56 protein-coding genes (1 of these 56 cut by a window edge) are annotated in these 55,543 nt (G+C 71.9%); 32 read left to right on the forward strand and 24 right to left on the reverse strand.

Annotated elements, in window-relative coordinates; translation table 11 throughout:
- Positions 1–74: 74 nt before the first annotated feature.
- Positions 75–908, forward strand: coding sequence for a L,D-transpeptidase family protein (locus ADK55_RS14850; protein WP_063839539.1), 834 nt, complete (start codon positions 75–77; stop codon positions 906–908).
- Here ADK55_RS14850 and ADK55_RS14855 read toward each other — a convergent pair.
- Positions 886–1,533 carry a hypothetical protein gene (locus ADK55_RS14855; protein ID WP_053678879.1) on the reverse strand — a complete coding sequence of 216 codons (648 nt, stop codon included), beginning with the start codon at positions 1,531–1,533 and terminating at the stop codon, positions 886–888. The two genes, ADK55_RS14850 and ADK55_RS14855, sit on opposite strands and share 23 nt — an antisense overlap.
- Before the next feature lie 258 nt (positions 1,534–1,791).
- Here ADK55_RS14855 and ADK55_RS14860 point away from each other — a divergent pair, with 258 nt between their 5' ends.
- From ADK55_RS14860 to ADK55_RS14880, 5 genes are all read left to right on the forward strand, one after another.
- Positions 1,792–2,739 carry a TIGR03619 family F420-dependent LLM class oxidoreductase gene (locus tag ADK55_RS14860; protein WP_234350044.1) on the forward strand — a complete coding sequence of 316 codons (948 nt, stop codon included), beginning with the start codon at positions 1,792–1,794 and terminating at the stop codon, positions 2,737–2,739.
- Positions 2,740–2,755: 16 nt separating this feature from the next.
- A complete protein-coding gene (locus tag ADK55_RS14865; RefSeq protein ID WP_053678880.1) occupies positions 2,756–3,541 on the forward strand; it encodes an SDR family NAD(P)-dependent oxidoreductase in 786 nt (261 codons plus the stop codon).
- A gap of 106 nt (positions 3,542–3,647) precedes the next feature.
- A complete protein-coding gene (locus ADK55_RS14870; protein ID WP_053678882.1) occupies positions 3,648–4,775 on the forward strand; it encodes an LLM class flavin-dependent oxidoreductase in 1,128 nt (375 codons plus the stop codon).
- Between the two features lie 352 nt (positions 4,776–5,127).
- Positions 5,128–6,867: an N-acyl-D-amino-acid deacylase family protein gene (locus tag ADK55_RS14875; RefSeq protein WP_053678884.1), complete on the forward strand. Its 1,740-nt coding sequence runs from the start codon at positions 5,128–5,130 to the stop codon at positions 6,865–6,867.
- On the forward strand, positions 6,864–8,336 hold the full coding sequence (locus tag ADK55_RS14880) for an aldehyde dehydrogenase family protein (RefSeq protein ID WP_053678886.1): 1,473 nt from the start codon (positions 6,864–6,866) through the stop codon (positions 8,334–8,336). Before ADK55_RS14875 ends, ADK55_RS14880 begins: the two co-directional genes overlap by 4 nt.
- A 53-nt stretch (positions 8,337–8,389) precedes the next feature.
- On the opposite strand, the gene ADK55_RS14885 is transcribed toward ADK55_RS14880, so the two are convergent.
- On the reverse strand, positions 8,390–9,478 hold the full coding sequence (locus tag ADK55_RS14885; RefSeq protein ID WP_053678888.1) for a DNA alkylation repair protein: 1,089 nt from the start codon (positions 9,476–9,478) through the stop codon (positions 8,390–8,392).
- 271 nt (positions 9,479–9,749) lie between these two features.
- On the opposite strand from ADK55_RS14885, the gene ADK55_RS14890 reads away from it, so the two are divergent.
- Positions 9,750–11,309, forward strand: a complete 1,560-nt coding sequence (locus ADK55_RS14890) for an APC family permease (protein WP_053678890.1) — start codon at positions 9,750–9,752, stop codon at positions 11,307–11,309.
- 155 nt (positions 11,310–11,464) lie between these two features.
- Positions 11,465–11,761 (forward strand): hypothetical protein, encoded by a 297-nt coding sequence (locus ADK55_RS14895; RefSeq protein ID WP_234350045.1) that lies wholly within the window; start codon positions 11,465–11,467, stop codon positions 11,759–11,761.
- A 15-nt stretch (positions 11,762–11,776) separates the two neighbouring features.
- Here the strand turns inward: ADK55_RS14895 and ADK55_RS14900 are convergent, their stop codons facing one another.
- Together ADK55_RS14900 and ADK55_RS14905 are read right to left on the reverse strand one after the other, a co-directional pair.
- Positions 11,777–12,175 carry a VOC family protein gene (locus ADK55_RS14900; protein ID WP_053678891.1) on the reverse strand — a complete coding sequence of 133 codons (399 nt, stop codon included), beginning with the start codon at positions 12,173–12,175 and terminating at the stop codon, positions 11,777–11,779.
- A 111-nt stretch (positions 12,176–12,286) separates the two neighbouring features.
- Entirely contained in the window at positions 12,287–12,805 is a 519-nt protein-coding gene (locus tag ADK55_RS14905) for an FBP domain-containing protein (RefSeq protein ID WP_053678893.1), read from the reverse strand.
- Between the two features lie 148 nt (positions 12,806–12,953).
- Here ADK55_RS14905 and ADK55_RS14910 point away from each other — a divergent pair, with 148 nt between their 5' ends.
- Positions 12,954–13,289 (forward strand): hypothetical protein, encoded by a 336-nt coding sequence (locus ADK55_RS14910; RefSeq protein ID WP_053678895.1) that lies wholly within the window; start codon positions 12,954–12,956, stop codon positions 13,287–13,289.
- 9 nt (positions 13,290–13,298) lie between these two features.
- Here ADK55_RS14910 and ADK55_RS14915 read toward each other — a convergent pair whose 3' ends face one another.
- Both ADK55_RS14915 and ADK55_RS14920 read right to left on the reverse strand, forming a co-directional pair.
- Entirely contained in the window at positions 13,299–13,481 is a 183-nt protein-coding gene (locus ADK55_RS14915; RefSeq protein ID WP_053678897.1) for a DUF397 domain-containing protein, read from the reverse strand.
- Positions 13,478–14,314 (reverse strand): helix-turn-helix domain-containing protein, encoded by an 837-nt coding sequence (locus ADK55_RS14920; RefSeq protein WP_053678899.1) that lies wholly within the window; start codon positions 14,312–14,314, stop codon positions 13,478–13,480. The genes ADK55_RS14915 and ADK55_RS14920 overlap by 4 nt, the downstream gene beginning before the upstream one ends.
- A 127-nt stretch (positions 14,315–14,441) precedes the next feature.
- Between ADK55_RS14920 and ADK55_RS14925 the strand changes: the two genes are divergently transcribed.
- Positions 14,442–14,921 (forward strand): ATP-binding protein, encoded by a 480-nt coding sequence (locus ADK55_RS14925; protein WP_053678901.1) that lies wholly within the window; start codon positions 14,442–14,444, stop codon positions 14,919–14,921.
- On the opposite strand, the gene ADK55_RS38550 is transcribed toward ADK55_RS14925, so the two are convergent.
- Positions 14,857–15,171 (reverse strand): hypothetical protein, encoded by a 315-nt coding sequence (locus ADK55_RS38550; RefSeq protein WP_159041397.1) that lies wholly within the window; start codon positions 15,169–15,171, stop codon positions 14,857–14,859. The two genes, ADK55_RS14925 and ADK55_RS38550, sit on opposite strands and share 65 nt — an antisense overlap.
- Before the next feature lie 29 nt (positions 15,172–15,200).
- Between ADK55_RS38550 and ADK55_RS14930 the strand changes: the two genes are divergently transcribed.
- Positions 15,201–15,716, forward strand: a complete 516-nt coding sequence (locus ADK55_RS14930) for a DinB family protein (RefSeq protein ID WP_053678903.1) — start codon at positions 15,201–15,203, stop codon at positions 15,714–15,716.
- Between the two features lie 33 nt (positions 15,717–15,749).
- On the opposite strand, the gene ADK55_RS39210 is transcribed toward ADK55_RS14930, so the two are convergent.
- Both ADK55_RS39210 and ADK55_RS14940 read right to left on the reverse strand, forming a co-directional pair.
- Positions 15,750–16,313: a hypothetical protein gene (locus ADK55_RS39210; protein ID WP_053678905.1), complete on the reverse strand. Its 564-nt coding sequence runs from the start codon at positions 16,311–16,313 to the stop codon at positions 15,750–15,752.
- Between the two features lie 108 nt (positions 16,314–16,421).
- The gene (locus tag ADK55_RS14940) at positions 16,422–17,282 is read right to left on the reverse strand and encodes a TIGR03619 family F420-dependent LLM class oxidoreductase (RefSeq protein ID WP_053678907.1); all 861 of its coding nucleotides are present in this window, start codon (positions 17,280–17,282) and stop codon (positions 16,422–16,424) included.
- A 110-nt stretch (positions 17,283–17,392) separates the two neighbouring features.
- Between ADK55_RS14940 and ADK55_RS14945 the strand changes: the two genes are divergently transcribed.
- Positions 17,393–18,145, forward strand: a complete 753-nt coding sequence (locus ADK55_RS14945; RefSeq protein ID WP_234350046.1) for a PaaI family thioesterase — start codon at positions 17,393–17,395, stop codon at positions 18,143–18,145.
- Positions 18,146–18,240: 95 nt separating this feature from the next.
- Here ADK55_RS14945 and ADK55_RS14950 read toward each other — a convergent pair whose 3' ends face one another.
- On the reverse strand, positions 18,241–19,569 hold the full coding sequence (locus ADK55_RS14950) for an ADP-ribosylglycohydrolase family protein (protein WP_234350047.1): 1,329 nt from the start codon (positions 19,567–19,569) through the stop codon (positions 18,241–18,243).
- A gap of 233 nt (positions 19,570–19,802) precedes the next feature.
- Here ADK55_RS14950 and ADK55_RS14960 point away from each other — a divergent pair, with 233 nt between their 5' ends.
- Entirely contained in the window at positions 19,803–20,711 is a 909-nt protein-coding gene (locus ADK55_RS14960; RefSeq protein ID WP_053678911.1) for a tyrosine-protein phosphatase, read from the forward strand.
- Between the two features lie 95 nt (positions 20,712–20,806).
- Here the strand turns inward: ADK55_RS14960 and ADK55_RS14965 are convergent, their stop codons facing one another.
- Positions 20,807–23,398: a bifunctional FO biosynthesis protein CofGH gene (locus ADK55_RS14965; protein ID WP_053678913.1), complete on the reverse strand. Its 2,592-nt coding sequence runs from the start codon at positions 23,396–23,398 to the stop codon at positions 20,807–20,809.
- A gap of 40 nt (positions 23,399–23,438) precedes the next feature.
- The gene (locus ADK55_RS14970) at positions 23,439–24,221 is read right to left on the reverse strand and encodes an SDR family oxidoreductase (RefSeq protein ID WP_053678915.1); all 783 of its coding nucleotides are present in this window, start codon (positions 24,219–24,221) and stop codon (positions 23,439–23,441) included.
- Positions 24,222–24,625: 404 nt separating this feature from the next.
- Here ADK55_RS14970 and ADK55_RS14975 point away from each other — a divergent pair, with 404 nt between their 5' ends.
- Positions 24,626–26,425, forward strand: a complete 1,800-nt coding sequence (locus ADK55_RS14975; RefSeq protein WP_063839540.1) for a lytic murein transglycosylase — start codon at positions 24,626–24,628, stop codon at positions 26,423–26,425.
- A 196-nt stretch (positions 26,426–26,621) separates the two neighbouring features.
- Here the strand turns inward: ADK55_RS14975 and ADK55_RS14980 are convergent, their stop codons facing one another.
- A complete protein-coding gene (locus tag ADK55_RS14980) occupies positions 26,622–26,825 on the reverse strand; it encodes a cold-shock protein (RefSeq protein ID WP_015610594.1) in 204 nt (67 codons plus the stop codon).
- 237 nt (positions 26,826–27,062) lie between these two features.
- Between ADK55_RS14980 and ADK55_RS14985 the strand changes: the two genes are divergently transcribed.
- From ADK55_RS14985 to ADK55_RS15000, 4 genes are all read left to right on the forward strand, one after another.
- Positions 27,063–27,926 (forward strand): menaquinone biosynthetic enzyme MqnA/MqnD family protein, encoded by an 864-nt coding sequence (locus ADK55_RS14985; RefSeq protein ID WP_053678917.1) that lies wholly within the window; start codon positions 27,063–27,065, stop codon positions 27,924–27,926.
- A 304-nt stretch (positions 27,927–28,230) separates the two neighbouring features.
- Complete coding sequence (locus tag ADK55_RS14990) at positions 28,231–29,949, forward strand: serine/threonine-protein kinase (RefSeq protein WP_053678919.1); 1,719 nt, start codon at positions 28,231–28,233, stop codon at positions 29,947–29,949.
- Positions 29,950–30,037: 88 nt separating this feature from the next.
- Positions 30,038–31,237, forward strand: coding sequence for a cyclic dehypoxanthinyl futalosine synthase (gene mqnC / locus ADK55_RS14995; protein WP_053678921.1), 1,200 nt, complete (start codon positions 30,038–30,040; stop codon positions 31,235–31,237).
- 13 nt (positions 31,238–31,250) lie between these two features.
- Positions 31,251–31,913 carry an imidazolonepropionase-like domain-containing protein gene (locus ADK55_RS15000; RefSeq protein WP_053678923.1) on the forward strand — a complete coding sequence of 221 codons (663 nt, stop codon included), beginning with the start codon at positions 31,251–31,253 and terminating at the stop codon, positions 31,911–31,913.
- Here the strand turns inward: ADK55_RS15000 and ADK55_RS15005 are convergent.
- On the reverse strand, positions 31,879–32,214 hold the full coding sequence (locus tag ADK55_RS15005) for a helix-turn-helix domain-containing protein (RefSeq protein ID WP_053678925.1): 336 nt from the start codon (positions 32,212–32,214) through the stop codon (positions 31,879–31,881). The two genes, ADK55_RS15000 and ADK55_RS15005, sit on opposite strands and share 35 nt — an antisense overlap.
- 44 nt (positions 32,215–32,258) lie before the next feature.
- Positions 32,259–33,188 carry a DUF3152 domain-containing protein gene (locus ADK55_RS15010; RefSeq protein ID WP_199826523.1) on the reverse strand — a complete coding sequence of 310 codons (930 nt, stop codon included), beginning with the start codon at positions 33,186–33,188 and terminating at the stop codon, positions 32,259–32,261.
- Between the two features lie 244 nt (positions 33,189–33,432).
- Here ADK55_RS15010 and ADK55_RS15015 point away from each other — a divergent pair, with 244 nt between their 5' ends.
- Positions 33,433–34,125: a demethylmenaquinone methyltransferase gene (locus ADK55_RS15015; RefSeq protein ID WP_053678928.1), complete on the forward strand. Its 693-nt coding sequence runs from the start codon at positions 33,433–33,435 to the stop codon at positions 34,123–34,125.
- Positions 34,126–34,131: 6 nt separating this feature from the next.
- Positions 34,132–35,133, forward strand: a complete 1,002-nt coding sequence (locus ADK55_RS15020; protein WP_078998933.1) for a glutaminase — start codon at positions 34,132–34,134, stop codon at positions 35,131–35,133.
- Positions 35,134–35,154: 21 nt separating this feature from the next.
- On the opposite strand, the gene ADK55_RS15025 is transcribed toward ADK55_RS15020, so the two are convergent.
- Positions 35,155–35,673, reverse strand: a complete 519-nt coding sequence (locus tag ADK55_RS15025) for a GNAT family N-acetyltransferase (RefSeq protein ID WP_053678929.1) — start codon at positions 35,671–35,673, stop codon at positions 35,155–35,157.
- A 97-nt stretch (positions 35,674–35,770) separates the two neighbouring features.
- Here ADK55_RS15025 and ADK55_RS15030 point away from each other — a divergent pair, with 97 nt between their 5' ends.
- On the forward strand, positions 35,771–37,054 hold the full coding sequence (locus ADK55_RS15030) for a geranylgeranyl reductase family protein (RefSeq protein WP_053678931.1): 1,284 nt from the start codon (positions 35,771–35,773) through the stop codon (positions 37,052–37,054).
- Positions 37,055–37,124: 70 nt separating this feature from the next.
- On the opposite strand, the gene ADK55_RS38555 is transcribed toward ADK55_RS15030, so the two are convergent.
- Together ADK55_RS38555 and ADK55_RS15035 are read right to left on the reverse strand one after the other, a co-directional pair.
- Positions 37,125–37,370 (reverse strand): hypothetical protein, encoded by a 246-nt coding sequence (locus ADK55_RS38555; RefSeq protein ID WP_159041398.1) that lies wholly within the window; start codon positions 37,368–37,370, stop codon positions 37,125–37,127.
- Between the two features lie 151 nt (positions 37,371–37,521).
- Positions 37,522–37,929, reverse strand: coding sequence for a hypothetical protein (locus ADK55_RS15035; protein WP_199826524.1), 408 nt, complete (start codon positions 37,927–37,929; stop codon positions 37,522–37,524).
- A gap of 185 nt (positions 37,930–38,114) precedes the next feature.
- Between ADK55_RS15035 and ADK55_RS38560 the strand changes: the two genes are divergently transcribed.
- Positions 38,115–38,423: a hypothetical protein gene (locus tag ADK55_RS38560; protein ID WP_053678933.1), complete on the forward strand. Its 309-nt coding sequence runs from the start codon at positions 38,115–38,117 to the stop codon at positions 38,421–38,423.
- Positions 38,424–38,431: 8 nt separating this feature from the next.
- On the opposite strand, the gene ADK55_RS15045 is transcribed toward ADK55_RS38560, so the two are convergent.
- From ADK55_RS15045 to ADK55_RS15065, 5 genes are all read right to left on the reverse strand, one after another.
- Positions 38,432–38,797: a hypothetical protein gene (locus ADK55_RS15045; RefSeq protein ID WP_053678935.1), complete on the reverse strand. Its 366-nt coding sequence runs from the start codon at positions 38,795–38,797 to the stop codon at positions 38,432–38,434.
- A 46-nt stretch (positions 38,798–38,843) separates the two neighbouring features.
- Positions 38,844–40,088 (reverse strand): ABC transporter permease, encoded by a 1,245-nt coding sequence (locus ADK55_RS15050; protein ID WP_053679010.1) that lies wholly within the window; start codon positions 40,086–40,088, stop codon positions 38,844–38,846.
- A gap of 116 nt (positions 40,089–40,204) precedes the next feature.
- Positions 40,205–40,972 carry an ABC transporter ATP-binding protein gene (locus tag ADK55_RS15055; RefSeq protein WP_078998935.1) on the reverse strand — a complete coding sequence of 256 codons (768 nt, stop codon included), beginning with the start codon at positions 40,970–40,972 and terminating at the stop codon, positions 40,205–40,207.
- Entirely contained in the window at positions 40,969–42,771 is a 1,803-nt protein-coding gene (locus ADK55_RS15060) for a peptidoglycan-binding protein (protein ID WP_063839541.1), read from the reverse strand. The genes ADK55_RS15055 and ADK55_RS15060 overlap by 4 nt, the downstream gene beginning before the upstream one ends.
- A complete protein-coding gene (locus ADK55_RS15065; protein ID WP_053678937.1) occupies positions 42,768–43,253 on the reverse strand; it encodes a hypothetical protein in 486 nt (161 codons plus the stop codon). The genes ADK55_RS15060 and ADK55_RS15065 overlap by 4 nt, the downstream gene beginning before the upstream one ends.
- A gap of 246 nt (positions 43,254–43,499) precedes the next feature.
- Here ADK55_RS15065 and ADK55_RS15070 point away from each other — a divergent pair, with 246 nt between their 5' ends.
- On the forward strand, positions 43,500–43,907 hold the full coding sequence (locus ADK55_RS15070) for a hypothetical protein (protein ID WP_053678939.1): 408 nt from the start codon (positions 43,500–43,502) through the stop codon (positions 43,905–43,907).
- A 28-nt stretch (positions 43,908–43,935) separates the two neighbouring features.
- Entirely contained in the window at positions 43,936–44,910 is a 975-nt protein-coding gene (locus tag ADK55_RS15075) for a hypothetical protein (RefSeq protein WP_053678941.1), read from the forward strand.
- A 603-nt stretch (positions 44,911–45,513) separates the two neighbouring features.
- Here the strand turns inward: ADK55_RS15075 and ADK55_RS15080 are convergent.
- On the reverse strand, positions 45,514–46,383 hold the full coding sequence (locus tag ADK55_RS15080) for a C40 family peptidase (RefSeq protein ID WP_053678943.1): 870 nt from the start codon (positions 46,381–46,383) through the stop codon (positions 45,514–45,516).
- A gap of 802 nt (positions 46,384–47,185) precedes the next feature.
- Between ADK55_RS15080 and ADK55_RS15085 the strand changes: the two genes are divergently transcribed.
- The 8 genes in view from ADK55_RS15085 to nuoH are tightly spaced (at most 50 nt apart) and all read left to right on the forward strand, a layout consistent with a single transcriptional unit that may run on beyond the window.
- Entirely contained in the window at positions 47,186–47,545 is a 360-nt protein-coding gene (locus ADK55_RS15085) for an NADH-quinone oxidoreductase subunit A (RefSeq protein WP_053678945.1), read from the forward strand.
- Positions 47,546–47,560: 15 nt separating this feature from the next.
- The gene (locus tag ADK55_RS15090) at positions 47,561–48,115 is read left to right on the forward strand and encodes a NuoB/complex I 20 kDa subunit family protein (RefSeq protein ID WP_053678947.1); all 555 of its coding nucleotides are present in this window, start codon (positions 47,561–47,563) and stop codon (positions 48,113–48,115) included.
- Positions 48,112–48,852 (forward strand): NADH-quinone oxidoreductase subunit C, encoded by a 741-nt coding sequence (locus ADK55_RS15095; RefSeq protein WP_053678949.1) that lies wholly within the window; start codon positions 48,112–48,114, stop codon positions 48,850–48,852. The genes ADK55_RS15090 and ADK55_RS15095 overlap by 4 nt, the downstream gene beginning before the upstream one ends.
- The gene (locus ADK55_RS15100; protein ID WP_053678951.1) at positions 48,852–50,177 is read left to right on the forward strand and encodes an NADH-quinone oxidoreductase subunit D; all 1,326 of its coding nucleotides are present in this window, start codon (positions 48,852–48,854) and stop codon (positions 50,175–50,177) included. Before ADK55_RS15095 ends, ADK55_RS15100 begins: the two co-directional genes overlap by 1 nt.
- 50 nt (positions 50,178–50,227) lie before the next feature.
- Positions 50,228–51,046: an NADH-quinone oxidoreductase subunit NuoE gene (gene nuoE / locus ADK55_RS15105; RefSeq protein WP_107089197.1), complete on the forward strand. Its 819-nt coding sequence runs from the start codon at positions 50,228–50,230 to the stop codon at positions 51,044–51,046.
- Positions 51,046–52,413, forward strand: coding sequence for an NADH-quinone oxidoreductase subunit NuoF (nuoF, locus tag ADK55_RS15110; protein WP_053678955.1), 1,368 nt, complete (start codon positions 51,046–51,048; stop codon positions 52,411–52,413). Before nuoE ends, nuoF begins: the two co-directional genes overlap by 1 nt.
- On the forward strand, positions 52,410–54,917 hold the full coding sequence (locus ADK55_RS15115) for an NADH-quinone oxidoreductase subunit G (RefSeq protein ID WP_053678957.1): 2,508 nt from the start codon (positions 52,410–52,412) through the stop codon (positions 54,915–54,917). The genes nuoF and ADK55_RS15115 overlap by 4 nt, the downstream gene beginning before the upstream one ends.
- A protein-coding gene (gene nuoH / locus ADK55_RS15120; RefSeq protein ID WP_053678959.1) for an NADH-quinone oxidoreductase subunit NuoH crosses the window boundary here: on the forward strand, positions 54,914–55,543 show its beginning. 741 nt of this gene lie beyond the right edge of the window; 630 of the gene's 1,371 nt are visible here — the first part of the coding sequence; its start codon is at positions 54,914–54,916; its stop codon lies off the right edge, out of view. Before ADK55_RS15115 ends, nuoH begins: the two co-directional genes overlap by 4 nt.

The following is a 55,543-nucleotide window of genomic DNA, read 5'->3' on the forward strand; positions in this document are numbered from 1 at the left end:
CGCCCCCCACCCTGCCGCGCCGAAGAGGTCCCCCCTTCGGTGAATTGGAAGATCCGCTGTGTACGGTCGATTGAATGAGCAAGTTCGTCCGAGCCCGTCCCGGTCGCCCCGTCCGCACCCGAGCCCCCCGGCAGCGCAACCTCCGGGCCCTCGCCGTCGCGGCGGGTCTCGGCCTGCTCCTCTTCACCGCCGGTTGGGTCCACGTCGCCCGCGACACCCCGGGGGCCGACCCCGGCTCGGCCCACCCGGACTCCCGCCCGAGGACCGCGGCGGACCGCGCGGCACTCGCCGAGGACCGGGCCCGCCCGCGGGGCAACGACGCCCTCCCGGGGCTCGGCAAGGCGACCCGGGCCAGGATCCCGAAGGACTCCCGGCAGTTGATCGTGGTCACGGGCAAGTCCGCGGTCTCCTCCGAGTCCGTCGTGACCCTCTGGTCCCGCTCCGCGCCCGGCGGCGACTGGATCCGGGCGGACACCTGGCCGGCCCGCAACGGGGCGAAGGGCTGGTCCGCGCCCGAGGAGCGCACCTACGGGGACCTGACCTCCCCGCAGGGCGTCTACTCCCTGACCGACGCGGGCGGCCTGCTGCCGAAGCCGCCGGGCACGAAGTTCTCGTACGACGAGGACGACGGCTTCGTCGCCACGGGCACCGGCGTGAACGGCGAGCCGCTGACAGGCGCCTTCGACTACGTCGTCGCGATCGACTTCAACCGGGAACGGGGGGTGTCGCCGCTCGACCCGCGCAAGCCGCAGGGCGAGGAGCGGGGCGGCAACATCTGGCTGCACGTGGACCACGACGGGCCCTCGCAGGGCTGCGTCGGCATCCCCAAGGAGGCCATGAAGAAGCTCCTGCAGACCCTGGACCCGGCGGCGAAGCCCGTCGTCGTCATGGGGCCGCGGGGATTCTGACCGTCGCCCCCCGGAGATCGCCGCGGCCTCCCCGCGCGAGCAGCGCGATGTACGCGAGGTCGAACACCGAGCACAGCACCCCGAGCCCGAGGATGAACGGGGAGTCCTCGATCACCCCGAAGAGCAGGGTCGGCGCCAGCGTCCCGAGCCACTTCGCGACGGCGATGACGAGGGACTGCCCGCGCGGCCCGCGCCGGCCCGCGTACAGGGCGATGAAGAGGCCGGACATCAGCAGGTTCTGCAGGAACGCGGAGTAGCGCGACGCGTCGTGCGTCCCGAACTGCGCCAGGAACAGCCACTGCACGGCGAAGGCGCCGGCGAAGACGAGCGCGCTCCACCCGGCGAACAGGGGCCGGGTCACGAACTCCGGCAGCTCCGCCCGCCCGAACCGCAGGTAGGTGCCGATGATCACGACGTCGGCGGCGGCCCACACCACGTTGACCACGCCCTGCGCGGACACCCCGGCGAGGAAGTCGGTCGTGGCGTACGTCGCTTCCCAGGCGAAGTTCAACGCGAGGGCGGCGACCGGCATGGCGTAGGTGCGGTCCCGCAGCCCGACGCGGATCGCCTCCGCGTACACGAGCGTCCACGCCACCGCGCTGAACAGGGTCAGGAACAGTTCCACCCGCGTCTCCCGCGCTCGCGACTCCTCGGTCGCCGCACCCTAGGCGCCGGCCACCCGATCCCGCCAGGGCCACACCCGCCAGGCCCGATCCCGCCAGGCCGCCGTACCCGCCGGGCCGCCACACCCGCCGGGCCCGATCCAGCCCGGCCCCGCACCAGGTCCGGTCGCACCTCTTGCCTGACGGACCGTCAGCTATGACGATGGCCCCGGTGTCGGCCTCCCGAACAGGTCGAAGTCGAGGGCGAGGTGGGGACGGTCATGGCGCGCGTGTTTCCCGAAGGCCGACTGGTGTACGGGATGCAACTCCCGATCCAGTCGCAGAGCACCATCTACGCCGAGCCCTGGGAGGCGACGGCCGGCGCCGCCGAACTCGCCGCGGTGGCCCGGGCCGCCGACCGGGCCGGTTTCGGTTACGTGGCCACCTGCGACCACGTGGCCATCCCGCGCGCGATGGCCGGGCCCATGAGCACCGTCTGGTACGACCCGGTGGCCACCCTGTCCTTCCTCGCGGGGATCACCGAACACGTCCGGTTGCTGAGCCACGTCGCGATCGTCGGCCTGCGGCATCCGTTGATCACCGCAAAGCAGTACGCCACGCTCGACCACCTCTGCGGCGGCCGGCTGATCCTCGGGGTCGGCGCGGGGCACGTGCGGGAGGAGTTCGAGGCCCTCGGAGTCGACTTCGAGCGGCGCGGGGCCGTGCTCGACGAGACGCTGGACGCGTTGCGGGTGGCGCTCGGGCCGGAGGAGTACCCGGAGTTCGAGGGCGGGTCGTTCTCGTTCCGGGACCTGGGCCAGTTGCCCCGGCCCATGCAGACCCGCATCCCCTTCTGGGTCGGCGGCTCCTCGCCCGCCGCCGTGCGCCGCGCGGCGGTGCGCGGTGACGGCTGGCTCCCGCAGGGGGATCCGCGCGACCGGCTTCCGGAGCGGATCGCCCGGATCAGGGAGCTGCGCGAGGCGGCGGGGGTCACCCGCCCCATCGAGATCGGTGCCATCACCGAGCCCCTGTACGTGGGCGAGCCCGGCTGGGACACCGGCCGGCGGGCCCTCACCGGAAAGGCCGAGGCGCTCGCGGAGTCCCTGCGGGAGTACCGGGCGCTGGGCGTGGACCAGATCCAGGTCCGGTTCCGCAACCGGGACGTCGCCGAACTGACCGACCAGATAGCCGCCTTCGGGGCCGAGGTGGCCCCCCTCCTCAACGACTAGGGCAGGAGTACCCGCCATGGGCAAGTTGGACGGACGCGTCGTCGTCATCACCGGTGCGGCGCGCGGTCAGGGCGAGCAGGAGGCCCGGCTCTTCGCGGCGGAGGGCGCCAAGGTGCTCCTGGGCGACGTGTTGGACGAGCAGGGCGCCGCGGTCGCCAAGGAGATCGGCGAGGACCGGGCCCGGTACGTACGGATGGACGTGAGCCGCGAGGAGGACTGGGCCGCCGCCGTCGAGGCGGCGAAGGAGGCCTTCGGCCGGATCGACGGGCTGGTCAACAACGCGGGCATCCTGCGCTTCAACGAGCTGACCGCGACCCCGTTGGAGGAGTTCCAGCAGGTGATCCGGGTCAACCAGGTCGGCGCGTTCCTCGGCATCAAGGCCGTCGCGCCCGAGATCGCGGCGGCCGGCGGGGGCACGATCGTCAACACCTCCTCGTACACCGGTCTGACGGGCATGGCGTACGTCGGCGCGTACGCGGCGACCAAGGCCGCGATCCTGGGTCTGACCAGGGTGGCGGCGCTGGAACTGGCGGGAAGGAACATCCGGGTCAACGCCATGTGCCCGGGCGCCGTGGACACGCCGATGGCCAACCCGGCGCTGCTGGACCCGGCGGGGGTGAGCGACGAGGCCAGGGACGCGATGGCCGAGTTGTACAAGCGGGTCGTGCCGATGGGGCGGGTCGGCCGGCCGGACGAGATCGCGCGCCTGGCGCTCTTCCTGACCGGCGAGGACTCCTCGTACATCACCGGGCAGCCGTTCGTCATCGACGGGGGCTGGATGGCCGGCGTCAGCATCCTCTGACCGGCATCTGATGGGGCGTCAGGTATTGACGCTCCCGCCCCGGCGATGGAACAGTCGGGACATCGAATCTGACGCAACGTCAGAAATCAAAGGACGGTGAACCCCCTTGGAATTCGGGCTCTTCGTGCAGGGATACGTGCCTGAGGCGCGGTCCAAGGTCGACCCCGAGGCGGAGCACAAGGCGCTGATCGAGGAGACCGAGTACGTCATCCAGGCCGACAAGTCCGGCTTCAAGTACGCCTGGGCCTCCGAGCACCACTTCCTGGAGGAGTACTCGCACCTCTCCGCGAACGAGGTGTTCCTCGGCTACCTCGCCCACGCCACCGAGCGCATCCACCTCGGCTCCGGCATCTTCAACCCGCTGGCCCCCGTGAACCACCCGGTCAAGGTCGCGGAGAAGGTCGCCATGCTCGACCACCTCTCCAAGGGGCGCTTCGAGTTCGGCACCGGCCGCGGCGCCGGCAGCCACGAGATCCTCGGCTTCCTCCCGGGCATCGAGGACATGAACGGCACCAAGGAGATCTGGGAGGAGACCATCGCCGAGTTCCCCAAGATGTTCCTCCAGGAGGAGTACGAGGGGTTCAGCGGCAAGCACTGGTCGCTGCCGCCGCGGAAGATCTTCCCCAAGCCGTACGGCAAGGCCCACCCGGCCATGTGGTACGCCGCCGGATCCCCCACCTCGTACGCCATGGCCGCCAAGAAGGGCCTCGGCGTCCTCGGCTTCAGCGTCCAGAAGGTCTCCGACATGGAGTGGGTGCTGGAGCAGTACAAGACGGCCATCCAGGAGGCGAAGGCCATCGGCGCCTTCGTCAACGACAACGTCATGGTCACCTCGACCGCGATCTGCGCCGAGACCCACGACAAGGCCGTCGAGATCGCCGTCAACGCCAACATGAACCGCTTCCAGTCGCTGGTCTTCCGCTACCACGACACCTTCCCGCGGCCCGAGGCGATCCCGCAGTGGCCCGAGACGCTCCCCGAGTACAACGCGGAGATCATCGAGCTGCTGATCGCCGAGGAACTGCTGATCTGCGGAGACCCGTCCGAGGTGCTCCGGCAGTGCAAGCGCTGGGAGCAGGCGGGCGCCGACCAACTGTCCTTCGGCCTGCCGACCGGGGTGTCCTACGAGGACACCATGACCACCGTGAAACTCATCGGGGAGCACGTCATCCCGAAGATCGACACGGACCCGGTACACCGCACCACCCGCTTCCGTGAGGCCTCCGGGTCCTGAACGGACACCCGACCCGGGCGGCGTCTTCCCGGACCGCCGCCCCGGAAAACGGGCTTCGGGGGCCGTGCGGTCCCGGGGGCCCGCGCGGAACCGGCCGGGGGACGCACGGGCCGCGGCCGACCCCTGCGCCCTCCGGCCGCCCCGGCCGATCCAGCCCCGCCGGCGTTTGAGGCGCGGGTCCGGGCGGAGCCCGGTGCCCGGCGGAGCCGGGGTCACCTGGGGCTCCGCCCCAGACCCCGCGCCTCAAACGCCGGCGAGGCTGAGATGGCCCGGCCCGACCCACCCGGCCGGCGAGGCTGAACCGCCCCCCGTAAGACCGCGTCAGCGAACCCGTCAGGGACGAAGGGACGTCATGCTCGACCACCTGATCAAGGGAGCCACCGTCGTGGACGGGACCGGCGCCCCCGCGTTCATCGCCGACGTCGGGACGAGGGACGGCCGGATCGCCGTCATCGCCCCGCCGGGAACCGTCACCGAGGAGGCCCGGACCGGCGAGGATGCCACCGGGCTCGTCCTGACCCCCGGCTTCATCGACCCGCACACGCACTACGACGCCCAACTGTTCTGGGACCCGTACGCCACGCCCTCCATGAACCACGGCGTCACCACCGTGGCCGGCGGCAACTGTGGTTTCACGCTCGCCCCGCTCCATCCCGACCGGCCCGAGGACGCCGACTACACCCGGCGCATGATGAGCAAGGTCGAGGGGATGGCCCTCAAAGCCCTCGAGGAGGGCGTCGACTGGACCTGGTCCTCGTTCGGCGAGTACCTCGACGCCCTGGAGGGCCGGATAGCCGTCAACGCCGGTTTCATGGTGGGGCATTGCGCGCTGCGCCGGTACGTGATGGGCGAGGACGCCGTCGGCGGACAGCCCACGCCGGAGCAGATGCATCAGATGCTCGACTTGTTCCACGACGCGATGAACGCCGGTGCCTGGGGCCTGTCCACCACCCAGTCCTCCACGCATTCCGACGGCGCCGGCTCCCCGGTGGCCTCCCGTCACGCGAAGCCGGAGGAGCTGCTCGCGCTCTCCCGCGCGGTCTCCGAACACGAGGGCACCCAGCTCGAAGCGATCGTCGCGGGCTGCCTCGACCAGTTCTCCGACGAGGAGATCGACCTGTTCGTCGAGATGAGTGCCGCCGCCGGCCGGCCCCTGAACTGGAACGTCCTCACCGTCGACGCGTCCGTCCCCGAGCGCGTCCCGCGCCAGCTGATCCCCAGCGAGCGGGCCCGCAAGGCCGGCGGCCGGATCGTCGCGCTCACCATGCCGATCCTGACCCCCATGAACATGTCGCTCGGCACGTTCTGCGCGCTGAACCTCATCCCCGGCTGGGGCGAGGTCCTCGGCCTGCCCGTCCCCGAGCGGATCGCGAGGCTGCGCGACACCGACGTGCGCGCCGAGATGCTGCGACGCGCGGACAGCAGGGAGGCCGGTGTCTTCCGGCGGCTCGCCGACTTCGGGCGCTACGTCATCGGCGACACGTACAGCGAGGAGAACGAGGGCCTCTCGGGCCGGGTCGTCGGCGACATCGCCGCCGAACGGGGCCAGGACGCCTTCCACTGTCTGGTGGAGATCTGCGCCAACGACGACCTGCGCACCGTCCTGTGGCCGATGCCCACCGACAACGACCCGGCGAGCTGGGCCCTGCGCCAGGAGACCTGGCAGCACGAGGACGTCATGTTGGGCGGCTCCGACGCGGGCGCCCACCTGGACCGGATGTGCGGCGCCCCGTACACGACCCGCTTCCTCGGGGACTGTCTGCGCGGACGCCGGCTCCTGCCGCTGGAACAGGCCGTACGGATGCTCACCGACGACCCGGCCCGGCTGTTCGGGCTGCGCGAACGCGGCCGGATCACCGAGGGGTTCCACGCGGACCTGGTTCTCTTCGACCCGGAGCGGATCGAGGCCGGGCCGGCGACGCTCGTGCACGATCTGCCCGGGGACAGTCCGCGGTTGGACGCGCGGGCGATCGGGATCGTGTCCGTGCGCGTCAACGGCGTGGAGACGATCCGCGACGACGAGGTGACCGGCGCGATCCCCGGCATCGTGCTGCGCTCCGGCCGCGACACGAGGACGGTGAGCACCCGATGACCTCCGTCGGACCGCAGCGGCTGTACATCGGAGGCGAGTGGGTCGAACCGGCCGCCGGTCACTACGAGGTGGTCAACCCGGCCGACGAGTCCGTCGTCGGACTCGCCCCGGAGGCCACCCGCGGCCAGGTCGAGGAGGCGGCGCGCGCGGCGGCGGAGGCCTTCGAGGGCTGGTCGCGGACGACGCCCGAGGCGCGGGCCGCGATCCTCGACCGGGCCGCCGACGTCATGCGGCGCGAGTACGAGCCGTGGGCGGAGCTGGCCCGCGCCGAGACGGGCGCGCCCACCGGCATCGCGCGCGGCATGCAGGTCGGCGTGGGCGTGGCCCGCTTCCGGCGGTACGCGAAGGGCGCCCTGGAGCCGGTGGAACGCGGTCTGCCGCCGCAGGTCACCGACGCCGGCCCGATGGGGAGGGCGGGCATCCTGGGCGCGCTGGAGGTGCGCCAGCCGGTCGGCGTGGTCACCTGCGTCACCTCGTACAACAACCCGTGGGCGAACCCGGCGGGCAAGGTGGCCCCGGCGCTCGCCATGGGCAACACGGTCGTGGTCAAACCGGCCCCGCAGGACCCGTTGTCGGTGTTCCGGATGGCCGAGGCCCTGCACGAGGCCGGGGTCCCGGCGGGCGTGGTGAACGTGGTGTGCGGCACCTCGGTCGAGGTCGGCGAGGCGGCCGTCGACTCGCGCCACGTCGACATGGTGTCCTTCACCGGTTCCACGGCCGTCGGGCAGCGCATCGCGGAGGTGTGCGGCCGGACGATGAAGCGGCAGTTGATGGAACTGGGTGGCAAGGGCGCGGCGATCGTGCTGGAGGACGCCGACCTCGACGCGGCCGTGGCGGGCATCGGCACCACCTTCTCCTTCTACTCCGGTCAGATCTGCACCGCCCCGACCCGGGTGATCGTCCACCGGTCGGTGTACGAGCCGCTGGTGGAGAAGCTGACCGGCTACCTGGCGTTCATGAAGGTCGGCGACCCGGGCGAGCGCGGCACCGTGGTCGGCCCGGTGATCTCGGCGGCGCACCGCGACCGCGTGGAGTCGTACGTCGAGCTGGGGAGGAAGGAGGGCGCGCGGATCGCGTACGGCGGCGAACGCCCGGTCGTCGGGGCGGGCCGCGGCTTCTACGTCGCGCCGACCCTCCTGGTGGACTGCACCCACGACATGCGGGTGGTCCGGGAGGAGATCTTCGGGCCGGTCGTGGTCGTCGTGCCCTTCGACGGCGGCGAGGACGAGGCCGTGGCCCTGGCCAACGACAGCGACTTCGGGCTGCTCTCCTACGTGTGGTCCGGGGACTCGGCGCGGGCCTTCCGGATCGCGCGGCGGCTGCGCGCCGGCGGCGTCGGCATCAACACCATCGGCCGGAACATGGAGGCCCCGTTCGGCGGCTTCAAACGGTCGGGGGTGGGCCGGGACGTCGGCTCGTACGCCCTGCACGCCTACAGCGAGATCCAGTCGATCGTCTGGCCGGGCTGAGGCACGGGCCCGAGCCGCCGGTCGGGTTCACCGGTCGGGTTCACCGCTCGGGTTCAGGGGACGTCCAGCGAGAACGCGGCCTCGCCGCGGACCCGGCCGTTGACCTGGAGCTGCACCAGGTGCTCCCCGGGGTGGTAGCGGCGGGTGGTGATCGGCTTGAAGGAGTGCCGCTTCGTCCCGGTGAGGGTCTCGCCGGGGGCGAGGCGGCGGGTGGTGAGCTTGAAGACCTTGGGGGTGCGGGTCCCGTTGGCCTTGACGTGGTGGATCACGTAGTCGACGACCAGCTCGGCGGGCAGTTCGCCGGTGTGGGTGAGCGCGTACGAGAAGACGAGGTGCTCGCCGACGACGACGCGCGGGGTGCCCACCAGCGGCCCGTCGACGGTGACCGGGACGTCGGGGGAGTGGCCCAGCAGGGTCAGCGTCTCGGGGTGGCCGGCCTTGATCAGGGTGCGCAGGCCGTGCCGGACGACGCGATCCGTCGTGGTGTCGGCGTCGGCGCGCCACTTCGCGGCGATCTCCACGGCGAGCCCGGGGTGGTCCCGGCTGATGTCGTTGAGGTGGTTGGACACGGAACGGCGTACGTACTCGGACGGGTCGCGGTGGAGGGCGTCGAGCACGGGCACGGCGGGCCGCGGGTCGGCGATGAAGGCGGGCAGCCGGGACGCCCACGGCAGCCGGGGCCGGGTGCCCTCGCTCGCGAGGCGCCTGACGTGCGGATCCGGGTCGGCGGTCCAGTCGCGGATCACCGTCAGGGCGCGGTCGGGATCGGCTCGCAGGAAGGGGCGTACGGCGGATTCGGCGGTCAGCCGGGGGGTGAGGTCGCGCAGCAGCGCGAGCCCCGGTTCGAACGCGGTCAGCCCGCGGACGGCGATGGCCTCGTTGACGGGGAAGGTCATCCAGCCGGCGAAGGCGGGGTCCTCCATCGCGGTGCGCAGTACGGCCTCGAAGGCGGGCCAGTCCTCGGGCAGGTCGGCGAGGACGGCGTCGCGGACGGCGGCGACGCGTGCGCTGAAGCCGAGTCCGTCGAGGGATGCGGCGCGGGCGGTGAGGGCTCGGGAGCGGGGTGTGCGGGCCGCGCGGGCCAGCAGACCGGCCAGGTTACTGACGGTATCCGCGCTGAGGAGCTCGTCGGCTGTGGGCATGGGGCCAGTCTGGCGGACGGCGCCCCGGTATTGGGGGCCCGAAAATTTGCACGGGAAAGTTTTGAAAGGGGCAAAACGGGCAAGGCTGCGGTTTCCGCATTCCGGAAGGTCCACCCCCGTGCCTTCCGAAACGTGAATAGATGCCTGAGTGAACCTTGTATTGCCAGAGTGTGAACTGTCTCGGCCTCAAGATTCCAAGGAATTTAGCCCCGCGCGGTAACGGACCTTGGTCCTCCGGATGAGGAAACCGCAGCATCTAACGTCCCTACCCATGACACAGCTGGACGTTCGGCCTCGGGTCGGAGACACGGTAAGCGGCGTCGCCGAGGGCGACGTTCGTGGCAAGGGCCTCGGAAAAGGGTCCGTCGGACTGGTGGGAAGCGCCGTCATCGGCATCTCCACCGTCGCCCCCGTCTACTGCCTGACCTCGACCCTCGGCTCCACCGCCGGGGAAGTCGGCGTCCAGATGCCGGCGGTGTTCCTGGCCGGCTTCCTCCCGATGCTCCTGGTCGCCTTCGCGTACCGCGAGCTGAACAAGGCCATGCCGGACTGCGGCACCTCGTTCACCTGGACCGTGAAGGCCTTCGGCCCGCGGATCGGCTGGATGTGCGGCTGGGGCCTGGTGATCGCCACGATCATCGTCCTGTCCAACCTGGCCGGCGTCGCCACCTCCTACTTCTGGCTGCTGGCCGGCGAGATCACGAACAACCCGTCGATCTCCGCCCTGGACGACAACAAACTCGTCCACATCGCCACCTGCCTCACCCTCATCGCCGCCGCGACCGCCATCAGCTACCGCGGCATGACGGCCACCAAGGGCGTCCAGTACGCGCTGGTCGGCCTCCAGCTCGCCGTCCTCGCCATCTTCGTCGCCATGGCCTTCCAGAAGGCGTCCGCCGGCTCCTTCGACACCGGCCTCGACTTCTCCTGGCAGTGGATGAACCCCTTCGCGGTCGAGTCCATGGCCGCCTTCACCGCCGGACTCTCGCTCTCGATCTTCATGTACTGGGGCTGGGACGCCTGTCTCGCCACCAACGAGGAGACCACCGGCTCCACCAAGACCCCCGGCCGCGCCTCGCTCATCGCGATGATCGTCCTCGTCGGCTCGTACCTGGCCACCGGCATCGCCGCCCAGATGGCCGTCGGCTCCGGCACCTCCGGCCTCGGCCTCGGCAACCCGGACACCTCCGACAACGTCTTCGCCGCCCTCGCCGGCCCCGTCATGGGCCCGATGCTCGGCATCCTGCTCTTCGTAGCCGTCCTGGCCTCCGCCACCGCGTCCCTCCAGACCACCTTCATCCCGGTGGCACGCACGGTCCTCGCGATGTCCACGTACGAGGCGCTGCCGCCCTCCTACGCCAAGGTCCACCCCCGGTTCAAGACCCCCGGCCGCGCCACCGTCATGGCGGGCGTCGCCACCGGCGTCTTCTACACCGTGATGACGCTCGTCAGCGAGAACGTCCTGACCGACACGATCTTCGCGCTCGGCCTGATGATCTGCTTCTACTACTCGCTGACGGCCTTCGCCTGCGCCTGGTACTTCCGCAAGGAACTGCGGTACTCGGCCCGCGACCTCTTCTTCAAGGGCGTCTTCCCGGTCCTCGGCGGCCTGCTCCTCGCCACCGTCTTCCTCAAGACCCTCATCGACATGTGGAACCCGTCCTACGGCTCCGGCTCCACGGTCCTCGGCGTCGGAAGCGTGTTCATCATCGGCGTCGGCCTGCTGGCCCTCGGCCTGGTCGTCATGTTCGTCACCGAACGCCGCAGCCCCGCCTTCTTCCGCGGCCAGGTCCTCACGAAGTCCACGCCGGCCCTGGTGGTCGAGGACTGACCCCGCGGGCCCCGCGGCCCGCCCCCGCCACGCCGCCGTGTCATCCCCCGGGGCCCCGGATCGTTCCCCACGATCCGGGGCCCTCGGCGTCGGCCGGCCCGCCGGAAGCGGCGAGCCGGCTGTGACCCCGGCCGAGCGGCGTCGTTGTTCCGGCCATGAAGAAGACCATGAAGCGCAACCTCGCCGCCCTGGTTCTTTCCGGCGGCGCCGCCCTCGCCCTCACCCCGGCCGTCGCGCACGCCGACGGACCGGTCGTCCAGGGGGACACCCCGATCACCAAGCGGGTGGTGGAGATCGCCGACCACCCCGCGCAGACCGTCACCGACGCAAAGACGGCGGTCAACGCCACCGCCTCGGCGGCCGGCAGCGCCACCAAGGCCACCGACGCCTCCCTCTCCGGCGCCGGCACGGCCCTGACCGCCGGCCTGCCGAAGGCCCCCGGCATCGGCTGACCCTCGGGGCGTGCCTCAGCCCCAGGTGCGGGAGCAGAGCACCAGGCGGTAGCCGTCGGGGTCGGCGACCGTGACGCCGTAGTCGTCCCAGTAGGGGTTGTGGGAGGAGACGCGGGTGCCGCCGTGCTCGATCAGGCGCTGGACGAGGGCCGGATCGGGCTCTCGGCCGAGGTAGACGACGAACAGGTCGTCGACCGTCGGGGACGGCGCGATCGGGTTCTCCGGGTCGTGCGTCAGCTCGAAGTGCCAGCCGCCCCCGGTGGGTCCGACCATCACCAGATCGTGCTCACCCGACACGTGACCGCTGGTGCGCCACAGGACGTCCAGACCGAGCCCGTCCACGTAGAACCGCTCGGCGGCCTCCAGGTCGAGCGAGGGGCGGGCGACGCGAACGTGGGTACGTGAATCGATCATGCGGGGCAGGGTACGCCGCCGTGCGCCGGGGAGCCGGGTCGCGAGGGACGATCCGTCAGATGGGGCGGATGGGTGGACGGGCGGGGTGCCGTCAGGCCCGGCCCGGGGCGGTCAGGCGCCCACGCGCGCGCCGGTGACCTTCGCCGTGAACCCGTCGAGGTTCCCGAGCGCCCGCTCGATCCGCTCCTCCAGGCTCAGGGTCTCCACGTAGGCCCCCGTCGCCCGCTTGGACCGACGCTTGCCCCGCAGGTACAGCGAGCAGGCCAGATCGGCGCAGAGGTAGATGCCGACGGTGTTGCCCTCCCGGCCGCGGGCCCCGGCGAGGGGAGCGGACAGCAGCGCCACGTCGGACGAGGCGTGCCCGGTCAGGCAGATCATGCAGATGCTGGACTTCAGGGCACTGGCGCCGTTCGAAGCGGGCACGCGCAGGGTGATGCCCACGGGCACGCCGTCGGGGCCTGTCCGCACGAGGTGGGCGCGCAGCGGGGCGCCCGGGTCCACCCAGCCGAGGAAGTCCAGGTCCTCCCAGGGCAGGTCGCCGAAGTCCAGCGGCAGCCGGAGCCGGGAGGCCTCGCCCTTCGTGCAGTTCACGAAGGAGCCACGGATCTGTTTCTCGGAGAGCGGGTCCATGCGGGGGACGATACGCCGATATGCGTGCCCGCTGCACGTGCTTTGTCCAGCGCTGCCGCCCTCCGCGGGACGCTCCCGCCGGACGATCACGTGAAGTGGCGGTGAAAAGCAGGTGCGGGCGGTCGGGGGCCCGCCCTAGCGTGAGGCGGTGAGCAGCGACTATCCATTCGCCGACGGGCACAATCTCGTCTGGGACCTGACCGGCTTCGGGCCGGACGAGGAGATGGTCGAGTCCTGCTCGCTCTCGCGCGAACAGTTCCTGGTGGTCCGGCACCTGTTCGTGCTGGGCGACGATCCGTGGATGGTGACGGGGGAGTACCGGGTGGTGCCCGGCATCTGGCCCCACCTGCGGCGCATCGTCCCGGGTCTCGGTTTCCAGCGCGACGCGGACTACTTCCTCGGCGCCCGTCAGGCCCTGCCTGACGGGCGCTTCTGGCGTCCGGCGATCGGCGTGACCGCGCCGGGACCGATACCCCCGCCCTGACGGGTTCCGTCAGCCGGTGACGCCGCCGAGGAACGCCGTCCACACGGCGGGCGCGACGGCGAGCTCGGGGCCGGCGGTGACCTTGGAGTCCCGGACGTGCACGGTGTCGGCGCAGGCGGCGACCTCGACGCAGTCGTCGCCCTCGCTGCCGCTGTAGCTGCTCTTGAACCACCGCAACTCGGAGCCGTTCACAGAGAACCTCGCATTCGCATCAACAGGCCCGCGCTGTCAGCCGGATTGAGGGCCTGGATGCGAAGTTTGGCATACCGCTGGTGAAGGACGCTGACGGCTTTGGGGTCGGTGATCACATGGCCCGTCTTCTGTCCCTCGCTGTACCCGAGCCACTCGTGTTCCCAGGTTTCGAGGAGCCGGAAGGGCCCGTCGGCGCCCGCGTGCACCGGCTGGACGAGCGGCATGATCTGGATGTCCACGTTCGGCAGCAGCGAGCACTCCAGCAGGTGGTCGATCAGCTCGCGGGTGACCTCCTTCCCACCCGTCCGCCGTTCGATCAGACTCTGCTCGACGATGAAGCTGAACATGATGTACGGGGTGCGCAGCAGCAGCTTCTGCCGTTCCGACCGCGCCACCATCCGCGCCTCCAGGTCCCCCGCGGTGGGCAGTGGCGGGACGGTCTCGAAGAGGGCCCGCGCGTACGGCTCGGGTTGCAACAGGCCGGGGATGGCCCGGCATTCGTACGTGTTGAGCGCGATCGCACTGTCCTCGTGCTCCGCCCACCGCCTGAACCACGACGCCAGCCCCCGCCTGCGCTGCAACTGCTTCGCTGCGAGCCGGATCACGCCGAAGGCGTCCAGCGCCTCCTCCGCCTTCTCCACGAACTTCGTGGACGGGTGGCGGCGGCCCTGTTCCACCGAGCCGATGTACTGCACCGAGTAGCGGATCAGGGGGTGCAGTTGTTCCTGCGTCAGTCCGGCGCGTTTGCGGAAGGCCTTGACCGTCTCGCCGAAGTGGCGCAGGTCGCCGTCCGGCTCGGGACCGCTTTCACCGTTGTCGTCGACACTCGCCATGGAGGTCACCTCCTGACGATCAGGTTCACGGTATGTGACCGCTCCTGTCCAGCGCGTGGACTCGTACAGATGAAAAGTAGCGGTCGGATTGCTGTGAACCACCTTGTCCAAACGGGACGTTGATTCCATGACCGCACCCGCCGGACCCGCCGGCCACCTCGTACGTGTGTTCACTCAGCGTTCCAGCTCGACCCCTCGCGGCGCCCGCCTCGGCCGCCGGTTCGCCCTGCTGGCGCTGCACGACTGGGGCATCCCCCACCGCTCCGAACTGTCCGACGACGCCGCGCTGCTCGTCGCCGAGCTCGCCGCGAACGCGATCGTCCACGGCCGGGTCCCCGGGCGGGACTTCGAGCTGCGGATGGTGATGTCGGAAGGGGTGCTTCGCATCGAGGTGTCCGACGCGAGGGCCGGCGCCCGGCCGGCCGTGAGCCCGTACGTGCACCATGCGGAGGGCGGTCACGGTCTGCGGCTCGTCGCGGCCGTCGCGCGCGACTGGGGGGTCGTGTCGAGGACGGTCGGCAAGACGGTGTGGGCGGAACTCGTCACGCCCGGCCGCTTCCCCCGCCCTGATCCGGATCCGGGTCCGGATCCGCGACGAACACACTGAGCACGTACGTCGTCGGGTGGGTCAGGCGGCCACAGAGCATGTCGATCCTGATGTCCTCGTCCGCGAAGCCCTGGTGTCGCAGCGCTTCGGCCTCCTCCTGGAACCGCGTCCGGTCGTCCGTGACGAACCGCCGCTCCCAGTGACCCGCCCGCTCCGCCCGCCGGCGGCGCGCCGCCGCCTCCCGCTCCCGTCGTGCGCGCTGCCCCGGCATCCGCCGCCCCCTGATCCGTTCGACTAATTCGTTCGACACGGGTTTCCCGCCGTACGACACTGCCCGCGATGACACGACGAACCGATACGCCCCCCGCCTGGGACGAGCGTACGCAGCTGACCACCTTCCTCGACTACGCCCGTGACACGGCCCGCGCCAAGTGCGAGGGGCTCTCCGCGGAGGACGCCCGCAAGGCGCCGCTCCCCGGTTCGCCCCTGATGACGGTGTGCGGACTGATCGGCCACATTCGGTGGGTCGAATACCACTGGATCCAGGTCGTGTTCCTCGGCGAGGAGGTCGTCGGGCCCTTCGCCGAGGTGACCGAGGAGGACCCCGACCCCGAGATGCGGCAGTCGCTCGACGTCCCGCTGCCCCGCCTCCTCGCCGAGTACGAGGAGCAGAGCGCCCGCTACCGCGCCCTGCTCGCCGAGCACGACCTGAACGCGAAGGCGGTCCGCACCATCCGGGACGGCCGCCACGTGGACCTTCGCTGGATCCTCCTCCACCTCGTCGAGGAGACCTCCCGCCACAACGGCCACCTCGACATCATCCGCGAACTCCTCGACGGCCAGACCGGAGTCTGAGCCGGGCGGGCGGAGCCCGAGCCGCGGGCTCCGCTACGGCTTCGGCGGAAGCTTCGGCAGGTCGGTCGGCAGGTCGGTCGGGAGGGCCGTCGGGAAGCGGTCCGCCGCGTACCGGTCGAAGGTCTCCGTCGCGCCGCCGGCCCAGGCGACCTTCAGCTTCTTGGCGTCCACGGACTCCACCCGGCCCTTCGTCCGCTTGCTGCCGGCCGGGCACGCCAGGTCGATGGTCGCGCCGCCGGCGGAGCCCTCGCAGACGATGCCGGTCGCGGACTCCGACAGGAAGGCCGACTTGCCGTTGACGGTGAGGACGACGCCCATGCCCGGGGTCGCCGACGCGATCCAGGCGCCGTCCAGGCTGCCGGCCGCCGAGTCCTTGCCCGTGCCCCCGGCGGCGGATCCGGCCGCCGGGCCCGAGGGCGTGCCCGTCGGCGAGCCGGAGGCGGCCGGGGAGCCGGATGCGGACGCCGGGGGCTTCGCCTGCTCCCGCTTCGCGTCATCGCCCTTGTCCGTACCGCCGCCGCCACAGCCGGCGAGCGTGAGCGCGAGGGCGGCCGTCGCGCCGACGGCGACGAGGCGGACGCGCTGGTTCGTGTGCATGAGTGATCCCCCGGTGGACGCGACCCGATCGGTCGAACGCGTCAACGTACCAGGGGTCCCCCGCCCCCTCGCCGGGACGGCGGGCCGATCCCGGTCACGGTGGGCCGGTCAGAGATACGGGGCGAACTCGTCCAGGGTGCGCAGCACTTCGGCCTCGCCCGCCGACGGGAGTTGCAGCACCACCTCCTCGATCCCGAGGCTCTCGTAGTACGCGAGCTTGCCCGCGTTCGGGCGGACCGCGTACGGGACCACCTGGAGGTCCTTCGGGTCGCGCCCCGCGTCCTCCCACACCTGCCGCAGCACCGGCACGGACTCGCCCAGGCCGCCGCCGCCGATCGGGAGCCAGCCGTCCGAGTGGTCGGCGATGGCCGCGAACAGCTTCGGGCCGGCCGCGCCGCCGATCAGGGTGCGGGGGCCGTGGAGCGTGCGCCCGGAACCGAGGTCACGCGCGGGCCGCACCGGCTTCGGGTACGCCCGGCTGGCCTGGACGGAGCCGTACACGCCCTCGTACGCGGTGGGTTCCGGAGCCCAGAGGGCCCGCATCAGCGCCATCCGGTCCCGGACCAGTTCGCGCCGGCCCGACCACTCGACGCCGTGGTCGGCGGCCTCCTCGACGTTCCAGCCGTAGCCGATCCCGAGCGTGAACCGGCCGCCGCACAGGTGGTCCAACGTCGCGACCTGCTTCGCGAGGGCGATCGGGTCGTGCTGGGTCACCAGGGTGATGCCGGTGCCGAGGTCGAGGCGCTCCGTCACGGCCGACGCCTGACCGAGGGCCACGAACGGGTCGAGGGTGCGCCCGTACTCCTCCGGGAGGTCCCCGCCCATGGGCGCGGGTGTGGTCCGACTCACCGGGATGTGGGTGTGTTCGGGCAGGTAGAGCCCGGAGAACCCACGCTGCTCCAAGGCGCGGGCGAGGCCGGTGGGGGAGACGGTGAGGTCGGTGAGGAAAATGGTGGCGGCGATCCGCATGGCCGAGGCACCTCCGAGACGTGGGGCGGCCAACGTACGGGGTTCGGCGTGCGGACGGCAGAGGTTCGACACGGGTTCGACACGGTGGTTCGACACGGCGGGGTGACGACATGGGCGACATGAACGGCACGGGGACGATCACGGTCCCGGAGCAACTGCACGGCTATCCGGGCGTGGCCTTCGGCGGCTACGTGGCAGGGCTGCTGGCCGGCCGGACGGCGCCCGAGGGGACGGCCGTACGCGTGGACTTCCGCAGGCCCGTGCCGACCGGGGCGCCGGCCTGGCCGACCCCGGACCCGGACGGCGGCACGGCCCTGCTGGACGCCGACGGGGTGCTGCTGGCCCGCGCGACCCGGGCCGCCCTGCCGCCGACCGGGGACGTGCCGCGGGCACCCTCGCGGGAGGAGGCCGAGAAGGCCGCCGACGCCTTCCGGGCACACCCGCCGGAAGGACAGGCCGACTGCTTCGGCTGCGGTCTGGGCCGCACCCCCGCCACCGGACTGCGCCTGCACTGCGGGCGGGTGCCAGGCCGGGACCTGGTCGCCGCCGCGTGGACCCCGGGGGACGAACTCGCCGGACCGGACGGGGTGTTGCCGCCCGAACTGGTGTGGGGCGCGCTGGACTGCCCCGGCAACGCGGCGGGCCGCCTCCTCGCCCACCGGCCGGCGGGCGCGGTCACGGCGGCCCTGACGGCCCGCCTGCTGCGTCCCGTACCGGTCGGGGGCGCGGGCCTGATCTCGTACGCCTGGCTGCTCGGCGGCGAGGGCCGCAAGTACACGGCGGGCACCGCGCTGACCACGGCCGACGGTGAACTGTGCGCGGTGGCCGAGGCCCTGTGGATCGAGCCGCGCCCCCGGACCTGACGGGGCGCGGGCGGGGCGGGGACCCGGTCGGGCCCGGCCCCCGGGTTCGCGCGTTCGGGTTCGGGTCCGCGCGCCCGGTTCCGCCGGCGGTCCGGTCAGCCGCGCGGGTAGCGGGCCAGCCAGCCGGGAGCCGAGACCGAGGGCCCGTGCAGGGCGGGCCCCTGGGTCATCTCCAGGGCGAAGTCGTCGGAGAGTTCCAGCATCGTGGACCGCCCCTCCAGATCGGCCAACCAGGCCGCCGGCAGGGCGGTCTCCCCGTGCAGGGCGCCCAACAGCGCGCCGCACAGGGCGCCGGTGGCGGTGGAGTCCCCGCCGTGGTTGACGGCGAGCCGCAGCCCGTGCGGGACGTCCTCGGCCACCAGGGCGCAGTACACGGCCACGGCCAACGCGTCCTCCGCGTCGCGGCCGTCGCCCGGGGACAGCGACTCGACCACCTTGGGGCTGGGTTCACCCTGGGCGGCGGCCGAGACGGCCCGCCGGAGGGCGTCCGTGACCGGCTGATGCTGGGCGCGGGCGCCCAGCAGGCCCAGGGCCCGCCGGATCGCGGCGTCGAGGGACTCGCCCCGGGTCAACCCGTGGACGATCACCGCGAGGGCCCCGGCCGACAGGAACGCGGTGGGGTGCCCGTGGCTCTGCGTCGCGCACTCCACGGCGAGTTGCAGCACGAGCGCCGGCTCCCAGCCGACCAGCAGCCCGAAGGGCGCCGAGCGGACGGTGGCCGCCGCGTCCCGGGCGGTGGGGTTCTTCGGCTGTTCCAGGGTGCCGAGCGTCTCGTCGGCGAAGCCGGTCATGCACGCCCGGTCCGGGCCCCGCCGGGCGTACAGCCACTCCTCCTGGGCGAGCCAGCCGTTGTCCTTGCGCCGCTCGTCGGGGCCCCAGTCGTGCTGGGTCGCCGCCCAGCGCAGGTAGGCCCGGTGGACGTCGGTCGGCGGGTGCCAGCCGCCGGTGTCCCGGCGCACGTGGGCCCGTATCAGGCCGTCCACGGTGAACAGGGTGAGCTGGGTGGACGCGGTGACCGTGCCCCGCCGGCCGTGGGCGGCGGCGAGTTCGGTCAGCCCCGCCAGGCCGTACGCCTCGCGGATGCCGTCGAGGGAGAGACCGGCGACGGGCGCGCCGAGCGCGTCCCCGATGGCGGCGCCGAGCAGGGTGCCGCGCACCCGACTGCGGAAGTCCTGCTGCTCGACCCGACCCCAGAGGGCGGGGCGCACGTTCGCGGGCACCTGGTCCGGGAGCTGTGCCTGCGCCTGCGGGGTTTGCGTCCGGGCCTCCCGTGCCTCCTGTGTGGCGGGAGCGTCCGTGGTGGCGGACGTGGGCGTGGTCGGCGCCGGTTCCTCCACCTCCACCGATGTCGCCACCGACGTCGCCACCCCGTTCGTACCGGCTGTTCCCGTGCCGGCCGCGGTCGCGGTCGTCATCGTGTCCATGTCGTCCCCCCAAGCTCTGGCGCGCACTGTAGTGGACAGGTTCGGTCGAATCCGGAAGGAGTAAGTCACGCCGCCCATAAGTGGCCGGAGAACGGCCGGAATATGAATGGTTCCGGACAGGATCTCGCCGGATGAGACAATCGTGGCACGTTTTGCCACTAACCTCGGACCCGGTTGTTTTCGGCCATACCGCGTTCACCCGGCGTTGTCCGCGGGCCCACAGCCTCGACGACATGAAGAAGGCACTCCTCGCCGCGACCGTCGTCGCCACCACCCTCACCGCCTCCCTGGTCGCGGCCCCCGCCGCCACCGCCGCGGGCCGGGAATCCCCCCGGGACGGCCGGCACCAGAGCCGTTCCGCCATCCCCTTCACCGAGGCCTCGGTCACCGCCGGCGCCGACGGTGCGTTCACCCTCCGGTGGAACACCCGCGGCACCGAACACGTCGAGATCCGGGCGAACGGCAAGGTCGTCGCCAAGGGCGGCTCCCGAGGCCGGGCCGTGGTCACGGGACTGCCCGCCGCCGACCGCCAGTGGTTCGACTTCAAGCCGCAGCGCGGCCAGGGCCTGCGCCTCGCCGACCGCCTCGTACGACTGGAGGGAACGGCCAACTTCCGCGACGCCGGCGGCTACCGCACCACCGACGGCCGGTGGGTCAAGATGGGCGAGATCCACCGCTCCGACGCCCTGGCCAAGCTCACCGACAACGACCTCGCCAAGCTCCGCCGGCTGGGCGTGAAGACCGTCTTCGACCTGCGCACGACCGACGAGCGCACCAAGGACGTCGACCGCGTACCGGCCGGCGCGACGTACGTCGTGGCCGACGTCTTCGCCGGCTCCGGCTCCTTCCAGGCCCTGCCGAAGACCCCCGAGGAAGCCGCCGAGGCGATGATCGACGCCGAGAAGAGCATGGCGTCCGGCGAGGGCGGCAGGAAGGCGTACGCCCGGGTCTTCCAGGGCATCGGGACCGACCGCGCCCGCGCCGTCCTCTTCCACTGCACCGCCGGCAAGGACCGCACCGGCTGGTCGAACGCCACCCTGCTCACCGCCCTCGGCGTCCCGCGCGAGACCGTGCTGGCCGACTACCTGGCCGTCTCCCCGGCCGCCGCGCTGACCAGGTGCTGCACCGTGTCCGTCGGCTGAACCCGCGCCTCGGCCGGCAGCGTCGCGAGCAGCGGGGCCCGACCCGGATCGATCCCGGTCGGGCCCCGCGCCACGTCGTCGTCCCTGCTCCGTGCCTACTCCGCGATCGGCAGCAGCTCCGGCAGGTGCCCGTCCGAGGCCGCGGCCGCCCGCTGCCGCTCCTCGGGCACCTCCCCGTACAGCGTCGTACGGGCCTTCGCCGGCCGGCCGGCCGCCTCCGCGACCGCGATCAGGTCCCGCACCGACTTGTACGAGCCGTAACTCGACCCCGCCATGCGCGAGATGGTCTCCTCCATCAGCGTCCCGCCCAGGTCGTTCGCACCCGACCGGAGCATCTCCGCCGCACCCTCCGAGCCCAGCTTCACCCAGCTCGTCTGGATGTTGGTGATGTGCGGGTGCAGCAGCAACCGGGCCATCGCCGTCACCGCCCGGTTGTCGCGGACCGTCGGACCCGGCCGGGCGATCCCCGCCAGGTACACCGGCGCGTTGGTGTGAATGAACGGGAGCGTCACGAACTCCGTGAACCCCTCCACGCCCTTGGCCACCGCGTCCCGCTGGATCCGGGCCAGCGTGCGGAAGTGCCCCAACCAGTGCCGCGGCTGGTCCACGTGCCCGTACATCATCGTCGACGAGGACCGGATGCCCAGCTCGTGCGCCGTGGAGACGACGTCGATCCAGTCCGCCGCCGGCAGCTTGCCCTTGGTGAGCACCCAGCGGACCTCGTCGTCCAGGATCTCCGCCGCCGTCCCCGGAATGGAGTCCAGCCCGGCCTCCTTGGCCGCCGTCAGCCAGTCCCGCACCGACATCCCGGTGCGGGTGGCACCGTTGACGACCTCCATCGGCGAGAAGGCGTGCACGTGCATGCCGGGCACCCGCTCCTTCACCGCCCGCGCGATGTCGAAGTACGCCGTCCCGGGCAGGTCCGGATGGATGCCGCCCTGCATGCACACCTCGACCGCGCCCACGTCCCAGGCCTGCGCCGCCCGGTCGGCGACCTGGTCCAGCGAGAGCGTGTACGCGTCCGCGTCCGTACGGCGCTGCGCGAACGCGCAGAAGCGGCAGCCGGTGTAACAGACGTTGGTGAAGTTGATGTTCCGCGTGACGATGTACGTGACCTCGTCGCCCACCACCGACTTGCGCAGATCGTCCGCGATCCGGCACAGCGCGTCCAACGCCGGGCCGTCCGCGTGCAACAGGGCGAGGGCCTGCTCGTCGGTCAGCGCCGTCGGATCGTCCGCCGCCCGGGCGAGGGCCGCCCGGACGTCCGTGTCGATCCGCTCCGGGACCATCCCGGGCGCCGCGGCCTCCCGCAGGGCGTCCCAGTCCCCGTAGACGTGATCGAAGTCCTCGCGCCGGTCGCCCGTCCGCCCCTCGGTGTCGATCGTGGTGTGCAGGTCGGTGCGCCCGTACGCGGTGAAACCCTCGTCGGGCTCCTGCCACGGCCGGCCCTCGACCGCGGCCGTCTCGTCCGCCAGCCCCGTCCGCGCGTCGGCCAACGCCCGCACGTGCGGCAGCAACCGGGGATCGAGCCACGGCTCCCCGCGCTCCAGGAACTCCGGATAGATCGTGAGGCGCTCGCGCAGCTCGAAGCCGGCGGCGGCCGTCCGCGCGGCCAGCTCCTCGATGTGCGGCCAGGGGCGCTCCGGGTTCACGTGGTCGGGCGTCAGGGGCGACACCCCGCCCCAGTCGTCGATGCCCGCGCCGATCAGCAGCGCGTACTCCTCGTCGACCAGGTTCGGCGGAGCCTGGATGCGGGCCGACGGACCGAGCAGGTGCCGGGCCACCGCGATGGCGGCCGCCAGCTCCTCCAACTCCGCGTCGGGCATGCCGCGCATGGCCGTGTCCGGCTTCGCCCGGAAGTTCTGGACGATCACTTCCTGGATGCCGTGGTAGCTGCGCTGGATCCGCCGCAGCTCGAAGAACGCGTCGGCGCGCTCCTCGTAGGTCTCCCCGATGCCGATCAGCACCCCGGTCGTGAACGGGACGTTGGAACGCCCCGCGTCCTCCAGCACCCGCAGCCGGACCGCCGGCTCCTTGTCCGGGGAACCGTGGTGCGGGCCGCCGGGCTCGGACCACAGACGGGTCGCGGTGGTCTCCAGCATCATCCCCATCGACGGCGCGACGGGCTTCAGCCGCTGGAGCTCGGACCACGAAAGGACACCCGGATTGAGGTGCGGGAGCAGACCCGTCTCCTCCAGGACGCGGATCGCCATCGCCCGCACGTAGGCCAGGGTGTCGTCGTAGCCGTGCGCGTCCAGCCACTCACGGGCCTCGGGCCAACGGTCCTCGGGACGGTCCCCGAGGGTGAACAGGGCCTCCTTGCAGCCCATCGCGGCACCCTTGCGCGCGATGTCGAGGACCTCGTCCGGCGAGAGGTACATCCCGTGGCCGTCCCGGCGGAGCTTCCCGGGCACCGTGACGAACGTGCAGTAGTGGCACTTGTCGCGACAGAGACGGGTGAGGGGGATGAACACCTTGCGCGAGTACGTGATGACACCGGGCCGCCCGGCGGCGTCGAGCCCGGAGTCCCGCACCCGCGCGGCGGAGGCGGCGAGGTCCTTCAGGGACTCGCCGCGCGCCTGGAGGAGCACGGCCGCCTCGGTCGCGTCGAGCGCGACGCCGTCGCGGGCCCGCCGGAGCGCGCGGCGCATCGCGTTGTCGGTCGGAGCGTCACTCGGAGTGGTCATGGCCCGAGCATACGATCCACCGATCCGGCGGTGGAGGGGGTCATCGCATCAGCTCACCGGCGTTGACCAGCAGAGACTGGCCGGTTATCGCCCGTGCCCGGTCCGATGCCAGGAACACGGCGGCGTCCGCGACGTCCCCGTCCGTCGCGAGATCGGGCAGTGCCATCCGCTCGGTGAGCCGGGCCCGCACCTCCTCCTCGGGCACCCCCTCGCCGTGCGCGGTGAACGTCACGAACGCCTGCACCGGCGGCCCCCACATCCAGCCCGGCAGCACCGTGTTGACCCGGATCCGGTACGGCCCGAGCTCCCGGGCCATCGAGTACATGGCGGAGGTCAGCGCCCCCTTGGAGGCGGCGTACGCGGCCTGCCGCACCTGCGACGGACTCGCCACCGCCGACTGCGTCCCGATGATCACGACGGAGCCGCCGGCCCGCTTCAGCGCGGGCAGGGCGGCCCGCGTCATGCGCAGGGTGCCCAACAGGTTCACGTCGAGGATCTGCTGCCAGGTCCCGAAGTCGGCGTCCTCCAGGCCACCGAAGTACGAGTCCCAGGCCGCCACGTGCACCACCGCGTCCACCCCGCCGAACCGCTCCTCGGCCAGCGCCACCAGGGCCTCGCAGCGTGCCTCGTCCGTGATGTCGGTCGGCAGGTACGCGGTGTGCGCCCCGTCCGGGTCGATCTCGGCGGCGGACTTGACCAGGTTCGCCTCGGTCCGCGCCCCCAGCACGGCGTTCCCGCCGTCCCGCACCACGGTGGCGGCCACCTGGTGCCCCAGCCCGGCCCCGACCCCCGACACGATGACGGTCTTCCCTCGCAGCAGCATGGCGTGCCCTCCAGGCCGGTGATGCCCACTCAGCAGATCTGACGGGGCGTCAGGGTAGGGCGTGGGGCCGGGGATGGGAAGGGTGGGATGGCGCCCCGGTCGCGGGGCCGCGAGCCGCCCGGGAGCGGCCGGCGCCGGCGCCCCGTGCTGCCGACCGTCATCCGAACCGGGCCAAAGGGCGAAGAGAGCGCCCACATGGGGTCATTGGGGTGTTTCGGGCAGGATCGAACGGCCCGCGCCGACCCCGCCGGCCGTCCCGACCGAACGAATGACGAAACCGAGACGAATGGTGTGTCATATCTGCCCGGCGCCCGGCGAGTCGCGTCCGAATACCTGATAGACAGAAGATTCACGGCTCGACCAGCCGCACGTTCTGACGGCCGCCTCGGGGGGATCGCCGCACTGTGAAGCCGCTTCACCGTCATGTAGTCAACACCTCACGCAAGGTCCTGTGCACGGCCGCGCTCGCGGCCAGCCTGACCACCGCCGCGGTCGTGACCAACCCGTCGACCGCCGGCGCGGGGGAATCCGAACCGACACCGGACAGTCCCCAAGCCGCCGACCGCGGCGACGCCCGGTTGGACCTGCCCGAAGACCTCGCGAACCCGCAGCCGCCCGCGACCGCGGGCGCCCCCGAGGGCGCGAGCGGCATACCGGGAACGGCCCTCGACGCCTACAAGCGCGCCGAAGTGGCCGTCGCCGCGGCGCTCCCCAACTGCAAGCTGCCCTGGCAGCTGGTGGCGGGCATAGGCCGGGTCGAGTCCGTGCACGCCTCCGGATACGGGCTCAAGTCCGACGGGTCCACCGACCGTCCGATCCGCGGGCCCCGCCTGGACGGCAACGGCTACGCCCAGATCAAGGACACCGACAAGGGCCAGTGGGACGCGGACACCGAGTACGACCGCGCGATCGGCCCGATGCAGTTCATCCCCTCGACCTGGAAGGTCTACGGCGCCGACGGCAACGGCGACGGCCAACGCGACCCCAACAACATCTACGACGCGGCGCTGGGCACCGGCCTCTACCTGTGCGCGGGCGACAAGGACCTCTCGGACCCGGCCAAGCTCGACGCCGCGCTCCTGAGCTACAACAGCTCCCGCGAGTACGTGAACGCCGTCCTCGGGTACATGCGCCAGTACCAGGAAGGCGGCGTCGCCGGGGTCCCGAACCCGCCCGTCGGCACCTACCCGACACCGCCCCCCACGGGCACCCTGCCCGTCCCGCGGCCGCCGGTCATCAGGCCCCCGGCCACCAGGCCGCCGACGGGCGGCACCCCGCAGAAGCCGCCGACGAAGCCGACGACCCCGCCCACCAAGCCGACGACCCCGCCGAACAAGCCGCCCACCAAGCCGGAGCCGCCGGTCGTGCGCCTCGCGAAGCTGTCGCTGATCGGCGAGGCGGAGCTGAAGGCCGAGGTCGGGAGCGCCTTCACCCCGACCCCGAAGGTCAAGGCGCTGCTCGCCGACGGCAAGCCGGCCGTCGGACAGCAGGTCGTGTTCGCCGTGGAACAGGACGACACCACGGGCGGCACCGTCTTCCGGGCCGCCAAGAAGAACTCCGTGGTCGTCACCACCGACGCCCAGGGCATCGCGACCGTCCCCGAGCTGACGGCCGGTCCGAAGCCGGGCACGTTCTCCTTCCGGGCCACGGCGTACGACCTGACGAGCCAGTTCACGGTCATGCTGAAGGGCACCGTCCTCGCGAAGCCCGCGGCGGACCTGCTGGTGCGCGTGGACAGCGGCGCCGACAAGCCGCTCCAGGTCGTCACCGGCACCAGTTTCAAGGGCGTGGAGCTGCTGGCCACCGCCAAGGGCAAGCCGATCGCCGGCACCAAGACCGTCGCGGGCCTGGTCGTGAAGGACAAGGCCACGGACGCGTGGGTCCCGGTGGACCCGGCGACCGCCAAGGGCCCGTACTTCAAGGGCAAGGACGGCGAGAAGCTGACCACCCTGGAGCTGGCCGCGACGGGCGCCGACGGCAGGATCGCCCTGCCGGAACTGTTCACCGACGGCGTGGCCCCGGGCACCTACCAGCTGCGCGTGCTCACCCCGGAGAAGGTCGAACTGGTCCTGACGCTCAAGGTCGACGCCGCTCCGACGGTGCCGCCCACGACGCCGACGACACCCACGACGCCGACGACACCCACGACGCCGACGACACCCGCGAACCCGACGCCCACGACCCCGACGACGGCCAAGCCGTAACGGCGGTCCGCCGGCCCGTCCGCTCCCGAACAACGCCCTGCCCCGGTCACCGTTCGACGGTCACCGGGGCAGCGGCATTCCCCCACACCGGAGAGCGGAGGGGGAAAGGCAGGAGCCCCGCCACCTCCGCTCGCACGGAGGAGGCAGGGCTCCTTGGGTACTGCTTAATCCAACCGCGATCCGGTCGGCCAGGCGACTAGGCCGGGATGACGTTCTCCGCCTGCGGGCCCTTCGGACCCTGCGTGACGTCGAAGGTGACCTGCTGGTTCTCCTCGAGGGAGCGGAAGCCAGAGGCGTTGATCGCGGAGTAGTGGACGAAGACATCCGGGCCGCCGCCGTCCTGGGCGATGAAGCCGAAGCCCTTTTCAGCGTTGAACCACTTCACGGTTCCGGTAGCCATGAGCCCTCCTATGGGCCAAAGGGTCGCCCTGCTCCAGAACCTGCTAAGAAGTCTGAAAACTACAAAAGCCTGCGGGTCACATTCTCCGCAGGCCTCGTACTGCAAGGGAAACCAAACTGCAACTTGCGTCGAGCCTAGCATGCACCCTGCGGCCGAGACCAGAGGGAAAGATCACGTCACCCGGACGTTTGAGACCCGCCCGATCGCTGACGCGGAGCCGGGGGCTAGTCTCGCGATGTGGACGTCTATCGCAGCCGGCCCCGCGTCGGCCACATCCAGTTCCTGAACTGCCTGCCCCTCTACTGGGGGCTGGCCAGAACCGGCACGCTGCTGGACCTGGAGCTGACCAAGGACACCCCCGAGAAACTGAGTGAACGGCTCGTCCGGGGCGACCTGGACATCGCTCCGATCACCCTCGTCGAGTTCCTCCGCAACGCCGACCAACTCGTCGCCTTCCCCGACCTCGCGGTCGGCTGCGACGGCCCGGTGATGTCCTGCGTGATCGTCTCGCAGGTTCCGCTCGACCGGTTGGACGGAGCCCGCGTGGCTCTCGGATCGACCTCCCGGACGTCCGTGAGGCTGGCCCAACTGCTGCTCGCCGAGCAGTACGGAGTACGGCCCGACTACTACACCTGCCCCCCTGACCTGGGGGTGATGATGCAGGAAGCCGACGCGGCGGTCCTGATCGGGGACGCCGCGCTGCGCGCCTCCCTGCACGACGCGCCCCGGCTCGGCCTCGCCGTGCACGACCTGGGTCTGATGTGGAAGGAGTGGACCGGGCTGCCGTTCGTCTTCGCCGTCTGGGCCGCGCGCAAGGACTACCTCGAACGCGAGCCCGTCGTCGTGCGCAAGGTCCACGAAGCCTTCCTCGCCTCCCGGGACGTCTCCCTGGAGGAGGTCACCAAGGTCGCCGAGCAGGCCGCCCGCTGGGAGGCGTTCGACGCCGAACTGTTGGAGCGCTACTTCACCACGCTCGACTTCCGCTTCGGGCCCGAGCAACTGGCCGGCGTCCGGGAATTCGCGCGCCGTACGGGATCGGCATCGGGGTACGCGGCCGATGTCGCGGTGGAGCTCCTGAAGGTGGCCGTACCGGAACATTGACGCGCCTTATGCCCCGGCGCGAGTTCCGCATCCCGGAAAGGGGAATGTTCCGTTTACCGGGAATTCGTTCCCCTTTCGCATTTCCGTCCGGCGGTGGAACGGCCCGAGGAACGCCCCACGGAACGGCCGACGGAACAAAGGGGCCGAGACCGGGTGCGCCGACGCATTCGGCCGGATCGAACCACCCCTCTTCGCCGTGGTGCGGTAGTACTCCGGACACGATGGAAGCTCCCCGGCCGGCGGCCGACACCCCTAAGGTGCTGGTTGACCGTCAGCGAGCCACGAACCTCGGGGAGGGGACGCGATGCAGCCGCTCGAAGCGGGCGAACCGCGGACCATCGGCGCCTACCGGCTGCTCGGACGGCTCGGTGCGGGGGGCATGGGTCGGGTCTACCTGGGGCGCAGCGCGGGCGGCCGGACCGTCGCCGTGAAGATCGTCCACCCCCACTTCGCCTCCGACGAGGAGTTCCGCGCCCGCTTCCGCCGCGAGGTCGCCGCCGCGCGTCGGGTGGGGGGCGAGTGGACCGCGCCGGTCCTGGACGCGGACCCGGAGGCCCCGGTGCCGTGGGTGGCCACCGGCTACGTCGCGGGCCCGTCGCTGGACCGGGCCGTGGCGGGGTACGGCCCGCTGCCCGAGCACTCGGTACGGGCCGTCGGGGAGGGGCTGGCCCGCGCGTTGGTGGCGGTGCACGGGCTGGGGCTCGTCCACCGGGACGTGAAGCCGTCGAACGTGATGCTCACCCTCGCGGGCGGTCCGACGGGCGGACCACGCCTGATCGACTTCGGGATCGCCCGGGCCTCGGACGGCGCCGCCGCGCTGACCGTCACCGGCGTCTCCGTCGGTTCGCCCGGCTACATGTCGCCGGAACAGATCCTCGGCAACCCCGTGACCGGGGCGGCGGACGTGTTCTCGCTGGGTGCGGTCCTGGTCTTCGCCGCGACCGGCCGGGCCCCCTTCAGCGGGGACAACTCCGCGACCCTCCTCTACAAGGTGGTCCACGAAACGCCGGACCTCGGCGGGATCGGGCCCGGACCGCTGCGGGACCTGATCGCGGCCTGCCTGGCGAAGTCGCCGGCCGCCCGACCCTCGCCGGCGGTGATCGCGGCCGCGTTGGACGGGGCCCTGGGCGTGTCGGGCTGGTTGCCGACCCCGCTGGTCGAGGAGGCGAACCGGGCCGCGGTGGCCCTGCTGGACCTGGACGAGGCGGCGCCGGAGTACCCCTCGGGCCCGGTGCCGTTCACCTCCGCCTCCTCCTACGGGGAGCAGCGGGTAGCCGCCGGGGGCGTGGCACCGGACGGCTTCCCCGGCGGCACCACCCCGTACGGGCTGCTGTACGGCGCGGAACCCGACGCGGGCGGGGCGGGGTACGGCGCCGACGGCGGCGTACCCGGGCCGCGCACCGCGCCGGACGCCGACGGGCGGCGGGTCTCCGTGCGCGCGGCCGGCCGGCGGTTCAGCTGCACCGTGGTCCTCGCCGCGGCGGCCGTGCTGGCGGTGCTGTCGGGCGGGCTGTACGGACTGGACCTGCTGCCCTGGCAGTCGGGCGCGAAGAGGGGCCTGGTGGCCGGCCCGCCGCCCTCCTCCCCGCGTACTGCGGATTCGGCCCCCGCCACGGGGCCCACCGCGAGCACGGGCGGTCCGTCCCCGTCCCCGGTAGCCCGGGACACCGTGCCGCAGGCGCTGGCCGGCACCTGGAAGGGCACGGTCACCACGGCCCGCCTGGGCGTGTCGAGCGAGTTCGAGATCACCATCAGCGGCGGCCGGATCGGGCAGGTCGTCGCCCGCGACAAGTCGGTGCTGCCCGTCCTCGGCACCGACTGCAGCGGGAACTGGAAGCTCGCCGCCGCCACCGACCGTTCGCTGGTCCTCGACACGACGGACGGCCCCAACCCGGCGCCCGGCGTGTGTTCCGACGGCTCCGCCGACGAACGCTTCACCCTCAACGCGAACGGGACCCTGCACTACCGGTCCGGCGACGCGGCGGCGGGCAACCCCGAAGGGGATCTGACCCGTCGGGGTTGACCCGCGCACCCCTGAACGGACCCGAGGACCGCCGGCGTACGCTGGATCGGTCCGGACCCTTGACACACCGCCGAAAGGTGACGCACCGGTGACCGACCAGGCCGCTCTCCAGTCTGTCCTCGACCGAGCCGCCGCAGGGGGCCGGATCACCCAGGACGAAGCGCTCGACCTCTACCGGCACGCCCCGCTGCACGCGCTCGGCCAGGCCGCCGACGCCGCGCGCCGGCTGCGCTACGCGGGTACGGAGCACATCGCGACGTACATCATCGAGCGCAACATCAACTACACCAACGTGTGCGTCACGGCGTGCAAGTTCTGCGCCTTCTACGCGGCGCCGAAGGACACCAAGAAGGGCTGGTCCCGCGGCCTCGACGACATCCTGCGCCGCTGCGCGGAGACCGTTGAGCTCGGTGGCACGCAGATCATGTTCCAGGGCGGGCACCACCCGGACTACGGCGTCGAGTACTACGAGGAACACTTCTCCGCCATCAAGAAGGCGTACCCGCAGCTGGTCATCCACTCCCTCGGCGCGTCCGAGGTCGAGCACATGGCCCGCATCTCGGGCGTCTCGGCGGAGGAGGCCATCCAGCGCATCCACGCGGCCGGCCTCGACTCCTTCGCGGGCGCCGGCGCCGAACTGTTGCCGGCCCGGCCGCGCAAGGCCATCGCCCCGCTCAAGGAGTCCGGCGAGCGCTGGCTGGAGATCATGGAGATCGCCCACAAGCTGGGTGTCGAGTCCACCTCCACCATGCTGATGGGCACGGGCGAGACCAACGCCGAGCGCATCGAGCACATCGCGATGATCCGCGACACGCAGGACCGCACCGGCGGCTTCCGCGCCTTCATCCCGTACACGTACCAGCCCGAGAACAACCACCTCAAGGGCCGGACCCAGGCGACCATCTTCGAGTACCTGCGCATGATCGCCATCGCGCGGCTCTTCCTCGACAACATCGCCCACATCCAGGGCTCCTGGCTGACGGTCGGCAAGGAAGCGGGCCAACTGTCCCTGCACTACGGCGCGGACGACCTCGGCTCGATCATGCTGGAGGAGAACGTGGTCTCCTCGGCCGGTGCCAAGCACCGCTCGAACCGCATGGAGATCATCGAGCTGATCCGCAAGGCGGGCCGCACGCCGGCGCAGCGCGCGACGACGTACGAGCACCTCGTCGTGCACGACGACCCGGCGAACGACCCGGTCGACGACCGCGTCGTCTCCCACATCTCCTCCACCGCCATCGAGGGCGGCACCGCGCACCCCGAGCTGAAGCTCATCTCCTCGAACTGACGCCGCCGAACCCATGCTGACGCTGCACACCGCCGACCTCCTCGTCGCCGGACCGGGTTCGACCCCGCTCCCCGGCGGCGCGGTGCTCGTCGAGGGCGACCGGATCGCCGGGGTGGGCCCGTACGAGGAGCTCGCCGCGGCGCATCCGCACGCCCGGGTCCGGCGCTGGCCCGGGGTGTTGACCCCGGGGCTGCTGGTGCGCGGCGCGGACGAGTTGCTGGAGCGCACGTACTACCCGGACGATCCGTACGAGGTCCCCGAACTCGGTGCCGACCCGATCGGCGGGCAGGCCCTGGCCGCTCTCACGATGACCGAGTCCCGGTGGGGCAACAGCGCCCGGCGCGGGACGCAGAGACTCCTGGCGCGCGGGGTGGTGGCGGTGACCGGCCGGTTCACGATCCCGTCGGTGCGGACCGCGGTGGTGCGGTCGGGTCTGGCGGTCCTGCCGCCGGCGGCGCGCTCCCAAGGGTCGCGGGGGGCGGAGCGGGAAGCCTCCCTGGACCCGTTCGCCGGGCGGGACGCGGCCGAACAGGCCTTCCACGGAGCCCTGGAGCCCGACGCCCCGGCCCGATTCGCGGTGTTCGCGGCGGCCGACCCGGCGGAACTGCTCACCCTGGGCGCGACGAGCTGTGTGGCCACGGTCATCGGGGGACGGCTGCTGCACCGCCGTCGCTGACGTCCCCGGACACGGTGTCGTCGGGCACGTCGTCGTCGAGCCGGCCGCCCTCGCGGGCGAGGGCGGCCAGCAGGCAGACCTGGAGGCGACTCACCCCGCCGAGCTTGTTCCGGATGTTCAGCACGTGGAACTTGACGGTGCTGACGGACAGTTGCAGCGTCGCGGCCAGCTCCGCGTTCGAGGCGCCGGTGGCCAGCCACAGGAACACCGCCGACTCCTGGTCGGTGAGGTGGACCCGCGGCGGCGCCTGCGGGGCGTGGGAGGGGAACCACGACGGGACGCTGAAGCTGACGCTGCGCACGGTTTCCACCCCTTGCCCCCCGGCCGACGCGCTCGGCCCCCTGTCTAAGGGACGTTCGGGCCGGCCAGGTAGGTTCCGGCGGCGTCGAACGGCCAGGCGTTGGCCTTGCAGCCGAGCAGGCCCTTGATCTGTTGCATCATCGCGGGCGCCTGCTTGCCGGGGCCCGGGCAGGTCTCGTGCTCGCGGCCGAGTTCGTGGCCCACCTCGTGGTTGACGATCAGTGCCCGGTACTCCTCGACGGGGCCGTCGAACTGGGGCGACCCCTCCTGCCAGCGCTTGAGGTTCACCACGACGGTGTGACCGGCGCGACAGTTGGTCTCGCCGATCAGCTCGGGCGTGACGACCTCGCACAGCCGGTCGGTGGTGGTGGGGGTGGCGATCTTCACGGTGAAGTCCACCGGTTGGCCGGGGCCGACGAGCCGGAACCCGTACGCGGGATCACGGGTCCAGCCGCGCGGGTCCCCGAGGATCGCCTCGACGGACCTGGCCGCGGCCTCCGGGTCGACTCCGCTGCCCTGCTCGACCTCGGCCCGCCAGCGCAGCGCGCGCCCCTTGCCCTGCGGCGAGCCGGAGGCGGTGGACGCGGCGAAGACCCCGGGCCCGGTGGCCGGAACGGACGGGGACGGCTTCGCCGGGGGCGAGCCCTTCGGCGTGCCCTTGGCCTCGGGCTTCGGCGAGGCCGCCGGGGAGGAGGCCGGCGGCTTGGTCCGCCCGCCGTCCGGGGCCGGCTCGGAGCCGCCGTCGGGCGTGGGTCCGCCCGCTTCGGCCTCCCGGGTGGGGGCGGACGCGGCCGATCGGTCGTCCGCGACCGCGGCGGTCCCGTCCTGCGGGCGCAGGGTGTAGGCGGTCACACAGGCGACGGCGATTGCCGCGGAGCCGATGAGGGTACGGTGCAGTCGTCGCCGCCGTTCGGCGGCTCGGCGCAGGGCGCGCACGTCACCGCGGGAACGTCTGGTCGGATGGCCTTCCGGCATGCAGGAGCTTTCTGTTCGCGTGGTCCACGTCGTCCACGAGCGGGCATTTCATGCGCTTCGTCGACGAACATGGCTTTTGTCCGACCCGTTTCGAGTCACACGCGCACCAGTCAAAGCCGATCCGGCCATCACGCGTAACTGTCCTTCGGGTCAGTTGTGCCCCCGGCGGGTGGCGCCGGGTCCGCCTGCGAGAATGGCAGCCAGACCCGCATCGCACCGCATCGCACCCGAGGGGCCCACGCCAGTGACCAGCGCTTCCCTGGACAAGCAGCCGCACGAAGTCGCCTCCATGTTCGACGGGCTGGCGGCGAACTACGACCTCGTCAACGACGTGCTCTCCCTCGGTCAGGCCCGCCTGTGGCGCAAGGAGGTCGCCAAGGCCGTCGGCGCCCGCCCCGGACACACGATCCTCGACCTGGCCGCCGGAACCGCGACCTCCTCGCTGCCCTTCGCCGCGACCGGCGCGTACGTCGTCCCCTGCGACTTCTCGCTCGGCATGCTCCAGGAGGGCAAGAAGCGGCACTCCTGGCTGCCGCTGACCGCCGGCGACGCGACGAAGCTGCCGTTCAAGGACGACACCTTCGACACCGTGACGATCTCCTTCGGGCTGCGCAACGTCCAGGACACCGACACCGCCCTGCGCGAGCTGTACCGCGTCACGAAGCCCGGCGGCCAGGTCGTCATCTGCGAGTTCTCGCAGCCCACCTGGGCGCCGTTCCGGACGGTCTACACCGAGTACCTGATGCGCGCCCTCCCGCCGGTGGCCCGCGCCATGTCACCCAACCCCGACGCGTACGTGTACCTCGCCGAGTCCATCCGCGCCTGGCCCGACCAGCCGGAACTCGCCGCGCTCCTGCAGAAGGCCGGCTGGTCCAAGGTCGCGTGGCGCAACCTCAGCGGCGGCATCGTGGCCCTGCACCGCGGCGTCAAGGCGTAGGACGCGATGCCCGCCGCGCCCGTCGACGACGCGCCCCCGGGCGCCGCGCCCTCCGGCCCCGCGTTCCTCGGCCCGGAACCCTCCGAGACCGTGCGCTTCGACTACCAGGGACTGCTGGAGCGGATCGCGGCCGACATCGCGCCGGTGATCGGCCGCGGCACCCCGGCCGAGTACATCCCGGCGCTGGCGTCCGTGGACCCGGCACAGTTCGGGATGGCCGTCGTCGACCTCGAAGGCAACGCGTACGGGGTGGGGGACTGGCAGGTCCCCTTCTCCACCCAGTCCATCACCAAGGTCTTCGCGCTCGCCCTGGCCCTCGCGGAGGGCGGCGACAGCCTGTGGGAACGGGTCGGCCGGGAACCCTCCGGCAACCCGTTCAACTCGCTCGTACAGCTGGAGTACGAGAACGGCATCCCCCGCAACCCGTTCATCAACGCGGGCGCCCTCGTCGTCACCGACCGGCTCCAGACCCTGACGGGCGACGCGAGCAGCGAACTCCTGCAGTTCCTGCGGGACGAGAGCGAGAACCCGGCCATAGGGTTCGACGCCGAAGTGGCCGCCTCCGAGCAGGCGCACGGCGACCGCAACGCGGCCGTCGCCCACTTCATGGCCTCCTACGGCAACATCGACAACCCCGTACCTGCCCTGCTGGAGCACTACTTCTGGCAGTGCTCCATCGAGATGACCTGCGCCGACCTGGCCCGCGCCGGACGCGTACTGGCCCGGCACGGGCTGCGCGCCGACGGCACGCGCCTGCTGACGCGCAGCGAGGCCAAGCAGATCAACGCGGTGATGCTGACCTGCGGCACCTACGACGCGGCAGGCGAGTTCGCCTACCGCGTCGGCCTGCCCGGCAAGAGCGGGGTGGGCGGCGGGATCGTCGCCGTCGTCCCCGGCCGGTGCTCGATCGCGGTGTGGAGCCCGGGGCTCGACGCCCAGGGGAACTCGGTCGCGGGTGTGGCGGCCCTCGACCGCTTCACGACGCTGACCGGCCTGTCGGTCTTCTGACCGGCGGATCCGGGCCGGCGTCTACAGCGACAGCGCGTAGCGGCGGGCCGGGTTCCCGTCCGGCATCGTGGACTCCTCGTCCAGGTCCATCCCGAGCCGCTCCGCGACCGCCACCGAACGCACGTTCCGGGCGTCGATCATCGCCACCACGCGCGGCACGCCGGCCGCCCGTACCCGCTCCAGCGTGGCCAGCGCGGACGCGTACGCGTACCCACGGCCCCAGGCGGAGCGCCCCAGCCGCCAGCCGATCTCGATCTCCCCGACCGGCCCCCACTCCTTCTCGGCGGGCCACGGCTGCGCACCGGTGAAACCGATCACGGCGCCCTCCTCGTCCAGCAGGGTCCACAGGCAGTAGCCGAGCCGGGCGTCGTGCAACCGCTGGCGGGCGGTGAACTCCTCGTACATGGACAGCTCGGCGGGGCCACCGAGGAACTCCATCACCTCCGTGTCGGCGAAGACCTGGTGCCAGGCACGGGCGTCCTCGTCGATGGGCACGCGCAACTGCACGGTGGGAAGCGGCCGGGCGGGCGAGGTGGTCATCGGAGGCACCCTTCGGATCGTGATCTCTCTCGCTGCATAGACTGCACGTGTCCGGTGCCGTTGGGCACCCTTTATCGAGCCTTCGGGAGACCCCGCAGTGACCGAGCCCCTCTCCGAACACTCCGCGGACGTGATCGTCGTCGGGGCCGGGCCCGCCGGCTCGACCACCGCGTACTACCTCGCCAAGGCCGGATTGGACGTCCTGCTCCTGGAGAAGACCTCCTTCCCCCGCGAGAAGGTCTGCGGCGACGGCCTGACCCCGCGCGCCACCAAGCAACTGGTCGCCATGGGCATCGACGTCTCCGAGGAGGCCGGCTGGCTCCGCAACAAGGGCCTGCGGATCATCGGCGGCGGGCAGCGGCTCCAGTTGGACTGGCCGGAACTCGCCTCCTTCCCGGACTACGGACTCGTCCGCAAGCGCGACGACTTCGACGAGACCCTGGCCCGCCAGGCCCAGAAGGCGGGCGCCCGCCTCTACGAGCGCTGCAACGTCGGCGAACCCGTCCGCGACCCGCGCACCGGCCACATCACCGGCGTGCAGGCGAAGCTCGGCGAGGAGAAGACCCCCGTCACCTTCAGCGCCCCGCTGGTCGTCGCGGCCGACGGAAACTCCTCGCGGATCTCCCTCGCGATGGGCCTGCACCGCCGCGAGGACCGCCCGATGGGCGTCGCCGTCCGTACGTACTTCACCTCGCCCCGTCACGACGACGACTACCTGGAGTCCTGGCTGGAGCTGTGGGACCGGCGCGGCGCGCAGGACCGGCTGCTGCCCGGCTACGGCTGGATCTTCGGCATGGGCGACGGCACGTCCAACGTCGGCCTGGGCATCCTCAACTCCTCCTCCGCGTTCAAGGAGCTGGACTGGCGCGAGGTCCTCAAGGCCTGGTGCGCGTCCATGCCGGAGGACTGGGGCTACACCCCCGAGAACATGACGCAGCCGATCCGCGGCGCGGCCCTGCCGATGGCCTTCAACCGCCAACCCCACTACACCAAGGGCCTGCTGCTCGTCGGCGACGCCGGCGGTCTCGTCAACCCGTTCAACGGCGAGGGCATCGCCTACGCGATGGAGTCCGGCCAGATCGCCGCCGAGGTCATCGTCCAGGCACACGCCCGCGCCACCCCGGCCCAGCGCGAACTGGCCCTGCACAACTACCCGAAGGTCCTCAAGGAGACGTACGGCGGCTACTACACGCTGGGCCGCGCCTTCGTGAAGCTGATCGGCAACCCGAAGGTCATGAAGATCGCCGCACAGCGCGGTCTGACCCACCCGGTGCTGATGCGCTTCACGCTCAAGATGCTGGCCAACCTGACCGACCCCACGGGCGGCGACGCGATGGACCGCGTCATCAACGGCCTCTCGAAGGTGGCGCCGAAGGCCTGATCGCGACGGGCCGGGCCGCTCGTCGGCTAGTCGAGCGGCCCGGCCCGTGGAGTGATCTTGAGGTGCCTACTCACCACTCCAGTTCCGCCTGCCGCCGCGCTTCCGCGGAGACGAGGCCGAACGCCATGCGGTCGGCAGCCACTACCTCACGGAGCCTCTGTGCGGCGAGCCGCTCCTCCAGGGCTTCGGCCACGACGAAGGGGGAGCCGCTCTTGCCGGTGCGCTCCTCGACTTCCTCGATCAACGATTGCGCCGGCGACACGGATCTCCTGCCTGCCCGCCCGGCGGCCTGGTGGTGGGCTCCATGGCTGCTCATACCTGAAACGTAATACCGCCGGTAGGGAATCTCCTGGTCGATCTCCACCTCGGTGGAACCAAGGTGGCCCCGAAGGCCCGATCATTCAGCCGAGTTGGCGGGACAGCCGCTGAACCGCAGGCGGCGCGCGAGCGGGGCGTTGTCCACGGCGTCAGATGGGGAGCGTCCAGCTTGGCCCGTGCGGCAGGTCGAGCCAGACCTTCTGTGCGTCTGACGTGATCGTCATTCCGAAGGCGGACAGGTGTGGCGAGCCGTGGCTCCGCCACTGCATGAGCGCGTCCTCGATGGTGCTCCACAGGTCGAGCGGACCGCGCCGGACGACGGTCCAGCCCTTCCCGTCGGCCGCCGGTCGCGTTCGGGCCTGCGAACCAGTGGCCACGTCGAGCAGGATCTGTTCGTTCCCCATGCCGAGGCGCTCGGCCGAGGGTGCGGCGAGCTGTCCGACGAATCGACCGGTCCAGTCGTCGAGCAGGGCGGGGTCGATCCGGCTCGGCCGCTCTTCCCCGGGCAGTAGCTCGAACGGTCCGTGCGGCGGCCGGTCATGGGGGCGAGCGATCATGAATGAGGTGTATCCGGGCAGGAAGCGGCCTTCCGCGACTCCGTTCGCCTCGACCGTGAGGCGAACGAGCCCGTGCGCGACGCCCCAGCCGGACAGGGTGACGAGCAGCGTCCCCCCGGTGTCGATCTGCCGGAGCAGGCCGTAGGAGAGAAGGGGACGGGGACCGGTGAGCAGCTGATCAGGCTTTGGTCCTGGCGCCAGTCGAGGTGATCGCCGTCGGTGTCGATCCGGCTCGCGAAGACCTCTTCCCCGACGGCGGCGAGCCGAATACCGAGGCCCGAGTGTTCGTGTGCGTCATGGATGACGAGGCCGGCAACCCGCTGCCCGCGGAACTCCCCGAGATGTCGACCACCGGCCAGAGCGGGCGAGGGCTGCGGCTGATCGCCGAGTACGCCGAAGGCTGGGACGTGATCCAGGGGAACGGGCCGCACAAGACGGTGTGGTTCAGCCTGGCGGTCGAGAACCGGGTGGGAACGAGCGAGGCGAGCAGGTGACCCTCGGGTCAGTCCGCGGGCGGGCGGGCGGGGGCGTGCGCCGAGCGGGCCGGTCCGGCGGGGGAGCCTCCGCTCCGGGCCGGGGTGGTCCGGTCGGGGTGGCCGTCCGCGCACCCGTCCTCGTACGGAGCGCTGTGCACGGTCCGCACGCAGCGGGCCAACAGCACCACCCCGCACACCAGCAGGGCGACCGAGGCCGTCCAACCGAGCCCGAGCGTGACGGGGTGCCCCGGCTTCGCCCAGGGGCGGGCGGTGGTCAGCAACCAGCCACCGACCGCGAGCAGGGCCAGACCCGCGGCGGCGGGCAACGCGGTGGGGTCCCCGGTGCCGCGGTCGGCGACCTCGGCGTTCTCGGCGGGCCGTCGGGTGAGCACGGGACCACCACCTCCAGGGTCGTTGACGGTCGGGCGAGCGCCCCGACTATCTTCGCAGGGCCTCGGCCGGTTCGATACGGGCCGCCCGCCAGGCCGGGTAGAGCCCGGCCGACAAGCCGGTGAGGAGCCCGGTGAGCGGGGCGGCCGCGACGGTGGCGGGATGGATCACCGGAGTCCAGTCGCGGGCCAGCGAGACGGCGACCACCGTCAGTTCGCCCAACGACGTGCCGACCAGCCCGCCGAGCGTGCCCAGGGTCGCGGACTCGGTGAGGAACTGGGCCGCTATGTGCCGCCCCCGGGCGCCCAGCGCACGGCGCAGCCCGATCTCCGACGTCCGCTCCAGCACCGCGACGAGCGTGGTGTTGGCGATGCCGACCGCGCCGATGACCAGACAGATCCCGGCGAGCAGCAGGAACAGGGCGCTCAGGTCGGAGGTCACGCCGGACCGCAGCAGCCGGGGGTCCGGGGGCGGTACGGCCTTCAGGTACTCGGGGTGGTCGGGCCGCAGCGCGAGCGGGGCGAGCTCCGCGGCCTGCCGGGCGGCGCCCAGCTCGGTGTCGAGGAGCATGGTGGCGCCGCCGGGCTCGGGCGGCCCCCACAACTCCCGGGCGGTGGCCCGGGGCACGAGGACGGAGAGCAGGTTCTCCGGCTTGCGTTCCACGTCGGCGATGACGCCCGCCACGGTGAACGGCTCCTCGCCGATGTAGAGCGCGGGGCGGGTCGTCAGGGTGGTGATGCCGAGGCGTTCGGCGACCCCGCTGCCGATGAGCACGACACGCTGCCGGCTCCGCTCGGCGAACTCGTCGTAGAGCCGGCCCTCCCGGAGGGTGGGCACCAGGGCGGCGACGGCCCCCGGGGAGGCGGCGACGACCGCGGTGCCGGTGGTGGTGCCCGTGGTGGTGGTGCCGCCGGCGGCGGCGGGCAGGACGCCGATCGTCGTGCCCGGATCGAGCCGTACGGTCCACAGCGTTCCGGCGTTGCGGATGCCCGCGACGTCGCGCAGCCGCTCCTCCGCGTCGGCGGGGAAACCGGAGCCGGCGAACTCGTTCACCTCGGGGGCGACGTCCTCGATGGTCACCTCGGTGGCGGTGAGCACGTTGAACCGGCCGTCGATCTGCGAGGAGATGGTGGCGGTCAGGCCGAGGACGGCCACGAAACTGCCGACGCCGAGCACGGTTCCCAACGCGGTGAGGACGGCCCGCCCGGGGCGGCGCAGCATGCCGGCGAGCGCTTCGGACAGGGCGTCCCGGGCGGCCAGCCCGGTCGGCTCGATGCGCGCACGGTCACCGATCTCCGCGCCGTTGTGCGTGCCTGTGCCTGTGCCGTGGTGCGTGTTCGCGCCGTCGTGCGTGTCCGCGCCGTGTCCCGTGGCCGCACCGTCGTGTGTGTTCGTGCCGTCGCGCCTGGTCACGGGCTCACCCGCTCGCGCAGCCGGCCGTCGCGGACGGTGACGGTCCGCCGGCCGCGTGCCGCGACCTCGGCGTCGTGCGTGATCACCATGACGGTCATCCCCGCCGCGTGCAGCTCGTCCAGCAGCGCCAGTACGGAGGCGGCGTTGGCGGAGTCGAGGTTGCCGGTGGGTTCGTCGCACAGCAGCAGCGAGGGCCGCCCGACGAGTGCCCGGGCGATGGCCACGCGCTGGCGCTCGCCGCCGGAGAGCCGACCGGGGACGGCCGCCGCCCGGTGGCCCAGGCCGACCTGGTCGAGTGCGGCGCGGGCCCGGGTGAGGCGCTGCGCGCGCGGGACGGAGGTGTAGAGCATGGCGAGGGAGACGTTCTCCAGGGCGCTGCGGTGGGGCAGCAGGTGGAAGGACTGGAACACGAACCCGATGCGGCGGCCGCGCAGGGCGGTGCGGGCGTGGTCGGGCAGCCGCCCGGTGTCGATCCCGTCGAGGAGGTAGCGGCCGGAGGTGGGGGAGTCCAGGAGTCCCGCCACGTTGAGGAAGGTGGACTTCCCCGAGCCGGAGGGGCCGACGATGGTGACGAACTCGCCGCGCCGCACCGTCAGGTCGCAGGACTTGAGCGCCTCGACGGGCGGCGGCCCCGGGTAGGTGAGGGCCACCGCGCGGAACTCGATGACGGGGGCGTCGGGGCGGTCGGCGACGTCGGGGGTGCCCGGGACGGGATCGTCGGAGGCGCCGCCGGACCGTCGGCGGGCGCGCGGGAGGAACCTCACTCGGCCGGCCTTCGCGGCGACCCGGTGCCCTTCGGGTCCCGACCGCCTTGGCCGTCCCGACCGCCCTGCCCGTTCCCGCCGTCCTGCCCGTTCCCGCCGTCCTTGGGGGCGGCCCCGATGACGACCTTGGCGCCGGCGGTGAGCGCGCCGGCCCGCACCGGGGTCACCGCCACGTAGCCGTCGCCGCTGGTGCCCACCCGGACCTCGATGCGCCGCGGCGTGCCGTCGCCGCCCACGGCGGTGACGACCGTGCCCCCGTCCGCGGTGGCGGAGACCGCGGTGACGGGAACCACGAGGGCCTGCCCGTCGGTCGAGGCGGACTCGATGGTCAGTCGTACGTCCTGACCGGCGAGAGCGGGGGGCAGCGGTCGGTCCGCGCGGACGACCATGCGGAAGCCGAGATCGCCGCCCTTGCCCGCGGCGTCGCCCTGGCCGCCCTGCCCGGGCTGCTGCCCGCCCGCCGGCCGGCCGGTCGAGCGTTCGCCGGCGACCAGCGCGACCTTGCCCCGGGCATCGAGCCCCGTGGCCTCGGAGGCGATCACCACGCTCATGCCGGCGCGCAGGAGCTGCTTCTTGTCGTCCTTCAGGTACGTCTCGACGACGAGTTCACCGGCGGACAGGGTGAGCACCGGCCCGGAGACGGGGCCGCCCACCCGGCCGGCGATCCCGCTGACCCGGGCGGGGAAGGAGCCGAGGATCACGGTCTCGGAGGCGGGGAGCATCGGCCCGTCGGCGGCCTCGACCGATGCCAGCTCGGCGCGGGCGTCGGCGAGGGCCTGCCGGGCGCGCGCGAGGGCCCGACCGGAGTCACCCTCGCCGCCGCCGCTCTTGCCGGCCGTCCTACCGACACCGGTCGTCTCGCCGTCACCGGCGCCGGAGGCGGGGCCGGCCGAGGGGCTGCCGGTGGCCGGCGTGCCGGAACGTCCCCCGGCCCCGGCCCCGTTCCCGGCCCCGGCCCCGTTCCCGGCACCGGCCCCGGTCCCGGCGTCGGCCGAGGCGTCCTCGACGGCCCACTGCGCCGTCCGTACGGCCTGCCGCGCGGCCTTGACCGCCTCGCCGCCGTCCGCCACGGCGGGCAGCGGGTCGTACCCGATGGCCCGGTAGCGGGCGGTGAGCGCGGCCTTCGTACCGGCTCCGAACACGCCCTTCGCGTCGGCGCCGGTCCCGTGTCCGAGCGCGCGCAGCGCCTGCTGGAGCTGGGCGACGTCGTCGCCGGTGGAACCCGGCCTGAGGTCGCGGTAGACGGGCAGGGTCCCCTTCAGGGCGAACACCGGACGCCCGGAGACCTCCGCCAACAGTTGCCCGGCGGCGACCGCGTCCCCGGCCTTGAGCGGCAGCTTCGTGACGACGGCCGCTGCCGCGCCCTCGCCGGCGCGCGGCTGGGGGGCCACGTCGACGCTCTGGTCGGCCACGACCGTCCCGCGCGTCACCACGGTCCGCGCGAGCACCCGCTGCTCGACCTCGGCGGTCAACAACCCCTGCGCGGGCGGCCCGGTCTCCGCCGCGACCTGCGCGGGCGATTTCACCAGCACGGTGGCCAACAGCCCACCGACCGCCACGAGCGCGGCTCCGGCGACGACGCCGAGGACCACCCGGCGCCCCCGACCGAGCGCCCCGGAGCCGAGCGCCCCGGAGCCGAGCGCCCCGGAGTCAGGTGCGTCCTGCGCGGCGTCGGCCGTGCCGGCCGACCCGTCCCCGCCCGGGTCCCGCGCGTCCCCGTCGCCCGGTTCCACCACATCCCCGCCCGGTTCCACCCCGTCCCCGCCCGGTTCCACCGCGACGTCCCCCGGTTCGTTCACCCGCCGAGCACGCCGTTGCCGCCGGAGCCCTTGTCGGGGCGGCACTTGCGGGTCGCCTCGGCGTGCTTCGTCCGCAGTTCGGCCGTCTGCTCAGGGGTCACGGCCCGAGGGTCGTACGTACCCGTCGCCGGGTCCGGGTCCGGGTACCAGGAGACGCCCTCGGCCCGCAGGCACCTGGCCTCCTCGCGGGCGGCGGCCAGCACCTCGGGGTCGACCTTCGTGACGGGCGTCTGCTTCGGGGCCTTGCTCTCGCAGGCCTTCTCGGCGGCGGCGAGGTTGTCGTGCGGCTTGTCCTTGTCCACCCGGGGTGTACCCGAGTCGAGGAGGACGATCGGCACGCCGTGTTCCTTGAGGCAGTCGTAGTAGGCGACCTCCTCCCGGCTGGGCGGCGGGCTGTCGCTCGCGGAGGGTTCCTTCCCGCCGGAGCACGCACCGAGCACGAGAGCCAGGGCGAGGACGGTGACGGGCACGTACTTGCGCATATGGGCGCTTCCCTCGGGGTGCGGACGTGGATGAGGGCGCCGCAGAGCGATATGACGTGCGAACGCAATTCGCGATCATAGAGAGGGGCCTGCGGACACACAAGTTCCGTTTGATGAACGCTTTTTGACAGTCCGTTGGCTGGGATATCGGCTTGTGCCCGGAACCGCTCTGCACTTGAATCCCGCTGGGCGTCGCGCTGTTGGCGTCGAGATCATTTTGTTGTTCCCACAGTGAGGAATGTGCAAATGAACAAGAACAAGCGCGTCCTGCGTCTCGCGCTCGCCCCGGTGGCCGTCGCCGGCGCCCTGCTCGTGTCGACGGCCTCACCCGCTTCCGCGTGGGTGCACGACGGGTACCTGGAGCAGTTCGAGTTCGGGCTGTACTGGGACTCCGGCCAGAGAGGGTGCGTCTTCGACAGCAACAACGACGACGACAACCTGAACAACGACACGTTCCACGGCCCCTCGGGCTGCGGCGGCCTCGGCAAGGGCGTGAACGACAACACGTACTCGTACAAGAGCCTGGACATCAAGGGCCGCCACGTCTACACCAACAGCAACTACGGCGGGATCCAGGGCTCCGTCCCCGCCGGTCACACCGGCGACGCGTCCAGCAACTTCAAGAACTCGATCAGCTCCCTTCGCTGGTACTGAGCCGCTCGCACCCCCGGAGGAACCGCTGATGCACCACGCCCGGCGCCGCCGGACCCTCGCCGCCGCCCTCCTGACGGCCACGGCCGTCCTGGTGGGCGGTTGCGCGGGCGACGACGGGGCGAAGGGCAAGGGCGCCCGCGAACCCGCGCTCGGCCCCGTCGCCGCGAACCCCGCCGGCTCCGCCCTCTCCCTCCCCCTGGACGCCTACACGGACTCGGACGCCGAAGCCCGGCGGATGGAGGCGGTGCAGAACCGGCTCATCGCCCTGTGCATGGCCCGGTACGGATTCGCCTACGAGCCGCCGGCGAGCCGGGCCGACACCGGGGGAGGGGCCGAACAGGGCCGCCACGGCGCCCTGTTCGGGGTCGCCGATCCCGCGCAGGCGGCGGCCCGCGGCTATGCCGACGCCTCCGGGGCGGGGGACTCGGCCAAGCCGGCCCCGCCGCAACTCACCGAGAGCGCGACCGCGGTGCTGTTCGGTACCCGGCAGGGCGAGACGACCCCCTCCGGGCCGGACCCGAGGACCCAGGAGGAGGCCGAACGGACCGACAGCGGGATCGAGGCCGGCGGGCAGCGGGTGCCGGCCGGCGGCTGCCTGCGCGAGGGGTACCGCAAGCTGTACGCGCCCACCAAGGACAGCGTCGACCTGCTCTTCTCCTTCGGCCTCGCCTCCGAGGCGCACACCCGCTCCCAGAAGGACTCCCGGGTGGTCGCCGTCCTGAAGGACTGGTCCGCGTGCATGGAGGAGGCCGGATACGACGGTGTCGGCACTCCGTACGAGGTCGTCGAGAAGCTGGGCCTGGAGGCGGACAAGGCCGGCCCCAAGGCGGTCGCCGTCGCCGGCGAGGACGTCGCCTGCAAGCGCGAGGTGAACCTGGTGGGCGTGTGGGCGGCCGTCGAGACCGCCTACCAGCAAGGGCTCGTGGAGGAGAACGCGGAGACGCTCGCGCTCTACAGGAAACAGCGCGACGCCCGATTCAAACTGGCGGCCTCACTCGCCTGACCCGCCACGCCACGACACGACCCCGGCCTTCGCGGCCGGGGCCGTGTGCGTCGTGACGGGTATTCCGCACGGAATCGCGCATTCCCGCGTCGGGAAGCGAGCACGGAAAAGCGGACGGGAAACCCGGCGGGAGTCGAGGGTGCCGTCCGCCGGCGCACCCGCAATTTCGGCCAGGGGAACGTGAAATCGACCCGATGGCGGCGGCTTCTGTTCCCCGATCGGGCCCGGGCACGCGAAAGGACGGGCACGAAAAGGGACGCGGGCACGAAAAGGGACGCGGGCACGAAAAAGGACGCGGCATGCGAAACGTCGCGGACAGGCGAAGAGGCGCGGGCATCCCAAACGACGCGGGCATCCCAAACGACGCGGGCATGCGGAAGGGCCGGTACTCCACCCCCGAGCGGGGGAGTACCGGCCCTTTCCGCGCACGCGCGGTCAGCCGCGGGGTGTCCGAGGGTGCCTGAAGGCTCCTCAGGGCGTCCGAGAGCGGTTCGGACGACCCGGAGGGTCCCACACAAGGCCCCAGGCACCTCTGGACGCCCGGGAAGGCTTCAGAGACGGCGACGGCTCAAGAGGCAGCGACAACTCAAGAGACGCGACGACTCAGAGGACGCGGACGGCGCCCGTCGGCATGTCGTAGCTCAGGTTGCGCTCGACGACACCGGTGCTGGGGTTCTGCGCACCGACGAACTTGCCGCCGCCGACGTAGATGGCGACGTGGTACGCGCTGCCCTTGGCACCCCAGTACAGGATGTCGCCCGGCTGGAGGTTGCTCAGCGACACCGAGGTGCCGGCCGTGGACTGCGCCTGCGACACACGGTCGAGGGTGATCCCGGCCTGGCGGTACGCGGCCTGGACGAGACCGGAGCAGTCGTACGCGGAGGAGCCGGTGGCGCCACTGACGTACGCCTTGCCGACCTGCGCGCGGGCGAAGTCGACGATGGCCGCGGCGGAGCCGGTGGCCGGCCTCGACGTGCTGCCGCCCTCGTCGGAGTCGCCACCCGAGTTGTGTCCGGGGGAGAAGGAATCGTCGTCCGAGGCGGAGGCGTTCGCCAGCGAGGAGCGGGCGGAGCTGCGGTTGGCGCGGTCGGCCTCGGCCTTGCGCGCCTGCTCCTCCTTGGCCTTCTTCTCGGCGTCGGCCTTCTGCTGGGCGTCTTCCTTCGCCTGCTTCGCCTCGGCGGCGGCGCCCGTGCGGGCGTGCTCCTCCTGGACGTTCAGCTCGCCTTCGACGGCGGCGGCGCGGGTGTTCTCGGCGGCCGTGGTGACGGCCGTCGCGACATCGGCGCTCAGGTCCAGGTCGAGGACGGGCATTTCGAGCGTCGTCTCGGCCACGGGCTCTGACGGGGACGCGCTCGCGGTGCCGGCCATGGCGAGGGTGCTGAGGACGCCACCGGCGATGCCGGCGCGGACCGCGAGCTTGGAGGCGCTGCGGCGGGGCTTCCGGTGGCTGGGTGTGTGAGCGGTGTGGGACATGGGACTAACCGCTATCAGGGGGCGGCCGGTCGCTTCAAGAAACGTGGTGTGCGCCACAGTTGTGCGCGAAGGCCGCGAACCGGACGCGTCGCGGCCGTTATTGACGCGGTAACGGGCGAAACGGACACACCCTCACAAGCCTGTGATCATGGGGTTTCCGCGATAAGTCCCAATTGATCCGGCGCCTACCATTCCGCCGGACAGTTGGCCAAGCCCTCTTTCGGCGGCGCGGATTCCACGTGACGCAGGTCACAGTTACCTACCGCTGTGCGGGCACTGTGGCCGCTCCGTGACCCGCCTGTGAGGTTCCCGTGCGGTTCGTGAACGGATGCACACGATCCGCGTGCCCTTCACCCGGCCGCCCATCCCCCTTTACCCGGGCCGGCCCGACGTCCACTCGACTCCTCCCGAACCCCTCGTTCGGGGGGCGTGGATCCCCTTATCACTGCTGTGGCAGTGGTGCCAATTTGCTTGCACTGGCCAACGTTTGATAGTGCGCACCCCCTTCCACCTGCAACGAAGGGGCCGGATGTCACCTTTGGTGATCATGTGGATGCCTTGCGTATGAAGATCACCACTCATCGGACTTCATGATCGTTCGTCAGGTGGTGGAGATCACAAACTCGGTGTTGTTACCCGTGTCGCAGATCACAGACCGGCAGGCATAAGATGCGCACCAGTCCGGCTTGTGAACTGCCTCACATGCGATCCCCTTCCACTCGGGTGATCTTCGCGGGAGGCGGGTCACTCGGCGCCGGCACAGCGGTCCAACGGTCAAGGACGACTGGAAGGAGCGAGGAGCGTGAATGCGTACGCGCCCATCCTCGTGCTCGGCGCCCTCGGCGCAGGGTTTGCGATCTTCTCCGTGGTCATGGCCACGCTGATCGGCCCAAAGAGGTACAACCGGGCAAAACTTGAAGCGTACGAGTGCGGCATCGAGCCCACTCCGGTGCCGGCCGGTGGCGGTCGCTTCCCCATCAAGTACTACCTGACGGCGATGCTCTTCATCGTCTTCGACATCGAGATCGTCTTCCTCTACCCCTGGGCGGTCACCTTCGACTCCCTGGGGATCTTCGGGCTCGTCGAGATGTTGCTCTTCGTGCTCACCGTCTTCGTCGCCTACGCCTACGTGTGGCGCCGCGGCGGCCTGGAATGGGACTGAGGGGCTGAATTTTCCATGGGACTGGAAGAGAAGCTGCCGAGCGGCTTTCTGCTGACGACCGTCGAACAGGCCGCGGGCTGGGTGCGCAAGTCATCCGTCTTCCCGGCCACCTTCGGTCTGGCGTGCTGCGCCATCGAGATGATGACCACCGGAGCGGGCCGGTACGACCTGGCCCGCTTCGGCATGGAGGTCTTCCGCGGCTCACCGCGCCAGGCCGACCTGATGATCGTGGCCGGCCGGGTCAGCCAGAAGATGGCGCCGGTGCTGCGGCAGGTGTACGACCAGATGCCCGCTCCCAAGTGGGTCATCTCCATGGGCGTTTGCGCCTCGTCGGGCGGAATGTTCAACAACTACGCGATCGTCCAGGGCGTCGACCACATCGTCCCCGTGGACATCTACCTGCCCGGTTGCCCGCCCCGCCCCGAGATGCTGATGGACGCGATCCTCAAGCTCCACCAGAAGATCCAGGGCGGAAAGCTCGGCGTGAACCAGGAAGAGGCGGCGCGCGAGGCGGAGGAGGCGGCCCTCAAGGCCCTCCCCACCATCGAGATGAAGGGGCTCCTTCGGTGAGCGACGACCCGGCCGTGCACAACGGCAACGGCAGCGGGGACGGGAACAACGTTCCCGCCCCCAGGGGCACCACCGGCCCCGAGGTGATCGGCGTCCGCAAGGGCATGTTCGGCGCCGCGGCCGGCGGGGACACCAGCGGCTACGGCGGCCTCGTCCGCACCGTGGCCATGCCCGGCGCGACGAGCCGCCCGTACGGTTCCTGGTTCGACGAGGTCGCCGACGAGTTCGAGGGCGCCCTGGAGGAACAGGGCCTGGTCCCCGGGCACGCCATCGAGAAGACGGTCGTCGACCGGGGCGAGCTGACCTTCCACGTGGCCCGCGAGCACCTCGTGCGCGTCGCACGGACCCTGCGCGACGACCCGGCCCTGCGCTTCGAGCTCTGCACCGGCGTCAGCGGGGTCCACTTCCCCGGGGACAAGGGCCGCGAACTGCACGCCGTCTACCACCTGCGCTCGCTCACCCACGGGCGGATCCTGCGCCTGGAGGTGTCCGTCCCGGACGCCGACCGGCACCTGCCGTCGCTCGTCGAGGTCTATCCGACCAACGACTGGCACGAGCGCGAGGCGTACGACTTCTTCGGCCTGATCTTCGACGGCCACCCGGCCCTCACCCGAATCATGATGCCGGACGACTGGCAGGGGTTCCCCCAGCGCAAGGACTACCCGCTCGGTGGCATCGCCATCGAGTACAAGGGCGCCCAGATCCCGGCTCCCGACCAGAGGAGGTCGTACAGCTGATGTCCACGTCCAACCACGCCTCCTCCAGGGAGACCACCGAGGGCCTCGTCTACACCGTCACCGGTGGCGACTGGGACGAGATCGTCCAGTCGGCGGCCCGCGCGGACGACGAGCGGATCGTCGTCAACATGGGCCCCCAGCACCCCTCCACCCACGGCGTGCTCCGCCTGATCCTGGAGATCGACGGCGAGACCGTCACCGAGGCCCGCTGCGGCATCGGGTACCTCCACACCGGCATCGAGAAGAACCTCGAATTCCGGAACTGGACGCAGGGCACCACCTTCGTGACGCGCATGGACTACCTGACGCCGTTCTTCAACGAGACCGCGTACTGCCTGGGCGTCGAGAAGCTGCTCGGCATCACCGAGCAGATCCCGGACCGCGCCACCGTCATCCGCGTCCTGCTGATGGAACTCAACCGGCTCTCCTCCCACCTGGTGTGCATCGCCACCGGCGGCATGGAGCTGGGCGCGACCACGATCATGATCTACGGGTTCCGCGACCGCGAGCTGATCCTCGACGTGTTCGAGCTGATCACCGGCCTGCGGATGAACCACGCGTTCATCCGCCCCGGCGGACTGGCCCAGGACCTGCCCCCGGGCGCCATGGACCAGCTGCGCGACTTCGTGAAGACCATGAAGAAGAACCTGCCGGAGTACGACAAGCTCGCCACCGGCAACCCCATCTTCAAGGCCCGCATGCAGGACGTCGGCTACCTCGACCTGACCGGCTGCATGGCGCTCGGCGCCACCGGCCCGATCCTGCGCTCCGCCGGCCTCCCGCACGACCTGCGCAAGACGGACCCGTACTGCGGCTACGAGACCTACGAGTTCGACGTGCCGACCACCGAGTCCTGCGACTCCTACGGCCGGTTCCTGGTCCGCCTGGAGGAGATGCGCCAGTCGCTGCGGATCGTCGAGCAGTGCCTGGAACGCCTGGAGCCGGGCCCGGTCATGGTCGCCGACAAGAAGATCGCCTGGCCGGCGCAGCTGGCCATGGGCCCCGACGGGCTCGGCAACTCGCTCGACCACATCAGGAACATCATGGGCACCTCCATGGAGGCCCTCATCCACCACTTCAAGCTGGTGACCGAGGGCTTCCGGGTGCCGGCCGGGCAGGTGTACGCGGCCGTCGAGTCCCCCAAGGGCGAGCTCGGCGTCCACGTCGTCTCCGACGGCGGCACCCGCCCCTACCGGGTCCACTTCCGCGACCCGTCCTTCACCAACCTGCAGGCCATGGCCGCGATGTGCGAGGGCGGCCAGATCGCCGACGTGATCGTCGCCGTCGCCTCCATCGACCCCGTGATGGGAGGCGTCGACCGATGACGACCGCGTTTTCCGGCGGGGACACCCCTCCGGCCCCCCTCAGCCTGGGCATGCCCCAGCTGCCGGCCCCCGACTATCCGGCGGAGGTGCGCGAGCGGCTCGCGGCGGACACCGCCGAGGTCATCGCCCGCTACCCCGACAGTCGCTCCGCGCTGCTGCCGCTGCTGCACCTGACCCAGTCCGAGGAGGGCTACGTCTCGCGCACCGGCATCCGCTTCTGCGCCGAGGTGCTGGGCCTGACCACCGCCGAGGTCACGGCCGTCGCGACCTTCTACACCATGTACCGGCGCAAGCCGTCCGGCGACTACCAGGTGGGCGTCTGCACGAACACCCTGTGCGCGGTGATGGGCGGCGACGCGATCTTCGACGAGCTCAAGGAACACCTGGGCGTCGGGAACAACGAGACCACCCCCGACGGCAAGGTCACGCTGGAGCACATCGAGTGCAACGCGGCCTGCGACTTCGCCCCGGTGGTGATGGTCAACTGGGAGTTCTTCGACAACCAGACCCCCCAGTCGGCCAAGGCACTGGTGGACGACCTGCTGGCCGACCGCCCGGTCGAACCGACCCGCGGCGCGCCGCTGTGCACGTACAAGGAGACGGCCCGGATCCTGGCCGGGTTCCCCGACGAGCGCGAGGGCGCGGTCGAGGCGACCGGCGGAGCGGGCCCGGCCTCGCTGATCGGGCTGCGGCTCTTCCGCGGCGAGGCCCCCCAGCAGGGCGGCCGGGTGGTCGCCCCGCGCGGCGAGGCCCCGCACGACGCGCCGATGCCCGGCTCCCGGCACCTCAGCTCGCACGACGCGCCACAGGAGACGTCGGCGTCCGACCCCGACCACCCGGCCGGACCGGCAGCCGAGGAGGGGGAGTGATGACGATGGCACCCGAGATCAGCGAGAACGGCACCAGCCCGGAGAAGCTCCTGGCGCCCGTGCTGTCGGCGTTCTGGGACGAGCAGCGGTCCTGGACGCTGGAGACCTACCGGCGTCACGAGGGATACGAGGGCCTGCGCAAGGCGCTCGCGATGACCCCGGACGACCTGATCGCCTACGTGAAGGACTCCGGTCTGCGCGGGCGCGGCGGCGCGGGCTTCCCCACCGGGATGAAGTGGCAGTTCATCCCGCAGGGCGACGGCAAGCCGCACTACCTCGTCGTGAACGCGGACGAGTCGGAGCCGGGAACCTGCAAGGACATCCCCCTCCTCTTCGCGAACCCGCACTCCCTCATCGAGGGAATGATCATCGCCTGTTACGCGATCCGGTCGACGCACGCCTTCATCTACCTGCGCGGCGAGGTCGTGCCGGTGCTGCGCCGCCTGCACGAGGCCGTGCGCGAGGCGTACGAGGCCGGCTACCTCGGCAAGGCCGAAGATCGCGAAAAGAGTGGCTTCGGGAGCGGACTCGACCTCGACATCACGGTGCACGCGGGAGCGGGCGCCTACATCTGCGGCGAGGAGACGGCACTGCTCGACTCCCTCGAAGGCCGGCGCGGTCAGCCCCGGCTGCGTCCCCCCTTCCCCGCCGTCGAGGGGCTCTACGCCTGCCCCACTGTCGTCAACAACGTCGAGTCCATCGCCTCGGTTCCCGCGATCCTGAACAAGGGCAAGGACTGGTTCAAGGCGATGGGGACCGAGAAGTCCCCCGGCTTCACGCTGTACTCGCTCTCCGGGCACGTCTCGGGACCCGGCCAGTACGAGGCCCCCCTCGGGATCACCCTGCGCCAGCTCCTCGACATGAGCGGCGGGATGCGCCCCGGGCACCGGCTGAAGTTCTGGACCCCGGGCGGTTCCTCCACCCCGATGTTCACGGACGAGCACCTCGACGTCCCCCTCGACTACGAGGGCGTGGGCGCCGCCGGCTCGATGCTCGGCACCAAGGCGCTCCAGTGCTTCGACGAGACGACCTGCGTGGTGCGGGCCGTCACCCGCTGGACCGAGTTCTACGCCCACGAGTCCTGCGGCAAGTGCACCCCCTGCCGCGAGGGCACGTACTGGCTCGTCCAGCTGCTCCGCGACATCGAGGCCGGCAAGGGCGTCATGTCCGACCTCGACAAGCTGAACGACATCGCCGACAACATCAACGGCAAGTCGTTCTGCGCGCTCGGCGACGGCGCCGCCAGCCCGATCTTCTCCTCGCTCAAGTACTTCCGCGAGGAGTACGAGCAGCACATCACGGGCAAGGGCTGCCCCTTCGACCCCAGGAAGTCGACCCTCTGGGCTGACACGGAGGTGAACGCATGACCGTCACCACTAACGCCCCCGCCGGTGGCGGCGAGGCGGCGGTGCCGCCGGAGAACACGGTGTCCCTGACCATCGACGGCATCGAACTGTCCGTGCCGAAGGGCACGCTGGTCATCCGGGCCGCCGAACAGATCGGCATCGAGATCCCCCGGTTCTGCGACCACCCCCTCCTCGACCCCGTCGGCGCCTGCCGCCAGTGCATCGTCGAGGTGGAGGGCCAGCGCAAGCCGATGGCCTCCTGCACCATCACCTGCACCGACGGCATGGTCGTCAAGACCCAACTGACCTCCCCGGTCGCCGACAAGGCCCAGCGCGGGGTGATGGAGCTGTTGCTCATCAACCACCCGCTGGACTGCCCGGTCTGCGACAAGGGCGGCGAGTGCCCGCTCCAGAACCAGGCGATGTCGCACGGCAACTCCGACTCCCGCTTCGACGGGCACAAGCGGACCTACGAGAAGCCGGTCCCGATCTCCACGCAGGTGCTGCTCGACCGCGAGCGGTGCGTGCTGTGCGCGCGCTGCACCCGCTTCTCCAACCAGGTCGCAGGCGACCCCATGATCGAACTGCTGGAGCGCGGCGCGCTCCAGCAGGTCGGCATCGGCGAGGGCGACCCGTTCGAGTCGTACTTCTCCGGCAACACCATCCAGATCTGCCCGGTCGGCGCGCTCACCTCCGCCGCCTACCGGTTCCGCTCCCGCCCCTTCGACCTCGTCTCCTCCCCGAGCGTGTGCGAGCACTGCGCGGGCGGCTGCGCGACCCGGACCGACCACCGGCGCGGCAAGGTGCTGCGGCGACTGGCCGCCGAGGACCCCGAGGTCAACGAGGAGTGGATCTGCGACAAGGGCCGCTTCGGGTTCCGCTACGCCCAGCGCCCCGACCGGCTCACCACCCCGCTGGTGCGGGGCACGGACGGGGTCCTCGCCCCGGCGAGCTGGCCCGAGGCCCTGGAGGCGGCGGCGAACGGTCTCGCGGCGGCCCGCGGCCGGGCCGGCGTGCTGACCGGCGGACGGCTCACCGTCGAGGACGCCTACGCGTACGCCAAGTTCGCCCGGGTCGTCCTCGACACCAACGACATCGACTTCCGGGCCCGGGTGCACAGCGCGGAGGAGTCCGAGTTCCTGGCCTCCTCGGTGGCGGGCACCGGCCGGGACCTCGACGGCAAGGGCGTCACGTACTCCGCGCTGGAGGCGGCACCCGCCGTCCTCCTCGTCGGCATCGAGTCCGAGGAGGAGGCCCCCGGAGTCTTCCTGCGGCTGCGCAAGGCGCACCGCAAGCACAAGCAGCGGACGTTCGCGCTGGCCCCCTTCGCCACGCGCGGCCTGGAGAAGGCGGGCGGCACCCTGCTGGGCGCCGCCCCCGGCACCGAGCCCGCGTGGCTGGACGCGCTGGCCTCCCGCTCCGGTCTGGAGCAGGGCGGCAACGCCGCGGCCGACGCGCTGCGCGAGACCGGTGCGGTCATCGTCGTCGGCGAGCGCCTCGCGGCGGTGCCCGGCGCGCTGACCGCGGCCGTCCGGGCCGCCGCCGCCACCGGCGCGCAGCTGGTGTGGATCCCGCGGCGGGCCGGGGAGCGGGCCGCCGTCGAGGCGGGCGCCCTCGCGGCCCTGCTGCCGGGCGGCCGTCCGGCCACCGACCCGCGGGCCCGCGGCGAGGTCGCCACGGCCTGGGGCCTGGACGAACTCCCGCACCGCTACGGCCGCGACACCGGCCAGATCGTCGAGGCCGCCGCCGGGCGCGAACTGTCCGCCCTGCTGGTCGCCGGCGTCGAGATCACCGACCTGCCGGACCCGGCCCGCGCCCGGATCGCCCTCCAGGAGGCCTTCGTGGTCTCCCTGGAACTGCGGCCCGGCGAGGTCACCGACCACGCCGACGTGGTCTTCCCGGTGGCCGCGGTCGCCGAGAAGGCGGGCGCGTTCATCAACTGGGAGGGCAGGGTCAGGCCGTTCGAGGCGGCGCTGAAGCCCGACCAGATGACCCGCCGGCTCGCCCCGGCCGACGGCCGTGTGCTGCACATGCTGGCCGACGCCGCCGACCGGCCGATCGCCCTGCCCGACGTGCACGCCGTACGCCGGGAGATCGACCGGCTCGGCCCCTGGGCCGGGGAACGCGCCACCGCGCAGTCCGCGGACACCGTGCAGTTGCCCCGCCCCGCCGCGGGCGAGGCCGTCCTCGCCGGCCACCGGCTGCTGCTCGACCAGGGCCGGCTCCAGGACGGCGACGAGGCCCTGGCCGGCACCCGGCACGAGGCCAGTGCCCGCCTGTCGGCCGCCACGGCCGCCGAGACGGGCGTCAAGAACGGCGACGTCCTCGCGGTGACCGGCCCGACCGGCCGCGTGGAACTGCCGCTGCGGATCACGGAGATGCCCGACCGGGTGGTCTGGCTCCCGATGAACTCCACCGGGGCCGGCGTCCTCGCCGACACCGGCGCCCGTCCGGGCACCCTCGTACGCATCGGCCCGGCGACCCCGGCCGCCGCGGACGACACCACTGCGGAGGTGGGCGCGTGAGCACCCTGCACATCGCTGCCGAGGACCTGTCCCTGTTCGGTCGGGACGTCTGGTGGCTCGTCCTCCTCAAGGCGGTCTTCTGCTTCGCCTTCCTGATGGTGACCGTGCTGTTCTCCATCGTGTGGGAACGCAAGGTCGTCGCCTGGATGCAGCTGCGCATCGGCCCGAACCGGCACGGCCCCTGGGGCATGCTCCAGTCGCTCGCCGACGGCGTGAAGCTGATGTTGAAGGAAGACATCGTCGTCAAGCGGGCCGACAAGGTCGTCTACGTCCTCGCCCCGATCATCGCGGCGATCCCGGCGTTCATGGCCATCGCGGTGATCCCCTTCGGGCCCGCGGGCAACGAGGTCTCGATCTTCGGCCAGCGCACCACGATGCAGCTGACCGACCTGCCCATCGCGATGCTGTACATCCTCGCGGTGGCCTCGGTCGGCATCTACGGCATCGTCCTCGCCGGCTGGTCCTCGGGCTCCACGTACCCGCTGCTCGGCGGCCTGCGCTCCTGCGCGCAGATGATCTCGTACGAGATCGCGATGGGCGCGGCCTTCGCCTCGGTCTTCCTCTACTCCGGGTCCATGTCGACCTCGGCGATCGTGGAGGCACAGGCGGACCGCTGGTACATCATC

Origin of the sequence: Streptomyces sp. WM4235 (assembly GCF_001279725.1) — a bacterium.
Classification (GTDB): Bacteria; Actinomycetota; Actinomycetes; order Streptomycetales; family Streptomycetaceae; genus Streptomyces.

Coding starts and splice junctions, on each gene's coding strand:
- ADK55_RS14880 (WP_053678886.1), top strand. CDS start 6,864: ATGACCTCCGTCGGACCGCAGCGGCTGTACATCGGAGGCGAGTGGGTC.
- ADK55_RS14865 (WP_053678880.1), top strand. CDS start 2,756: ATGGGCAAGTTGGACGGACGCGTCGTCGTCATCACCGGTGCGGCGCGC.
- ADK55_RS14920 (WP_053678899.1), bottom strand. CDS start 14,314: ATGGCGAGTGTCGACGACAACGGTGAAAGCGGTCCCGAGCCGGACGGC.
- ADK55_RS14960 (WP_053678911.1), top strand. CDS start 19,803: ATGAAGAAGGCACTCCTCGCCGCGACCGTCGTCGCCACCACCCTCACC.
- nuoF (WP_053678955.1), top strand. CDS start 51,046: ATGACGATGGCACCCGAGATCAGCGAGAACGGCACCAGCCCGGAGAAG.
- ADK55_RS14885 (WP_053678888.1), bottom strand. CDS start 9,478: ATGCCCACAGCCGACGAGCTCCTCAGCGCGGATACCGTCAGTAACCTG.
- ADK55_RS14940 (WP_053678907.1), bottom strand. CDS start 17,282: ATGCGGATCGCCGCCACCATTTTCCTCACCGACCTCACCGTCTCCCCC.
- ADK55_RS15100 (WP_053678951.1), top strand. CDS start 48,852: ATGTCCACGTCCAACCACGCCTCCTCCAGGGAGACCACCGAGGGCCTC.
- ADK55_RS14890 (WP_053678890.1), top strand. CDS start 9,750: ATGACACAGCTGGACGTTCGGCCTCGGGTCGGAGACACGGTAAGCGGC.
- ADK55_RS15000 (WP_053678923.1), top strand. CDS start 31,251: ATGCTGACGCTGCACACCGCCGACCTCCTCGTCGCCGGACCGGGTTCG.
- ADK55_RS15075 (WP_053678941.1), top strand. CDS start 43,936: ATGCACCACGCCCGGCGCCGCCGGACCCTCGCCGCCGCCCTCCTGACG.
- ADK55_RS14925 (WP_053678901.1), top strand. CDS start 14,442: ATGACCGCACCCGCCGGACCCGCCGGCCACCTCGTACGTGTGTTCACT.
- ADK55_RS15035 (WP_199826524.1), bottom strand. CDS start 37,929: ATGATCGCTCGCCCCCATGACCGGCCGCCGCACGGACCGTTCGAGCTA.
- ADK55_RS14895 (WP_234350045.1), top strand. CDS start 11,465: ATGAAGAAGACCATGAAGCGCAACCTCGCCGCCCTGGTTCTTTCCGGC.
- ADK55_RS14970 (WP_053678915.1), bottom strand. CDS start 24,221: ATGCTGCTGCGAGGGAAGACCGTCATCGTGTCGGGGGTCGGGGCCGGG.
- ADK55_RS15080 (WP_053678943.1), bottom strand. CDS start 46,383: ATGTCCCACACCGCTCACACACCCAGCCACCGGAAGCCCCGCCGCAGC.
- ADK55_RS15025 (WP_053678929.1), bottom strand. CDS start 35,673: ATGACCACCTCGCCCGCCCGGCCGCTTCCCACCGTGCAGTTGCGCGTG.
- ADK55_RS14905 (WP_053678893.1), bottom strand. CDS start 12,805: ATGGACCCGCTCTCCGAGAAACAGATCCGTGGCTCCTTCGTGAACTGC.
- ADK55_RS14875 (WP_053678884.1), top strand. CDS start 5,128: ATGCTCGACCACCTGATCAAGGGAGCCACCGTCGTGGACGGGACCGGC.
- ADK55_RS15065 (WP_053678937.1), bottom strand. CDS start 43,253: ATGCGCAAGTACGTGCCCGTCACCGTCCTCGCCCTGGCTCTCGTGCTC.
- ADK55_RS14850 (WP_063839539.1), top strand. CDS start 75: ATGAGCAAGTTCGTCCGAGCCCGTCCCGGTCGCCCCGTCCGCACCCGA.
- ADK55_RS14930 (WP_053678903.1), top strand. CDS start 15,201: ATGACACGACGAACCGATACGCCCCCCGCCTGGGACGAGCGTACGCAG.
- ADK55_RS14980 (WP_015610594.1), bottom strand. CDS start 26,825: ATGGCTACCGGAACCGTGAAGTGGTTCAACGCTGAAAAGGGCTTCGGC.
- nuoE (WP_107089197.1), top strand. CDS start 50,228: ATGCCCCAGCTGCCGGCCCCCGACTATCCGGCGGAGGTGCGCGAGCGG.
- ADK55_RS15020 (WP_078998933.1), top strand. CDS start 34,132: ATGCCCGCCGCGCCCGTCGACGACGCGCCCCCGGGCGCCGCGCCCTCC.
- ADK55_RS14990 (WP_053678919.1), top strand. CDS start 28,231: ATGCAGCCGCTCGAAGCGGGCGAACCGCGGACCATCGGCGCCTACCGG.
- ADK55_RS14965 (WP_053678913.1), bottom strand. CDS start 23,398: ATGACCACTCCGAGTGACGCTCCGACCGACAACGCGATGCGCCGCGCG.
- ADK55_RS14900 (WP_053678891.1), bottom strand. CDS start 12,175: ATGATCGATTCACGTACCCACGTTCGCGTCGCCCGCCCCTCGCTCGAC.
- ADK55_RS15010 (WP_199826523.1), bottom strand. CDS start 33,188: ATGCCGGAAGGCCATCCGACCAGACGTTCCCGCGGTGACGTGCGCGCC.
- ADK55_RS38555 (WP_159041398.1), bottom strand. CDS start 37,370: ATGAGCAGCCATGGAGCCCACCACCAGGCCGCCGGGCGGGCAGGCAGG.
- ADK55_RS14945 (WP_234350046.1), top strand. CDS start 17,393: ATGGGCGACATGAACGGCACGGGGACGATCACGGTCCCGGAGCAACTG.
- ADK55_RS15070 (WP_053678939.1), top strand. CDS start 43,500: ATGAACAAGAACAAGCGCGTCCTGCGTCTCGCGCTCGCCCCGGTGGCC.
- ADK55_RS15090 (WP_053678947.1), top strand. CDS start 47,561: ATGGGACTGGAAGAGAAGCTGCCGAGCGGCTTTCTGCTGACGACCGTC.
- ADK55_RS14950 (WP_234350047.1), bottom strand. CDS start 19,569: ATGGACACGATGACGACCGCGACCGCGGCCGGCACGGGAACAGCCGGT.
- ADK55_RS15115 (WP_053678957.1), top strand. CDS start 52,410: ATGACCGTCACCACTAACGCCCCCGCCGGTGGCGGCGAGGCGGCGGTG.
- ADK55_RS14860 (WP_234350044.1), top strand. CDS start 1,792: ATGGCGCGCGTGTTTCCCGAAGGCCGACTGGTGTACGGGATGCAACTC.
- ADK55_RS39210 (WP_053678905.1), bottom strand. CDS start 16,313: ATGCACACGAACCAGCGCGTCCGCCTCGTCGCCGTCGGCGCGACGGCC.